This window comes from Bacillus sp. B1-WWTP-T-0.5-Post-4 (genome assembly GCF_009183795.1).
Taxonomy (GTDB): domain Bacteria; phylum Bacillota; class Bacilli; order Bacillales; family Bacillaceae_G; genus Bacillus_A; species Bacillus_A cereus.
In genome coordinates, this window is record NZ_WEIJ01000006.1 from 173,015 (window position 1) to 230,685 (window position 57,671).

The following is a 57,671-nucleotide window of genomic DNA, read 5'->3' on the forward strand; positions in this document are numbered from 1 at the left end:
ATTGTTACGAAAATAGCTGATGATGTTACTTCACTAAAGATAGGTGACCGTGTAAGTATTGCATGGATGTTCCAATCTTGTGGACGTTGTGAATATTGTGTAACTGGTAGAGAAACATTTTGCCGTGAAGTTAAAAACGCTGGTTATTCAGTGGATGGTGGTATGGCTGAACAATGTATCGTTACAGCTGATTATGCGGTAAAAGTACCAGAAGGATTAGATCCTGCTCAAGCATCATCAATTACTTGTGCTGGTGTAACTACATATAAAGCTATTAAAGTATCAGATATTAAACCTAGTCAACCTATTGTAATCTATGGCTGCGGTGGATTAGGTAACTTAGCTATCCAATATGCTAAAAGTGTATTTGGTGCAAAGGTAATCGCAGTAGACATTAATGACGACAAATTAGCCTTAGCGAAAGAAGTTGGTGCTGATATGACTATCAATCCAATTTCTCAAGGTCCTGCTGATAAAATTGTGCAAGAGGAGTTTGGTGGCGCTTATGCTGCGGTAGTAACAGCAGTCTCTAAAGTAGCCTTTAACTCAGCAGTTGATGCAGTACGTGCTTGCGGTAAAGTAGTTGCAGTAGGGCTACCAGTAGAAACAATGGACTTAAACATCCCACGACTTGTACTGGATGGAATTGAAGTAGTTGGTTCTCTAGTTGGTACTCGTAAAGATTTGGAAGAGGCGTTTATGTTCGGGGCAGAAGGAAAAGTAGTGCCAGTTGTTCAAACTTGTTCTCTAGATAAAGTACAAAATGTATTCGAAGAAATGGAACAAGGTAGAATTCAAGGGCGTATGGTAATTGATTTTAAAAAACATAATTGTGATTGCAAATAATTCACTTTAAATATAAAAAGCATGAGTCTAGCAAAGGACATGTAAAAAAGCTAGACAGCATAAGAAGATGATCCCTGTATTTAATAGGGATCATCTTCTTTATTTTCTACTAATATCGATGCCAATTAATACTTGATTAATGAGAAATGATTAAAGGTTTACTTTATTGGCAAACGAAAAGGAATCTTTATGTTTAACAAATTTTTTATGATCTGGAACGTTTTGAATTGCTACAATTTGCGAATCTCTTGCTTTCAGTGCATCTTGAATCCCGATGGTCATAAGCTTAATAAATAGAATCGTAATAAAGAATGAAGCGAGAGTATAAAAAATAATCCACCATGAAAGATTCATTTCATTACGATTTAATCCAATAAGACCTGCCCAATCATTAGATAGAGAAACAGGTTTGAGCACTCCGTCATAGAGTTCACGCATTTGTATGCCGCCAATTACAATGTTAAGCAGCGCTAAATGGATAACGAGTATGAGTGTTTGGACGATATGTTCCATAAATAATACAAATAAGCGGTCAAGTAATAAGACTCGTAAGTGTTTTTTAATAATATGAAAACGACTAGCCCCCAGTAATTGTGAACTTAAGATGTAATCTTGTTTCATAAATTCATCAACCTCTGAGGATATGTATAAAGAAAGTGTAGGCAGAGCGACGAAAATAAGTACGAGTACTTGATAAAACGTAAATGAAATATTTGGATCTACCCCATCAGCATTTGATGTGATTATAATATTAACGGGCGTGATGAGTATGAATGCGATAAATAGAGTTGGAATATAATAAAAAACTTCTGAGCATGACTGGAAAAATCTTTTGAGTTTTGGAGCAAATAAACTTAAGAGGATTCCTATACATGTTCCGCATAAAATTCGAAAGAAGCTAATTGCCATGGCTAATAAAATAGTGAATTTTGCTCCTTCTACAATTTGTAAGAAAACAGACTCTCCAAAACGATCAGATCCAAAAGGTGGAATTAACGATGGCGGAAAGGGGGCCTTTCCAAGTAATTCGTTATTGTCATTGTAAAGTAACTGAGGAGGTTTTGGGATGTTATCTTTAAAGAACCAACTATAAATAAAACTAGCTGAAATAAGTATGAATAGATAAGTAAAGCCGATTAAAAAGCGTTTTGATTTCCAAATAGATTTCATAATGATACTCCTTTCAATTGCTTTTTCCATCTATTCATCATGAATGAGACTATTTGGAAAATAGCATAAAATGGTAAAATAATCATAACAAGTATGATAAATGCAGCTGGAGGTGAAACAAACGCCTTATTAAATAAAAATTGAATAATGCCTTCCATATTAAAAACAAATTCTAAAATGAATAAATTAGAAAGTAAGAAAACAAAAATCGTTTTTAAATGGTGGAAGAAGTGGATAGATATATTTTTGAATAAATGAATGCATAGTATATAACTTGATGAAAGGCCTTTTCCATATGCAACCTCTACGTAATGTTTTCCTTGCTCTTCTTTTATGTATAACACCATCATCCGAAACATTTGTAATGTAGGTAAGACAGCTAATGATAAAATAGGGAGTAAATAAGCTCGATTTTCATTAAAGGAAATAATAGTGACAGGAGATTCCCCAAATTTCTGAAGTACCCATATGAAAAAAATTTGCAAACAAATCATCATCATCATATCAGGGACAGCTTCTAATATGAACACAATTCGGTTTATCCATTTTTTTATATAATCTTTTGCTAAAAAATAAAAAAATGCCATGCTAGATGATAAAAAGAGAGCAAGAAAAAAGGCTAAAAATAATATAGTAAATGAATATAGGTAAGGTTCTAAAACAGTTGGAAATAATGGTGTTTTTTTGAAATGGCCAAACTTCGGGTCTGATCCTATAATCACTAATGATTCAGGGGAAAAAACCTGTTTTAACATAGTAACGGTCTGATTAAAAAAATAAATTGGTTGAAAGGTAAATCCGTGTTGAGTAATAAATAAATAAGGTAAATTTAATAATAGTAAGAGTGATAAAAGAATTGATGAAAGCTTAATTGTGAATTGAGATATTTTATTTAACATTAAATCCCTCCGACATCTTTTTACAACATTATACAATAAATTTCGTGTTATTGTTTTTATTTTTCTGAAAAATAAAAATACTTTTCGATTTTATAGTATGCAAGATATATTTACAAGATAAAAAAGTGATAATAGGGGGTCACGCTCTATGTTTATCAAGATAAAAGACTAGTGAACCTAAAACAATAAATAAGAGTAAAATGCACAGAATTCTCATTCTGCGGTTAGTTACTTTTCTTGGTTTGATGGTGATGTTACGTGACCGCTAAAAATAAATATTGCTTTTCAACTCTTTCTTCAAGCAAATAAGTAGAACGTATGGAGGACTATGTATGTGTTGTTAATGAGAGAAAAGAGTGTATTGCGTAACGAATATAACGTAATTTTACCGCATGGAAAAGCTAAATTTAGTATATAAGTGAAATGGAATGAGGGGATTTATTTTTTGATATGAAAAAAATTTTCTTTTTATAACTTGATAAACGAAAAAATATTTTATATACTAATTCATGTAAACGGTTTACTAAATCGTATTTTGCTAGAAATGAAGGGAAGATTCGCATGGAAACAAGGGGGAGAGTAATCGGGATTGATATCGGTACCACAAGTACAAAAACGGTTGTGTTCACAGAAAAAGGAAAAGTCATTGCATCACATGCAATCGATTACCCAATTATTCAACCGAATGTAGGATGGGCTGAGCAAGATCCTGATGTAATATGTGCCGCTGTATACAAAAGTGTAAGCGTTGCCATTGAAAAAGGTAATGTATTACCAGAAGATATTTCTTCAATCGGTATTAGTACAGCTATGCACGCATTAATTGCAGTAGATGAAAATGGTGCGCCATTAACGCGTTCTATCATTTGGGCAGATAATCGAAGTACGAAGCAATCAGAAAAATTATTACAACAAATGAATGGGCATGAGATTTATAGACGTACAGGTACACCGATTCATCCAATGTCACCACTTTCTAAATTGTTATGGATGAAAGAAGAGGAACCAGAGTTATATACAAGTGCCTATAAATTCATTTCCATTAAAGAGTATGTGATTTACCAATTATTTTCACGCTACGTAGTTGATTATTCGATTGCTTCTGCTACGGGGTTATTTAATTTAGAAACATTAAACTGGGATGAAGATGTTTTAACTATGTTACATATGTCACCAGAACAATTATCAACCCCTGTACCAACTACATATATTTTATCAGGTATGAAGCCAGAATTAGCACAGAAGATGGGGATAAGTGCAGAAACACCAATTGTCATCGGAGCAAGTGATGGGGTTCTTGCAAATGTAGGAGTTGGTGCGATATCACCGGGTGCGGCTGCAATTACGATTGGAACGAGTGGTGCGGTTCGAACAATCTCATCAAATATAAATACAGATGAGAAAGGGAGAACGTTTTGTTACGCATTAACAGATGAGCACTGGGTAATCGGTGGTCCAACGAATAACGGCGGAATATTACTGAGATGGTTACGTGATGAATTTGGTAGTCCAGAGCAAGAAGTAGCAAGAAAGCTCGGCATTGATCCTTATGATTTATTAATTAAATATGCAGAAAGCGTACCAGCTGGAGCGGATGGGCTATTGTTCTTACCTTTCTTATCTGGAGAACGCGCACCTTACTGGAATGCAAATGCTCGTGGTACATTCTTTGGAATCAATCTTCAACATAAGCGAGAACATTTTATACGTGCAGTGATGGAAGGTGTTTGTATGAGTGTATATTCAGTAGCACTCGCAATCAGGGATTGTACAGGGCCACTTACTGAAATACGAGTTTCAGGAGGGTTTGCAAAATCTGCATTTTGGAGACAAATGTTGTCCGATATGATGGGAAAAGAATTGCTTGTACCTGAAAGTCATGAAGCATCTGCGCTTGGGGCAGCGGCAGTTGCTTTATATGCTGTAGGAAAAATTGATTCTCTTGAAGAGGTAAAGGATTGGATTGATATTGTCCATCACCATGTACCGAATAAAGAAAATACGGCTATATATTTAGAAATGTTTTATATGTATGAACGACTTTACAATCGCTTGAAAGAAGAATTTGATTGTATAGCTGCTTTCCAACGTAAACAATAGGGGGATTGGGAGAAATGGTAGTTGGGATCGTACTAGCGGCAGTTGTCATACTACTTTTACTTATTACGGTAGTAAAATGGCATCCATTTGTCGCATTAATTTTAACAGCAATTGGTGTAGGATTAGCAATGGGAATGCCTTTAATTGGAACTTCACCAAAAGATCCAGGGATTATTGATTCTATTAAACTAGGGCTTGGTAATACGTTAGGGTTTTTAGCGATAGTTTTAGCACTAGGAACGATGCTTGGAAAAATGATGGCCGAATCTGGTGGTGCTGAACGTATCGCTAACACATTAATTAATCGTTTTGGGAAGAAACGAGTTCACTGGGCGATGATGTTCGTTGCATTTTTAGTAGGGATTCCGGTATTTTTCCAAGTTGGATTTGTACTATTAATTCCGTTAGTATTTACAATTGCGTTAGAAACTGGGGTATCACTTATTACAATTGGTATTCCGCTAGTAGCAGGACTGTCAGTCGTACACGGACTTGTTCCACCGCATCCAGCGGCAATGGCGGCAGTTGGTATTTTTAAAGCAGATGTAGGGAAGACAATTTTATATGCGTTAATTGTCGGACTTCCAACTGCAATTATTTCAGGTCCACTTTACGGGAAATGGATTGGTGCTCGTATACATAAGGAAGTACCATTAGATATAGCGGAGCAATTTGTTGAAAAAGATAATAAAAAAGAGCTTCCTAGCTTTTGGAATACATTGTTTACAATTTTACTTCCAGTATTTCTTATGCTTGGTGCATCAATAGCAGAAGTTGCATTAAATAAAACGAGTCAACTAGCACAAGTATTACACTTTATTGGAGATCCGATTGTGGCTTTATTAATTGCAACCATTTACTCTTTCTTTAGTCTTGGATATGCAAAAGGTTTCTCAAAAGATAAAGTGTTACAATTTACAAATGATTGCCTTGGACCTATTGCAAACATATTGTTAGTGATTGGTGCAGGCGGCGCATTTAATAAAGTATTATTAGATTCTGGAATTGGAACGACAATTGCAGATATGGCGAAAGAATCACATATTTCACCGATATTATTAGGGTGGGGAATTGCGGCACTAATCCGAATTGCAACTGGATCGGCAACTGTTTCTATGATGACAGCAGCTGGTATTGTTGCGCCGATTGCAGCAAGCACACCAGGTGTAAATGTTGAATTATTAGCACTTGCAACTGGTGCAGGGTCATTAATTTTATCACACGTGAATGATTCAGGATTTTGGATGATTAAAGAGTATTTCGGAATGACTGTGAAAGAAACATTATTAACATGGACTGCAATGGAGACTATATTATCTGTAGTAGCACTTGGGCTAATTTCGATATTAAATATATTTGTATAGAATAGGAGATTGATTAATATGAAACTAGGATTAATTGGATTAGGAAAAATGGGATTCCCATTAGCTGAACACTTATATGAAGACAAGCATGAAGTAGTTGTATACGATGTAAATAAAGAGCTTGTTGAAAAGGCAGGAAAACTAGGAATTACTGCACGTCATACATTAAAAGAAATGATTGCTGAACTAGAAGCTCCTCGTACAATTTGGGTAATGGTGCCTGCAGGAGAAGTTGTAGAGTCAGTATTAAAAGATGTGTATCCGTTATTAGATGAAGGTGATATCGTTATTGAAGGTGGAAATTCATTCTATAAAGATACGTTACGCCGTGCTGAAGAAGCAAAAAGCTTCGGATTACATTATGTAGATATCGGTACATCTGGCGGTGTAGAAGGAGCTAGATACGGTGCTTGTTTAATGGTTGGTGGAGAAAAAGAAATTTACGACCAATTAGAACCTTTATTTAAAGATTTAGCAGTAGAAAATGGCTATTCTTATGCTGGCCGCGTTGGTAGTGGTCATTTCTTAAAAATGGTTCATAACGGTATTGAATACGGCATGATGCAAGCAATTGCTGAAGGATTTGAAGTACTAGATAAGAGTGACTTTGATTTCAATTATGAAGATGTTGCAAAAGTATGGGCGAACGGATCAGTAATCCGCGGTTGGTTAATGGACTTAACTGAAAAAGCATTTGCAGATGATCCTAAACTTGATGGCATTAAAGGTGTAATGAACTCTTCAGGAGAAGGGAAATGGACTGTTGAAACTGCGCTTGAGTTACAAGCAGCGGCACCAGTAATCGCGATGTCATTATTTATGCGCTATCGTTCTCAGGAAGATGATACATTCCATGGAAAAGTAGTTTCAGCACTACGTAATCAGTTCGGTGGACATGAAGTTGTAAAAAAATAAGGATGTTTTTGAAAAGAAACTTGTGCATAAGCGCAAGTTTCTTTTTTATAGTTTAAGAAATTACTAATTTAAAAATACCAATCAATCATCGTTTTTTTGTCACAAATGACAGCTTCAACATTCATTGATTGAACAATATATTCTATATTTTCTTCTTTAGCTAATAATAAGGTTGTAAAGGAATCGTATATACTCATAAACGCATACTCATTGTCTTCTCCAGTAATAATTAACTCATTATTGCTAATGTCCCAAATATCTAATGGAGTAGTATTATTTACCTGTAATAATCCGTTTGTATCAAGAATTGGTTCAGAGAAATATAGATTTTTTGCACCTTTAGAACCGAGGAGTTTAAGTAATTTGTGTAATAAAAATATAGACGTATAATCTTCTGTTGGATAATAAAGATCTTTTTTTAAGTTTGAATGTAGCTTTTCAGCTAAATCCTCTCTTTTATATTCTTCTGAAAGGGCACTAATGGAAGTCAACATGGCCATTGCTAGGTCTGCGTATGAATGTAATCCACTACAAGACATCATTTCCTTCCAAGAAACGGATTTCCCATTATAAATGATTTCTTCAGCGCTAGGATAGATGTGCTCATATGGTCTTTTTCTCACAGACTTTTCCTATCCTAAAGGCATTTGGATAAAAGGATGTAGCAATATAGCTGCAGATTTAAAGTTTCTTGGTAGTTGTTCTAAAATTGGTGATTTGTCATCTAGCCAAATGTAATCCAACAAAATATAACCTCCTCTTAGACTTTGAAATGTACGGATTCCCGTATTATGTTTTTTGTATTGATTGTATCAAATATAAAGCGAAGCATGAAATATGTCCCAACATAAAAGTAAGAATAAATAAAATGAAGTTTTCATAAATAGTAAAAGGGTGCTTATGTCATCAGTATAGCTAAGAAATGTTGTTACATATGAGAAGAGCGTGTTAATAAAATATGAGGTGGTTAAATGGGAAATGAGCAAGTGAAGTCTGTAAAGGAAGAAAAAAAGTTATGTCTTTGTATGATTGTCAAAAATGAGTCTAGAATTATGGAAAGATGTTTAAATGCAACAAAATCAATTGTAGACTTTGTTTCTATTTGTGATACTGGATCGACGGATAATACGCCTGAAATTATTGAAAATTGGTGTAAGGAAAATGAGATACCTGGGACGGTTCATCATGAGCCGTTTAAAAACTTTGGTTATAACAGAAGCTTAGCTGTTTCGTTAGCGCAAAAAACATACCCAGAAGCAGATTATTTATTAATATTAGATGCGGATATGATTTTAGAGGTTGATCCGAATTTCGATAAAACGAGCTTAACGGAAGATCATTATCTTACATTACAATATGATGTTCATATTAAATATTGGCTTACACGTCTTTTGAAAGCTTCTTTACCATGGAAATCTGTCGGTGTTACTCATGAGTATTGGGATATAGATCGTTCAAAAGTTGGAGCGAATTACAATACGAGGGTAGCTCGGTTAGAGACTCTTGTCGTGAATGATCCCGGAGATGGCGGGAGCAAAGCTGATAAATTTGAAAGAGATGAGAGGTTGTTGTTACAGGGAATAAACGACCCAGAAACAACGCCAGATTTGCATATAAGATATTTATTTTATTTAGCTCAGACTTATTTTCATTTAAGTCAATTTGAAGATTCAATTAAATGGTATAAAAAACGAGTGGAAGCAGGAGGATGGGTTGAAGAGGTATTCTATTCGTTATTGCGAATAGGATTTTGTTATGAGCAGTTAGCAAATCGTTCAGCAAATAAACAAAATGAAGTGACAGATGCTGATGAAAAAGAAACTGTTAAAGGGCAAGAAGAGCAATATTTAGCATTAGCTGTTTTTTATTTTCAAAAAGCGTGGGAATATAGACCAACCCGGGCTGAACCATTATACCAACTTGCAAGGTTGTATCGATTACGATCTCAAAACAATATTGCTTTGATGTATGCTCTGCAAGGGAAGGAAATTCCTTTTCCAAAGGATGATCTACTATTTGTAGATTATCATGTGTATGATTACTTATTTGACTATGAAATTTCTATTAGTGCTTTCTATATACCTCATAAAAAACATTTAGGGGCGGTTTCGCAAAAGTATTTGGAATCGATAAAAGAAAAGATTCCATTTCATATAGCAAATATAGTAGAGAATAATGCGAAATTTTATTAAATACATTTTCGATTAAAGGAGTAGTGGAGTAATCATGGAATTAATGCGATGGGCGATTGAACTAGGAGAATCGGTGCATGGAAATACGTATGAAGAATTGATGCCACTACTAGACTATTATTATGATCGTGATCATTTAAAAGCGTATTGTATCGCAAATCTTCTTTTAAACATGGATGTATTAGATGAAGATCGGGAAAGAATCGAATTAAGAAGATGCATCGCTGCTTATTATGCTGGATTATATAAAGTAGCAAGAAAACATGCAAATGAGTTGGTACTTAAACATCCGGATGTAGATCTATATAAAAATAATTTAAGATTAATGGAAGTTTATTTGAATAAAGAATATGATTATTGTCTTTTTATATGCCCAAAGACATACGGTAGTTTCATAGATGTTGCGCGAGCTTTAAAGTGGCGGTTGGAGCAGGAGGGAAATACAGTAATTATATCAGAAACAATACTGGAAAATGTAAAGAATACAGTTGTTTTTGGAGCCCATACATACGCATATAACCCGAACCTTCTTCCGAAAGATGCAATTATTTATAATTTAGAACAGCTATACGAAGGAAGTCCATATGCGCATCCCCTTTATTTAATATTATTAAAAGATAGAGTGATTTGGGATTATAGTAAACAAAATATAGAATGGCTTAAACAAAAAGGGGTAGGAAAAGAAATAAAACATGTAGAAATGAACTATGCTCCAACTTTGGAAATAAAAAAAGATGCGTTTGAAGATGAGATTATTGAAGATATTGATATTCTGTTTATAGGTGCTCTTAATCCGAGGCGACAAGCTATTTTTGATCATCTAAAAGCGATTGCCCCGAATTTAAATATAGTTTTTAAAAATAATGCGTGGGGAATTGTTCGAAATGAATTGATTGCTAGAGCTAAAATTATATTAAATATTCATTTTTACTTATCAGGAATTCTTGAAACACCTCGCGTATCTTATGCAGTCGCAAATAAGAAATTTATTATTTCCGAAAATAGTAATCCAGAAGATGAGGTAGAGTGGCCAGGAATTGTATTTACTCCGTACGAAAAAATAATTGAAAACGTAATGAAATATATAGAATTACCAGAAGAACGGAAAAGATTAGCGGAAAAAGCATATAATCATTTTGAAGCAAATGAAAGTTTAGGTACATTGAGCATGAGAGATGAATCAAAGTAATTGTACGAAACTCATACGAAAGTATGAGTTCTTTTTTGTTTATCATACTATTTTATGAAACAAGTTAACTCTTTATATTGTATTTTGTATAGAAATTTCTGATAATATATAAGTAGAACTTGAAAACAAAGGGGAGAAATAATCATGAAACTAGTCGTTATTAACGGTACACCAAGAAAATTTGGTAGAACTCGCGTGGTGGCAAAATATATTGCGGATCAATTTGAAGGGGAATTATATGATTTAGCAATTGAGGAGTTACCTTTATACAATGGAGAAGAGTCGCAACGTGATTTAGAGGCAGTAAAAAAATTAAAAACGTTAGTGAAAGCTGCGGATGGGGTTGTATTATGTACACCAGAATATCATAATGCGATGAGCGGTGCGCTGAAAAACTCTTTAGATTACTTAAGTAGTAGTGAATTTATTCATAAACCAGTTGCGTTGTTAGCGGTTGCTGGTGGCGGTAAAGGTGGAATAAATGCATTAAACAGCATGCGAACGGTCGCTAGAGGTGTTTATGCAAATGCAATTCCAAAACAAGTTGTGCTTGATGGATTACATGTGCAAGATGGTGAACTTGGGGAAGATGCAAAACCATTAATTCATGATGTAGTTAAAGAATTGAAAGCATATATGAGCGTATATAAAGAGGTGAAAAAACAACTAGGAGTGGAGTGATATGTCCTCACTTTATCATGATTCTCGCTTGTATTACATTCTAGGAGCCAATAGTCTATCTGCTATTGGTTCCGGAATTGTTATGATAACGATTCCTTGGCTGTTAATTAAAGAGAGTGGAGGAGAGACAACATTTGGTTATGTTTCTATCATTGCAACCCTCATTATGTTTTTATTAACACCATTCATTGGGCAAAGTATTGATCGTTTTTCAAGAAAATCTTTATTGCTATGTAACGAAGGAATCGGAATAGCCGTAATCGGAATAATGGTTATATGGGGATTTGCTGGGCAACCTTATCATTCTATTCACTATATTCTTATTTATATAGCCGGATCATTCTACTATTTATTATTTTATCCTACAATATTTGCGTTCAACCAAGAGATATTTCAAGCAGAACATTATAAAAGTTTAAGTGGAACGATGGAAATACAAGGACAGTTAACACAAGTTATTTCTGGAGCGGCCGCGAGCTTCTTAATTGAAATTGTATCTTTGAAGTGGATTTTGTTAGTAGACATGTTAACTTTTGCTGGAGCATTTTTTCTTTTCTTATGTATACCGTACGTAAAGAAAAAAGAAGTGAAAAGAAAAATAACATTTAAGAAGCAATTGTTTGAAGGAATTCACTTTATGAAAAAACGTCCTAAGCTCTTTTGGTTCTTACTGGCCACTTATATGCCGTTTATAGGTGTTATGATGGCAAATTATTTAATACCAGTTTATATTTCGGATATACTTAAAGCCAATGCCTCTGTATACGCAATAGAGGGGATGATGTACGGGGTTGGAGCGGTTGTTGCAGGAATCTGTATTCCACTCATAATGAAATATATCAAAACAGAAGTTTCAATCGTTATGACGATGTTCATTTATGTAATTTCAATTACCGCAATGATTATTGAACCTTCCGTAATTTTCTTATATGGACTTGCAATTTTTCATGCAGTTGGAAATGCGGGTACAAGAGTGGCGAGAAATGTATTGATGATGGAGGAAATTCCAAACGAAGTAATGGGACGTGTAGACAGCTTATTTCGCCTAATTGGTACTGGAATACGAATTGTATTATTAATGCTGTTTATAGCGGGTGTATCTAAAGCCGGAGTAATGCTTCCGTTTTACGTATTAAGCTGCATATTGATCTTCTCATTAGGAATCGCTATTTATTATGTACTATCACAACGTAAAGTAGCGGCGAATGTTTCTAATAAATCAATCGTTTAAAAAAACACTTCTGCCGCCCTTTCTTTTTCTGTATAATAAAAAGAAAGGGAGTGCAAACTTATTTATGAACAAATGGATCTTTCTTATCATTTTATTATTACCGCCACTATACATCATTTATATGACGTTTAGAATGAACAAAGTTGCTCGTGAAAAGTTGAGCTATCACTCTCCGTACGTTCTTATACTGGGTGCAAAGTTATTTGGAGATAGACCGTCTTTATCTCTTCAAAATCGTTTGGATGTAGCGTTGGAGTATTTATTTTCACATCCTGAAGCGAAAGTAATTGTTTCAGGTGGTCAAGGAGAAGATGAAGATATACCGGAAGCTCACTGCATGAGAAACTATTTAATGGTACACGGTATAGATGAGAGTCGTATTTTAATAGAAGATCAATCTACAAATACGTATGAAAACTTAAAGTTTAGTATGGATTTATATAATGTGAAACATGCGGTAGTTGTAAGTAATACGTATCATTTATATCGAACGAAAATAATTGCAAAGCGTTTAGGCATGAAGATGGAGGCACTAGCTGCTGAAACGCCAATTCGTTCTAAGAGAAAAATGTATGTTCGCGAATATGCTGCTATTATGAAAACAATATTGTTCGACCGTTAGAGCTCAAATGTGAGCTCTTTTTTAATTTAAAAGCGTATCATTTGAAATGAATGCCATATTCCATCAAAATAAAGGAAACAACATTAAAGGAGTTGTATTTGTGATTCAATTTAATCATGTGTCAAAATCGTATGAAGATGGCACGAAAGCAGTGGATTCATTGCATTTAGAAATTAAAAAGGGAGAATTTTTTGTTCTCATCGGTCCGAGTGGATGCGGGAAAACAACGACAATGAAGATGATTAATCGTTTAATCGAAACGACTGAAGGATCGATTTTAATCGATGGAAAAGATATTCAACAATATAATATAAACGAATTACGTTGGGATATAGGATACGTGTTGCAACAGATTGCTTTGTTTCCTCATATGACAATTGCTGAAAATATTGCAGTTGTTCCTGAAATGAGGCAATGGAGCAAAAAAGAAATTAAAGCACGCGTCGATGAATTGTTACATATGGTTGGATTAGATCCGGATATTTATCGAAATCGTATGCCTGATGAATTGTCAGGAGGACAAAAACAACGTGTCGGTGTCGTGCGAGCATTAGCTGCAAACCCGAAAATCGTTCTTATGGATGAACCATTTAGTGCGTTAGATCCATTAAGTAGGGAACAGCTTCAGAAGGATATTGTACAGTTGCAAAAAAAGATTCAAAAAACAATCGTATTCGTAACACATGATATGCAAGAAGCATTATCACTTGGAGATCGCATTTGTATTATGAAAGAAGGAAAAGTTGTTCAACTAGATACACCAGAAGGAATTATACATAATCCGAAAAATGAATTTGTAGAGGAATTCATTGGAAATCGTGGGCGAACTTGGTATGAGGGGAAAAGTATAGCAGATGTATTGCCGCTCGATCAAAGTGTGCAATTAGAAGGGAAGGCGCTATCATTACATTCTTCTTTACAAGAAGCGTTAGTTCGTGTGCGTAATGAGGAGGTCGTTCCAGTTGAAAAAAACGGTCAATATATTGGAACGTTAACAAGTCGTCATATTGTCAATTACATTGTTGAACAAATGAAGGAAAGAGGCTAAACAGTGACTAATTTTATACAAACGTTCCAAGAACGAAAAATAGAATTACTAACTGCATTAAGTGAGCATTTACAAATATCGCTTATTTCATTATTTTTTGCAGTAATTATAGCGGTGCCACTTGGCATCTTATTAACAAGAAAAGAACGAATGGCTGAATTTATAATAGGAACTTCTGCAGTAATGCAGACAGTGCCATCACTTGCATTACTCGGACTATTAATTCCATTAGTAGGAATCGGAAAACTTCCAGCGATTATCGCATTAGTTGTGTATGCACTATTACCTATTTTACGAAATACATATACAGGAATAAGGGAATTAGATGAATCTCTAATAGAAGCCGCGAAAGCTATGGGGATGAATAGTTGGAGAAGATTGTGGAAGGTAGAACTTCCTCTTGCATTGCCTATCATTATGGCTGGTATTCGTACAGCGATGGTATTAATTGTTGGAACGGCTACATTAGCAGCTCTCATTGGTGCTGGTGGGCTCGGTAAGCTTATACTATTAGGTATAGATCGAAATGATCATGCACTTATCATTTTAGGGGCCGTACCAGCCGCGTTACTCGCTTTATTCTTTGATATAGTACTTCGCATACTTGAACGACCGAAACGCTCTTCTAAGCGTGTTATATTGACGATATGTATTGTTTGTATAATGATTGCTTCTCCATTTCTTTGGAGTACAGAAAAGAAAGATATTGTTATTGCGGGCAAACTTGGATCAGAACCTGAAATTTTAATTCAAATGTATAAGCAGCTTATTGAACAAGATACAGATTTACACGTACAATTAAAACCAGGTCTTGGAAAAACAGCATTTGTATTTGAAGCGTTGAAATCAGGGGAAGTAGATATATACCCAGAATTTTCAGGAACAGCTTTATCTACTTTCGTGAAAGAAGAACCAAAGAGTACAAATCGTGATGAAGTATATGAGCAGGCTCGCATTGGAATGGAAAAGAAATATAATATGATTATGTTGAAGCCAATGGAGTATAACAATACATATGCACTAGCTATGCCGAAAAAAATAGCAGATCAAAAGAATATAAATACAATTTCTGATTTAGGGAATGTTGCGCAGGAAGCCAAAGTAGGATTTACATTGGAATTTGCTGATCGTGAAGATGGTTATAAAGGAATGCAAAAATTATATAACTATAAGTTCTCGAATGTTAAAACGATGGAGCCGAAGCTGCGTTATAGCGCAATTGAATCTGGAGATGTTAACGTAATTGATGCATATTCAACAGATAGTGAATTGGAGCAATACGGACTGAAAGTGCTGAAAGATGATAAAGGGTTATTCCCACCTTATCAAGGAGCACCATTATTAAGAAAAGAAACGTTACAGAAATATCCTGAACTTGAAAAGGTATTAAATAAATTATCTGGAAAGATTACAGATGAAGAAATGCGAAAAATGAATTATGAAGTTAACGTAAATGGTAAAAGTAGTGAAGAAGTCGCAAAACAATTTTTACAAAAAGAGAAGTTACTTCGTTAAATTTACAAGAAATATACAAATTTATATGTTTGAAATGACCGTTCATTACAAAATGAGCGGTTTTTTTGTGCATACTTATACATTTTTTCAAAAAAGTATTCCATTTTTGCTCATTTTCTTTTAGAATAAGTAATGTTTTCCTGAAAAAATATAAGAGAAACGTCTATTAGAGAAAAAGGTGACTTTAATAGTTGAACGAACATAACACCTAGAATGACAGATGGGGTGGTACAAATAGAAAAGAAGTTAGGATTTTTTCCATTAATCGCATTAGTAGTTGGAACAATGGTTGGTGGCGGTGTTTTTAGTTTACCGCATGATTTAGCAGTAGGAGCAAACAGTGGTGCAATAATAATTGGCTGGTGTATTACAGCGATGGGAATGATTCCACTTGCGCTCGTATATCAAACGTTAGCAAGACAAAAACCGGAACTTGAAGGTGGAATTTATAGTTATGCACGTGCTGGTTTCGGTGAATACATTGGATTTAATAGTGCTTGGGGATATTGGCTAGCAGGAATCTTAGGTAATGTCGCAACAATTATGTTACTGTTTAGTACATTAGGTTATTTCTTTCCAATTTTCAAAGGAGGAAATAATGTTGCGTCTATCGTTGGGGCATCACTTTTATTATGGACACTTCATTTTTTAATTTTATTTGGAATCCGTGAAGCTTCTATTATGAATGTGATCGCAACAATAGGGAAGTTAGTTCCAATCGTTTTATTTATTGTTGTAATGGTAACAGCCTTTCGCTGGGACACATTTACACATGATTTTTGGGGAGAAGGAACGATCTCACTTTCCGCTATACTTGGTCAAGTGAAAAATACAATGCTTGTAACACTTTGGGTTTTCATTGGAGTTGAAGGAGCGGTTGTATTATCTGGAAGAGCGAAGAATAGTCGAGATGTTGGTAAGGCAACAGTATTGGGACTTATTTTAGTAATGTCCATTTATATTTTAATTTCTGTCCTGTCAATGGGAGCTATGACAAGAGGCGAACTTTCTGTGTTAGAAACTCCGTCAATGGGACATGTATTAGAGCACGTTGTTGGTCCATGGGGTGCAGTTGCGATTAACATCGGATTAGTTGCTTCACTTATCGGTACATTAATTGGCTGGTTTTTACTTGTTTCTGAAATTTCTCATGTAGCAGGAAAAGATGGCGTATTTCCGAGAGTCTTTACGAAAACAAATAAGAAGCAAACACCGCACATGGCATTATGGATTTCAAATGGTGTTGCCCAAATTATATTTATCATCGTTTTGTTTTCGGAATCAACATATCAAATTATGTATTTCATTGCATCAACATCAATTTTATTACCATATTTATTATCAGCGTTATTCCAATTTAAATTAGTCATTACAAACGAGTTAAAAGACGCTAAATTAAAAAATGGAGCGTTAGCTTTAATTGCTTCTATTTACTCTGTATGGCTTCTTTATGCAGCTGGTTTAAAGAATTTACTACTCGTTTCAATTGTGTATGGAATTGGAATTATTGTTTACACGTTTGCAAGAAAAGAACAAGGGAACCGTTGCTTTGTAGGTGCAGAGAAGTATGTGATGTGGGCAATTATTGTTGCGGCTATCACATCCATATATATGTTATTAACTGGAAATATAAAAATGTAAAAAGTCCTTTTCATTTAAAGGGCTTTTTTCTTTGTTTAGAGAATATTTACTACATAAGATATTCAGGAGGGATGAGAATGGAAGAAAAAGAACAGTTGTCTAGAATAATTGATTTAGCTAGTGAGTTAAGGAAAGTATTAGTGCAAGAATCTTTTTTTAATCATCATCCTGAACTAAGAGGAGTCATTGAAAATTTAGCAAGTTCTGTTGAAAATTTGGCGGAATTACAAATAAGTAAAGATGAAAACGCTGAAGATCGATTACGTTACGTACTTGCGAAAATGAAAATTGCTCATAATGCAATTTTACAAGAGAAAAAAGCATTTCCTTCTCATTAATATAAGTTTTTATTTTGAACCTGGCGGATAACGTCAGGTTTTTTATTTCTAGTTTTTCGTTTCTTTCATACACTAAGAATAGTATGAAAAAAGAAGGTGACTAAGGTGAAATTACATAAAGCTCTTCAGCCAAGTTTTATAAAACGAATGTACTATATGAGATTTTTAGGGAAATTTACAAAAGCTGAGAAAGAGAAGAGTGGAGAGAATTTTTTTGTACAATGCTTATCGCCAATACCATTCACTTTACAGGAACAATTTATAAATGAACCATATGTATTTGAAGGGTTATGTAGCAATAAAAAGAATGAAAAAATCTTTTCGGAATTAAAGAAGAGGAAATTAGAAAAGCAATTAGTAATGTTTCGTCTTTATTATGAAAGAGGAAATGTATACGTGGAGTTAATATGTACAGAAGAACCGAAAGAAATAGCAAGCAGCTATAAAATGATTCCGGCACCTAAAGTTACAAATCATAAAAAAAGAGAATCTTTAGAGCGAAAACTTAGCAACGGTTATTTATCATTTCTTATGCCAAAATTTCCGAAAGACTTTGAGCCTCCTGAATTATTGTGGCACGATGGAAGACTGTACGGAAACATATCCCTAAAGTCATCAATTAGCTCAATCGCCTATTTTGAACAGAAACGTGAATGTAAATATATAAACTGCAGTGACTGGACGAAGTATGTAGAAATAGCGGTAGAAGATCAATTATATTTTGTAAGTGATTATGTGTATGAGCAATTAAAAAAACGAATGCATGAAGAAGGTAAGCTAGTTGAAGTAGAGGATATAAAAATACAAAAAGATGAATGGGAATGGGATGAGCGTGAATCGTCCTTTTTACAGTATGTACAAAGTATGGTGCATAATAAAGGGTTATATTTGGATGAAACGGATATTTATAATTTCCATATAAGTGTAAAAACAAATATGTTAACGATTCTTGGTGGTATACCGGGCGTTGGAAAATCACGTTTTGTGCAAACTTATGCAGAAGCATTAGGGTTACAGTATGGGGAAGAGTTGGTTTGGATTCCAATTTCGCCATCGTATCAAGAACCACATGATTTACTTGGTTACCTTCATCCAAATGGTACTTTTATTGAATCTGAAGCGAAGTTAGTTAGGACGTTAATGAAGGCGAAAGAAAATCCAAATCAACTGTATATAATCGTTTTTGATGAAATGAACATGTCTCATATTGAGCATTGGTTTACTCCGTTTCTATCTGTTCTTGAACTTGAAACAAAAAATCGTATTTTAAACTTGTATGAGGGTGTACAGGACATAGAGAATTCAATTCCATCAACAATTGAAATTGGAGAAAATATTATATTTGTAGGTACTGTAAATTTTGATGAAACAACGAAAGAGCTCTCTGATCGATTATTAGACCGAACGAACCTAATAACGTTACAGAAAATTCCGTTTTGTGAGATGGGCATGGAACAGGGGAAAGTCGTATTACATCCACCTTTGAAAGTAACGGCGGGAGAATTTCGGATAAATTGGATGAGAAATAAAGCGATGATTGAAGTGTTTTCTGAAGAAGAATTAGAGCTATTAGATAAGTTGCATGTCGTATTGTCATCACATGACGCGTCTAAGGGAATTTCTTTCCGATGTGCAAATGCAATTGCGACTTATTTGCAAAACATACCGTTTCAAAATAACCATACCTATATGATTAGTAGAGAAGAGGGGTTTGATTTACAAATAAAGCAGCGTGTATTGACGAAAATCAGAGGGACCGAAATGATGGTTGGGCCTTTACTTTCTGAAGAAGCAAAAAGGGGGGCGACCTTAGTACCTCTTTTGCAATCTACACTTGCAAACAGAGTATCTACATTTGAACACTCTTTAGCATATATACGAGAAAAACGTAGAGAACTGGAGTTGTATGGATATGCAAAATGAAGGGCGTTATGAAACAAAAATCGTTGATACGAATGAAACGCTCCCTTTTGTATTAAAGTTAATCATTGGAAATGAAGGGAAAGGAGATTATATTTTATTAAATCGTCTTTGTACATCTACTACAGCATTAGTTCAATGTATTTATAAAGTACAAGAATTAAAACCAATAAGATTACAGTACAATTATGAAATCCCAATGAATATTACTTTTATATGGAATAAAGTATATGAGGGACAGAAAAATATAAAAGAGGCTCAATATGAAATAAATGAAAAAAAACAAAGAGTATTAATATATGAACATGGGAAAACAGAATTCTTTTATCCATGGCGCTGTGGTCTATACCATTTTGAAGTGCGTATAGAAGATACAACGTATTATGGCGCATTTCAAATCGTACCGAAAAACTTTTTTGATGATCAATTTGAAATGATTCAAGACTATGTGAAGTCAATTTTAAATGAGTTGATTTTGGATAGAGGTTACTATAAAAAGACCTTCTCTGCACTTAGCGATATTGAGGATTCTTCTTATTTAGTGTTACTTAGAAAGTTACCGCAAAAAATGAAAATGATAAAGCAAATCTTTAAGAAAATAGAATCAAGCTCAACTTTTATAAATGAATATAAATGGGAAGGAAAAGAGCGAAAGCCAACAAGAAAAGGAACTATAGTGGCAGAACGAAAACCTTATGCCAAACATTATAATCGTAAGTTTATGGAACAAAAAAATAGTAAGGAAAATGCATTTCTTAAATATAAAGCGATGCAATTTTATCATTATTTAATTGAAGCTAAAAGTTTTTTACGTCAAACAATTGAAATCTTAGAAAGAGAAAAAAAGAAAAAATCAGAAGAGTTTCAAGCTGTAAAAACGATTATACAAACAATTGAGCGTAATGGATCAGTAACCGATAGAGAGAAGCAAAAATATAAAAATATACATTTACTAAAAGAAGCCGATTTACGAAAGAGCTCAATGAAAATACAAGAATATAAAATATTGGCGCATATTGTGCATGAAAATGTACAATACTTTCAAATGTTAATGCACTCTTCATTTTGGAGGGAAGTTACTGAAACAAGTAACATGAACTTACATGATTTACCGATACCACATCAACAATTACTACATCATTTAGAAGTACTCCCGCAATATACGGATCAATCTCCATCATTATTATTTGTTTATAAGCCAACGTTTTTAGTGTATGAATATTACGCTTTTTTTATCGTTATTTCACTTTTAGAGCAAATTGGTTTTGAGGCTAGAAACTCCATCCGTGAACAAATACAAGAACATTTTTATGTAGATGGATTACAAGATGGAACGACAGTAGTTTTAGAACGAGATGATATAAAGGTGCATGTCGCATTTAATGACTTAATTGAAACACATCCTCTTATTGCATTAAGTAAAGGTAGTAATTTTTACAATGGTGAGGATACGAAGAAGCCAGATATTCGCTTAGACTGTTATGTAAAAGAAGATGGGAAATACGTATATAAATCTTCTATTATTATTGAAGTGAAGTATAGTCCAATGTACAATATTTTTCAGCACGTCGGAAATACGAAAGCAACTGAGCAAATGTATAAGTACTGGTCTATAAAGTATGTAGAAGAACAGGATGGAAAGCGAGTCTATTATCGAAGGTCAATTTATGAAGTCATTTGTGTATATCCAGGAAGCCATATGCATAGTAAAAAAATTGAGTCTGGATGCGGTGTTTTCTTGCAGTTATATCCATATAAGACGAAACAAGGGGAAGAGAAATTAGCTGGAAAACATGGGATGGTACAAATTTTTGAAAAATGGCTAAAAAGCATTAAGAAGTAAAAGAAATCCTTTTTCATAAAGGATTTCTTTAGATTAAGAAGAATTATATGCTGTATGGAAAGAAACGTAGTGTAATTGAGATTTGAAAAGTGCTACAAATGTGTTATTAAAAGGAATGTGAGCGCGGGATAAAAGTCGATTAAATTGGAATCTAATTCATTTTGCAGAATATAATAAGTCATAAATATTTTTAGTTGCATACGAAGATTTGTTCTTATATGATAGATAGTGAAAGCGTTATCAAAAAACAGAGCGGCGATGGGAAAGGCGGTTAAATATGTTCCAGCGTGTTCAAACAAAGGAAGAACATTTTGGGTTCGAGCAACTATGGGGAGATTTTTGTGAAGAAAGAAACTTAATGTTCGTAGAACGTAATTTAAATCCATCACGATTTTTATTAATAGAAGATGAACATCCTATTGGTACAGTAGAATGTATTAAGTATACGGTACCTGAACAATCAAATTCTGAGTTTTTCTATCCGTTTTCTAAAAATGATTTAGTAAAAGATTTGAAGAATGTATATGAAATAGGCAAGTTAAGTATTTCGAAAACGTCTCGTGGAAGAGGACATTTCAAAAGGCTAACAGCTATTTTATTTATACATGCGTTAGAAACAAAAGCTGAATGGTACATTGCAGCAGTAACAAAAAGAATGTATATGTATTTACTTACACTTGGTTTTCCAATTGAACCAATAGATAATCCTTTTCAGTTTCATGATACTTTACAAGGTGTACCAGTAAGAATTCATGCTCGAAAAGGGGTTACGCATTTGTATTCTTTAAAAGAATTTCGTGATGTGATTCAAGGGAATGCTCATGCACAGGCATTAATTACAGAATACAGTAAAAATATTATGTTAACGAAATAAAGCGAAGTGAATATGTATAATAAAGAGAATAATATTTGTATAGGATATAACTCTTCATTAAAAAAGACCCTTATTATTTTAATAAGGGTCTAAAAATTATAATCCAAATATACTAAAAATCATTTTGCGGCGCTTCGGTTTCTTTTCTCGTTCATATGTTGGTTTTGAATCCGGAGTAATATAAATGGGTTCTTCTTTCGTTAGGGCAGCTTCTAACTTTTGAATTCGCTCTAACATTTCCTCCATTTCACGACGGTGTTGTAAAAGTTGGTACGTGACGACATCATTTGCCTTATCTTGCATTTGTTCTTCCATTCGATCAAGTCTTCTCGTAATAGTGTTTAATTGATTAGCTAATTGCTCAAAATCATTCGATGATATGTTTTGAACAATTGTATTAACTTGAGTTTTTAATTCCTCAACTTCATTTGAGGAAGCCTTTTGAGTAGATTGAGAATTTTGAGATTGCTCTATTTGAAATCGATGGTGTTCTAACATTTGATCGACATCCTCTTGTGTGAAAATAAAGTGGCCATATTTGTTTTTCTCTATCGTAAGATTTAATTGTTGCGCGATCCGGACAACAGCCTTTGGGCTAACACCTAATTTCTTTGCGATAAATGGTGTTTTATATTCCAAAATAATCCCTCCTATATATATCCTGTTGAATGATTTCGAGCTATGAAGTAAGTTCCCTTCTAGTGCGACAAAAGAAGTGTGGAATCGGCAAAGAAAGTGTTTTTTCACGAAATTGAGTTGAGGAGAATAGTTCTTTTAAATAAAAATGTCTTATCGTAACATTTAGAATAATTTGACGAGTGTAAATGAATTAGATTATCATAATGATAAATATCTTTTTTATGTATGCATATAATATATAAAAAGGTGGTTGCTAATGTAGAATTTTGTTAGAGTATTAGAATGCTTACTTCACTTGAATAAAATTAAGTAGGAGGTGGCTTCCTTGCTTACAAAGTAAGTAAGGAAAAGTATTTGGACATATATAGTATAAGTATAGTGATTGTTTTAATTGCCTTAACGGCATTTTTCGTTGCAGCAGAATTTGCAATTGTTAAAGTGAGAAGTTCACGAATTGACTATTTAATTGCAGAAGGAAATAATCGTGCAACATCGGTCAAAACAGTCATTACAAACTTAGACGAATATTTATCTGCTTGTCAGCTAGGAATTACTGTTACAGCTTTAGGAATTGGGTGGTTTGGTAAACCTGCGTTAAAGCAAATGTTTGATACGCTTTTTGCAAATTGGAATATCTCTACTCAACTAGCAGACATTTTTGCTGTAATTTTAGTATTTTTGTTAATTACTTTTTTACATGTTGTAATAGGGGAATTGGCCCCAAAAACATTTGCAATTCAAAAGTCTGAACAAGTGAGTTTGCTTGTTTCTAAACCGTTAATTTTCTTTTATCGTATTGCATTCCCATTCATTTGGCTATTAAATGGTTCAGCTCGAATCATTACGAAGCTGCTAGGGCTGAAACCGCCGAAGGGGCATGATGAGGTTCATTCAGAAGAAGAATTACGGTTGTTAGTTTCAGAAAGTTATAGAAATGGTGAGATTAATCAATCTGAATATAAATATGTGAATAAAATTTTTGAATTTGATGATCGGATTGCAAAAGAAATAATGGTACCTCGAACTGAAATGAATATTATAAGTAAAGAGATGCCTGCTGAAGAAGCTTTGCAAAAAATGTCTCGTGAAAAATATACAAGGTATCCAGTTGTTGATGGCGACAAAGACCACGTAATAGGTTTTGTGAATTTTAAAGATATTTTTACTGAATTTGTACAACATAAAGCTGTTAATAAGAAGACAGTAGAGCAATATATGAGACCAATTATTTTAGTTATCGATTCTATTCCAATTCATGATTTGTTTTTGAAAATGCAAAAAGAAAGAACACATATTGCTATATTGATAGATGAATATGGTGGAACATCTGGACTTGTTACTGTTGAAGATATTCTGGAAGAAATTGTTGGAGATATTCAGGATGAGTTTGATACGGATGAGCAGCCAGAAATTCAACAAGTTAGTGAAACGAAGACGATACTAGAGGGAAAAGTACTTGTTAGTGAAGTGAATACGTTATTTGGTTTAGGGATTGATGATGATGGTGTTGATACAATCGGTGGTTGGATTTTAACGAAGAATATAGAGATTGCTGAAGAGGATTCCATTGAAATTGAAAATTATAAGTTTTGTGTGAAAGAATTAGATGGACATTATATAAAAAGATTAGAAGTTACAAAGATAGTAGAATCGATTGTTATTTTAGAAGATGAAAAACAAATTTCGTTACAAGAGCAAATTAGCTCGTAAACTCTGCTATATAGCAGAGTTTTTTTGAGCATAATGTTTTTTGAGGGATAAGGGCTATGATACAATGACATAAGTCAAACCTTTCACTAGGTGAAGTATTGTTGTATACATATATTTGGAAGGAGCAGAAGTATGAAAAAGCATTTATATATAAATGGAGATTGGAAATCTGTAAACACGTATAAACCATTATACGCACCATATTCTGAAGAAACATTAGCGGAAATTGCACAAGGCACGGAAGAAGATGTAAAAGAGGCTGTTACCGCTGCAAAAAATGCAATGACAAAAATGAATACATTATCTGCATATGATCGTGCGACTATTTTAGAGAAAGTTGCACAAAAAATGGATGAAAGAAGAGAAGAATTTGCAGAGATTATTGCAAAAGAAGCTGCAAAACCAATACGTGCTGCAAGGGGAGAAGTAGATCGTACTGTTCAAACATACAAATTTGCAGCTGAAGAAGCGAAGCGTATATATGGTGAGACATTGCCATTAGACGCCGCACCTGGTGCAGATGGGCGTATTGCATATACAATCCGAAAGCCGATTGGGGTTATAGGGGCTATTACACCATTTAATTTCCCATTAAATTTAGTAGCGCATAAAGTTGGACCAGCAATCGCTGCCGGAAATACAGTTGTATTAAAGCCAGCTGATCAAACGCCATTATCATCTTATGCATTAGTTGAGTTATTTGAAGAGGCAGGATTGCCAAATGGAGCTTTAAATATCATTTCTGGCCCTGGCTCCACGGTTGGTGAGGCAATCGTCAAAAATGATTACGTTGCTTCTATTACTTTTACCGGAAGTCCAAAAGTTGGAATCGGAATAAAACAAAAGGCTGGGCTAAAACGAGTTACGTTAGAACTAGGCTCAAATGCTGCTGTTATCATTGATGAAGATGTAGAGTTAACAGATGAAATAATTGAACGTGTAAAATGGGGAGCATTTGTTAATAATGGGCAAGTTTGTATTTCAGTACAACGTGTTTTTGTACATGAAACGAAAATGCATGAATTTCTTTCGAAGCTAAAGAAAGCGATGGAATCAGTTGTTGTTGGTGATCCACTGCTTGAGGAAACGGATGTATCAGCTTTAATTTCAAAAAGAGATGTAGAGCGAATTGATATGTGGGTTCAAGAAGCAATTAAGGAAGGAGCAACTGTTTTATGCGGTGGTAAGAAGCGGGATGCAAGAATTTTTGAACCGACTGTATTAACAAATGTTCCAGATCATGTATCTGTGCAGTGCCAAGAAGTATTCGGTCCACTCATGACAGTAAATACATTTAAAGAATTTGATGAAGCGATTGGGCAAGTAAATAATTCGCGTTACGGCTTACAGGCAGGAGTATTTACAAATAATTTATTTAAAGCAATGCGTGCAATTGATGAGCTAGAGGTTGGTGGTGTCATGATTAATGATATTCCAACGTTCAGAGTAGATCATATGCCTTATGGTGGTGTGAAAGAAAGTGGCACGGGACGCGAAGGAATTAAATATGCAATAGAAGAAATGACAGAAATGAAATTAGTATGTATTAAAAAATAAAGTGGAAAAACTTAAAACTTGCACTAAAAAACGAGTAGGAAATGTTTACGATTCCATACTCGTTTTTTACGCTTCTAGTAACTATTTAATTAAGTGTAACTTTTACTTCATTTCTTGTTTGAAAATAGTATCTTCTACATAAATTTGTTCTTTATCTATAGCAGTAGCATGAGTTAATACTAAACCGATTGGTGTTTTTGTATCTTTATTTTGAACAATTGTAAAAGGAACATTTTTTTCGTTTGCTAATTTAATGTATTTTGATAAATGTGGGTAAGCAATGCCACCATTTAGGAGGAGTTGTAATGATTGAGAAGAGCGCATGCTACCCGCCACTTCAGAGTATACATTACTTTGCATTACTTGACCGATTGTTAAAGCGATTTCCACACGCTCACGTAATGTAGTTAAATACATATTACGTTCTTCTGGTTTGTTTTGCTTTTGGCCGTAAATGCCTTCTTGGAGATAATCTTCCACATTTTTATTTACCATATTTTTCACACCTTTCATTTTCTATTGTACGCAAGAATTAAAAATGATGCAAAAAAAAGTCGTTTTGACTACGGAAATAATGAAAATATGTGAAGGAAAAAGGGGATTTGTATACAATTAGTTAAATAAGAAAGAAAAAATAATTTTATCAACAGAAATTAACAAAATGTGACAAAAATCTATTAACGAATCGTATTTTTTGTGTTAATATTCAAAATATAAAGGGTATTCGTCGTATGGAAATGGAGGGAATGGAGGTTTTTCCAATCGATAAGGATATTAAAGAAATATTTTGTTCACACTTGAAAAACAATAGGCACCAATTCGTAGAGAACTGGAAAAACAAAATGATAATTTCCGAAAAAGATCCATTTAAACTAGAAGTAGTTCAAAATGGAGAGGATTTACTAGAGTTAATTATCGAACTTACTATGGAAGATAAAGATATAAATTATCTTCAACCGTTATGTGAGAAAATTGCTATTGAACGTGCTGGAGCAGATGCGAATATTGGAGATTTTGTTTATAACGCAAACGTGGGAAGAAATGAACTTTTCGAAGCGATGTGTGAATTAGATGTTAGCGCTCGTGAATTGAAACCAATTATGGCAAAAATACATACTTGTTTTGACAAATTAATTTATTATACCGTTTTAAAATACTCGGAAATTATATCGAAGAATTTAGAGGAAAAACAGCAATATATTAACGAAACACATAAAGAAAGGCTGACGATTTTAGGGCAAATGTCAGCTAGTTTTGTACATGAATTTCGTAATCCGCTTACTTCCATTATGGGGTTTGTTAAATTATTAAAGGCGGATCATCCGAGTTTATCGTATTTAGATATTATTTCGCATGAATTAGATCAATTAAATTTTCGTATTTCGCAATTTTTACTCGTATCGAAAAAAGAAATGTGGAATGAATCGGAACGGTTTTGGCTTAATGACTTGTTTCAAGACATTATACAATTCTTATATCCGAGTTTGGTCAATGCGAATGTTTTGATTGAAAAGAATTTACCGTATCCAATTCCGCTTGTTGGTTATCGGAGTGAAGTGAGGCAAGTATTTTTAAACATATTAATGAATTCAATTGATGCTCTTGAATCAATGAAAGAAGAACGAAAAATTATCATTGATGTATTTGAAGAAGATCAAGCTATTCGAATTGTGATAAAAAATAATGGACCAATGATTCCAGCTGAAAATGTAGAAACGATTTTTGAACCATTTGTAACTACTAAAAAGTTAGGAACTGGTATTGGATTATTTGTATGTAAACAAATTGTGGAAAAACATAATGGATCCATTATGTGTCGATCAGATAACGATTGGACAGAATTTCAAATTGCATTTCAAAAATAAACAGTCTACACCAAATGAATGGTGTAGACTGTTTTAATTTGTGAGTATAACGGCTTCTAATTTAGGATCTTTAGTTGAATAACCTACTATTGAAATTGTATAAATAACATTTGGTTCAACATTGAATTTCGGTATAGTCAATAAAACGTTTTTATTATCTGCGAGTGAAATTTCAATATCTGCTGTACCAGGGCTAACTTGCAAAAAATCTGTTATTTGTTTAAAGAGCACATTTTCAAATAAATGATCCCCATCTTTTAAATCTACGTTTACAACAGGGGTATCTGGAGAGAAATGTGCAAACCGTATTTTGGCTTGACCAGCTGGTAAATGTGTATTATCAAGTATAGGCTGTAATTGTAGGTGATTATCACTATTTATTGCAGCGAGAGTATAAGTATGATTTCCCATTATTGGTACCAACGCTGAAAAGATTGGAGTTTCATTTCCGACAGGAACAATATCTATACGGTATTTACCTTGCACTAATGATAAATAAGGGCTGAATTGCTTAAATGAAATATTTTTAATAACCGTTTGTCCGTTTACTAAAATGTCAACCGCTGGTATATTTGGATCGGCATGAAAAATTCTTATATGTGACGGTAAAGCAGCTTCTTGTGAGTCTCTTGTTTCATAAGCCTGTACAAGTTTTGATAGTGCATCGTAATATTTCATATATAATTCTATATATTTTTTAGGATTACGAAACTGATAGTAACGTGCGAGTTGTTCGTATTGTGTAACTTCTTGTCCATATTTTTCGATTTCAGATTGAGACATGAACATTCCTCCTTTGTCATCATTAAAACTATATGCGAAGCAAGAAAGCGGTTATGCAAAAAAAATGATTTTATAAAGGGAAAATTAAAAATTGACAACAAATATGTTTTCATAAAGAGGTGCTGGTGCTTACGAGAATTTCGCAGAGTAAAGCAGTACATATGACTGTACGAAAGTAAAATAAATGCCAAATTGAAAGTGCATTTCAATTAACATATTGAATACATGTCCAAAAATCGCTAGAAAACTAGGGATTTTTTTAATTATAGGCAAATACACATACAAAGTGATAATTGTCCTACATAAATTATAAAGGAAAGATACTTTGAATCTGAGGAAAGGAGTGCCACTTCGGGATAGGGATATCCCGATAGTAATTGTGAATGAAGTTATGAAAAGGTTTTGTGTTATAGGCTGTAGGATGAATTTGTAAACTTCATTTTTCTATTTATTTTAGCAATTGACAGTATTAACCCATAAGAGAGCGTCATGACGAACTGATTAGTGTGGTTAATCGGTTCTTTTTTTATAGTTTAAAACTGAAAAGTTTACATAATGAATAGGAATCTGAATTGATTAGTAAGGTGGGTGTCGAAATTTGTTTTAAAATATGCAATTTAAAGTAGGATAATAGGAAGGAGTTTAACGGGAGTTCCGTCGAAGTGTACAGAATGTCGGCATTTAAGGACAGCTGGCATTATGCTATAAAAACATTTGGTGATGTAGTCATTTCATATAAAAAGGAGGGTTATTTGGGCGTATAGAAAAGGGTTGGTCTTCGTTTTTTAGTTCTGAATTTTCTGTTTTATAAAAATTTTTAAGCACTCATTTGTATATTTTATAATAGTTTTTTGATAAATTCACTGCTTTTGCAGAGGATTCTTTTTTATGAAAGAAACGTCAATTTTCTTCATATATATATACAAATTGGAGAAATGGGGGAGCGCTATGCGCGATTACTTAATTAAGCCACTTGTTGGTCAGCCGTATCCAATGATTTCACATGGAAAAGGTGTTTATTTGTATGATCAAAATGGCAATAAATATTTTGATGGTTCGTCAGGAGCAATTACGGCAGGTATTGGGCATGGCGTAAAGGAGATTGCAGACGTTATTAAAAAGCAAGCTGAGGAGATTGCTTTCGTTTATAGATCACAGTTTACGAGTGAACCAGCTGAAAAATTAGCGAAGAAGTTAAGTGATTTAAGTGTAGGAGATTTGAACTGGAGTTTTTTTGTAAATAGTGGTACGGAAGCGAATGAAACAGCTATGAAAATTGCAATTCAGCATTTTCAAGAGCGAGGTATTCAAGGGAAACATAAAATTTTATCAAGATGGATGAGTTATCACGGTATTACGATGGGTGCTTTATCGATGTCTGGGCATCCACTACGTAGACAACGTTTCGTATCTATTTTGGAAGATTATCCGACTATACCAGCTCCATATTGTTTCAGATGTCCTGTTCAAAAGGTATATCCAACTTGTCAGCTGGCATGTGCGACTGAACTAGAAAGATCAATTGAAAGAATTGGTGCAGAGCATATTGCTGCTTTTATTGCTGAGCCGATTATCGGAGCAGCTGGAGGCGCGGTTGTTCCGCCGAAAGACTATTATAAAGTCATTAAAGAGATTTGCGACCATTACGATATTTTATTTATTGCGGATGAAGTAATGACTGGGCTTGGTCGTACTGGAGCATGGTTTGCGATGGAGCATTGGGGCGTAGAGCCGGATATTATGACACTTGGTAAAGGGTTAGGAGCGGGATATACACCGATGGCAGCGACAGTTGTAAGTGATCGTGTTATGGAACCAATATTACGTGGATCACGTTCAGTAATGAGCGGTCATACGTTAAGTGCAAATCCATTGTCTGCAGCAACGGCTTTAGCTGTTATTGAATATATGGAGAAATATAATCTTCCTGAAAAAACAGCAGAAAAGGGAGAGTATTTAATAAAAGGCTTACAGAAAGTTCAGCAACAATCGACAATCATTGCTGATGTGCGCGGAAAAGGGTTGCTAATCGGAGTAGAATTGCAACCGTTTACAAAAGCGTCAGAGCTTATTTCAGTTGCAGCTAAAAATGGTCTGCTTTTATACCAAGCAGTTTCAGGGCAAGCAGGAAAAGAAGATAGTGCACTGCTTGTAGCACCGCCAATGACAACTACATATTCCGAGTTAGATGAATTACTTTCAATTTTCTCTAAAAGTGTGGAAGAGATGATGCAAAAAGGAGGGCATAGTATCGCATGACAACTATTACAAATACATTCGGTAAATTAAAAGAAATTGAGGAAGTAATTTCTTTGTTCCATGATGATATGACATTGATGTTTGGGGGATTTGGAGGGATTGGATCCCCTCCATCTTTAATACAGGCAATTTTAGAAAAAGGCGTCACAAATTTAAATTTAATTGGAAATGACACTGGATTTCCTGATGTAGGTATCGGTCGTCTTGTTACAAATGAAAGAGTTAAATCAATAATTACTTCTCACATTGGCTCCAATCCAAATGCAGGAAGGCAACTAAACGAGGGAAGATTACAAATTGAGTTTTCTCCGCAGGGAACATTAGCAGAGCGTATTCGCGCTGGTGGCGTTGGTCTTGGTGGTGTTTTAGTTGATGTTGGTGTTGATACGATTGTGGAAGAGGGAAAACGAACAGTTGAAATGAATGGTAAGACCTACTTAGTTGAAACAGCATTAACTGCTGAAGTTTCAATTGTATATGCGAAAAAGGCAGATCCGTTTGGTAATCTTGTATTTGACAAAAGTGCACGAAATATGAATCCCCATGTAGCTATGGCTGGGGATATAACAATTGTAGAAGCAGAAGAAATAGTCCCGCTTGGAAGTTTAGATCCAGAGGAAATTGTCGTTCCAGGTGTTTTCGTAAATTATATTGTACCGTCGGAAGGAGTGAACTGGAAATGGGTATGGGCGTAGAAGTGAGGGATAAGATTGCTAGGCGTGCGGCGAAAGAAATACAAAATGGTATGATTGTAAATTTAGGTATTGGCATACCATCGCTTGTACCAAATCATTTGCCTGACGACATAAATGTTATGTTTCATGCGGAAAATGGAATCGTCGGCATGGGACCAACGCCAAGTAAAGGGAATGAAGATGAAAATTTGTGTAATGCAGCAGGTTTACCAACTTCTCTTATAACAGGAGCGAGTTATTTCGATAGCTGCACAGCGTTTGGGATGATTCGAAAAGGTTTGCTAGACATAACGATTCTTGGTTCATTACAAGTAAGTGAAAATGGTGATTTAGCAAACTGGATTGTACCTGGAAAACGTGTTCCAGGTATTGGTGGAGCAATGGATTTAGCACAAAAAGCGAAGCGGGTCGTTGTTGTAATGAATCATGTTGATAAGTACGGAAATGCAAAAATTGTTTCAGAGTGTACATTGCCATTAACTTCAAAGAAATGTGTAGATTTAATTATTACTGATATGGCAGTCATGGAGGTAACTCCGAGTGGACTTATATTACAAGAATTAATGAGCCCATACACAGTAGAAGATATAAAACGACATACAGAAGCTGATTTTCAAATTAGTTCTAACTTACTAGTAATTGAATGAAGGGAGATGTAATATATGGAGCAATTAAAAAAGCAAGTTTGTGATTATATTGAGAGCCATGAAGAGGAAAGTGTGAAATTTTTAAAACGATTAATTCAAGAAAAGAGCGTATCTGGTGATGAAAGCGGTGCGCAGGCAATTGTGATTGAAAAATTACGTGAATTAGGTTTAGAGCTCGATATATGGGAGCCTTCTTTTTCTAAAATGAAAGATCATCCTTATTTTGTATCACCCCGTACAAGTTTTTCAGATAGCCCAAATATTGTAGCAACTTTAAAAGGAAGTGGCGACGGGAAATCTATGATATTGAATGGGCATATTGATGTAGTTCCAGAAGGGGATGTGAATCAGTGGGAACATCATCCTTATAGCGGTGAGAAAATCGGAAATCGTATATATGGCCGTGGAACGACGGATATGAAGGGCGGAAATGTCGCACTTATGCTTGCGATGGAAGCGATTATTGAATCTAACATTGAATTAAAAGGAGACATCTATTTTCAAAGTGTAATAGAAGAGGAAAGTGGCGGAGCAGGGACATTGGCAACTATATTACGAGGATATAAGGCAGATGGTGTCATTATTCCGGAGCCTACTAATATGAAGTTTTTCCCGAAACAACAAGGTTCCATGTGGTTTCGTCTACGTGTAAAAGGGAAAGCTGCACACGGTGGAACGCGCTATGAAGGGGTTAGTGCAATTGAAAAAAGTATGTTTGTTATAGAACATGTAAGAAAGCTAGAGGAGAAAAGAAATAGTCGAATTACAGATCCGTTATTTAAAGAAATTCCGATTCCAATTCCAATTAACATTGGGAAAATTGAAGGAGGGAGTTGGCCAAGTTCTGTTCCCGATGAATTAATTTTAGAAGGAAGATGCGGTGTTGCGCCGAATGAGACTATAGAGGCGGCAAAAGAAGAGTTTGAGAATTGGATTGCTGAATTAAATGATGTGGACAATTGGTTTGTTGAAAATCCAGTAGAAGTAGAATGGTTTGGAGCGAGATGGGTTCCTGGTGAACTAGAAGAGAATCATGAACTCATTACGACACTTCATCACAACTTTGTTGAAATCGAAGGGAACGAACCAATTATTGAAGCATCTCCGTGGGGGACTGATGGAGGTTTATTTACACAAATTGCAAACGTACCAACAATAGTATTTGGTCCAGGAGAGACGAAAGTAGCACACTATCCAAACGAATATATAGAAGTTGATAAAATGATAGCTGCCGCAAAAATTATTGCATGTACATTACTAGATTGGTGTGAGGTGAAAAAATGAAATACTATGAATCTTTTAGAGAACAGACGAATTGTTATACAGTAGAAGGTGTTTTAGATTATTTTAATAAGCGTATTCGGGTAGATCACTATACAGGAAATGTTGAAAGTATTATACAGACAATTGACGAACTAGCAGAGAAACATTCTTTCACTAAATGTATTATTAAAGGAAAGGGAGAGCATGTTTCAACATGGCTCTCTTTCGGTTTTTTGTTGGAAGCAACGATACCTCATTATTTTCAAGGACACGATGCATACTTTTTTGTGAAATATAATAATGATGAAAGACGAAATAGTATGCATTGGATTGAGGAAGATACTATATTAAGCGGTGTAAAAGGAAAAGAAATAAAAGAAAAAGTAGTTCCAGAGAAATTTTTGCTGAGAAAAGCGACTGAAGAAGATGCAGAAGAATTAGCAACTGTATTCGGAAAAGTATTTGAAGTGTATCCGACACCTTTAAATGAAGCGAGTTATGTATTACAGACGATGAAAGAAGACGATACAATTTACTACGTGTATGAATTTGAGGGGAAAATTATTAGTACAGCATCTGCAGAAATGAACATAAAGGAAGGGAATGCAGAATTAACGAATTGTGCTACTTTACCTGAATACCGTAAACATGGATTTATGAAAAGTTTACTAATTAAATTAGAGGAAGAACTTCAAGAAAGATCTATTTTCTGCTCCTATACAATTGCTCGATCGCTTTCTTTCGGAATGAATGCTGCCTTTCATCAATTAGGCTATACGTATACAGGAAGACTGGCGAATAATTGCTACATTTTCGATAAGTTGGAAGATATGAATATATGGGTGAAAGATCTATCTAGCTATTCGAAAGCAGTAAAACTTCCGCCTCAAAATTTGGCTGTAAAGCAAAACAGTTAGGTGGAGCTGGGTGTTTGAAAAAGCCGTACTAATTAGAGTTTCGAGTTATCTAATGAAAATATAAAATTGATTAAAATTATAGAACGGAATCGTCATGCTTACAATCGCACATAGGTGTGCCGAAAATTCGGCATGTAATTGCTGGATTTTCGGCAAGAGGGGGGATGACATTGCTAGCAGTTTCGACACAAGAAGTCATTGAAGCGATTTTGGGCAGTATTGATGAGGCTATACACGCTGTAGATGAAAATGGAATTACAATATTTTATAATTCTGTAGCTGCAAAACACGATGGATCGAAGATTGAAAAAGTGTTAGGGAAACATCTGTTAGAAGCGTTCCCGTCTTTATCAAGGGAAACGAGTACATTGATGAAAGTACTAGATACAAAAAAACCTATCGTACATCAGGTACAACATTATCAAAATTTAAATGGTGAAGATGTTTGTACAGTAAATACGACGTTACCTATTTTTATAGATGGGAATATTGCTGGGGCTGTTGAAATTGCAAAGGATTACTCTACAATTCAAAAGCTTACTGACACAATTGTTGACTTACAGTCGAAAATAAAGCGATCATCTAGAAAAAAAGTGATTAAAAAGCACGCTGCATTTGAGACGATAGTGACAAATGATACGCGGTTTAAACAGACGAAAGAGTTAGCACAAAAAGTAGCACCAACAGACGCGAATGTTTTAATATATGGTGAAACAGGAACGGGAAAAGAACTGTTCGTACAAGCAATTCATGAAGCTTCTAAAAGAAAAAACAAGCCATTTATTGCACAAAACTGTGCAGCTTTACCAGAGTCGCTATTAGAAAGTTTATTGTTTGGAACGACAAAAGGAAGCTATACGGGAGCGATTGAAAGAGCTGGGCTATTTGAACTTGTTGATGGTGGTACATTATTTTTAGATGAACTGAATTCAATGCCTCTTGATTTGCAGGCAAAAATGTTACGAGTGTTAGAAGATGGAGTCATTAGAAGAATTGGTGATAATAAGACGAGAAAAGTAGATGTTCGTGTTATTACCGCGATGAACCAGCCTCCAGAAATATGTTTACGAGAGAATAAAATTCGCACTGATTTATATTATCGCTTAAACGTATTTTCATTATATATCCCACCGCTTCGTGAAAGAACTGAGGATGTACTATTATTAGCATCTTATTTTTTGAAAGAATATAATAAAAGTTATAAAAAAGGTGTACTTCAAATTGATGAGGAAGCGAAAGATAGACTGCAAGCTTATCAGTGGCCTGGAAATGTACGGGAGTTAAAACATACGATTGAACATGCTGTTATTATTGCAGAAGGGAATACATTAACAGCCAATTGTTTACCACGTACATTTCGGAAAGAGAAGTTTTCGAAGAAGAAGGGTATAATGCCACTTAGAGAAGCACTTCATCAAACAGAAAAAGAATTAATAGATCAAGCGTTGATTGAAACGGAAGGGAATATATTACAAGCCGCAAAAATGTTGGGTATCCCTCGTCAAACGCTTCAATATAAACTGAGCAAGTACGACAAAACCGCCGAATAATCGGCGGTTTTTGTGTGTTTGCACCAATAAAAGAGCGTTTACATATATAAAAAGTAATGAATATGATGTTAAGTATTGATTTCATACAACGCTTAAAAATATTTTTTCGCTTATGTAATAGGGTTCTCCGCACATTTACTTATCAACAATGTAAAGTTGGCATAACTATTGCTTATATAAAGAATGAGCGTATAAAAAGGGGGAATAGCAATGTTACATGATGTATACAAACCAAATCGTCACTGGAAGGATATCGAATTATGGAAAGATGTTACTGAAGAGCAATGGAATGATTGGGTTTGGCAATTAACGAATACGATCAAAACGTTAGATGACTTAAGAAAAGTGATTAACTTAACACCTGAAGAAGAAGAGGGCGTTAAAATTTCAACGAAAACGATCCCGTTAAACATTACACCGTACTATGCTTGGCTAATGAATCCTGATGATCCACGCTGTCCGATTCGGATGCAATCAGTACCGATTTCGGAAGAGTTATATAAAACAAAATATGATTTAGAAGACCCACTTCACGAAGACGAAGATTCACCAGTTCCAGGGCTAACACATCGTTATCCGGACCGTGTACTATTCTTAGTAACAAATCAATGTTCTATGTATTGTCGTTACTGTACACGTCGTCGTTTTAGTGGACAAATTGGAATGGGTGTACCGAAGAAACAATTAGATGATGCAATTGCTTATATTCGTGAAACGCCACAAGTACGAGATGTATTAATCTCCGGTGGTGACGGACTTCTAATTAACGATAAAATTTTAGAATATGTATTAAAAAATTTACGAGAGATTCCGCATGTTGAGATTATTCGTATCGGAACGAGAGCACCAGTAGTATTCCCACAACGTATTACAGAAAACTTATGTAACATTATTAAAAAATACCATCCAGTATGGTTAAATACACATTTCAATACATCTATTGAAATTACTGAAGAATCGAAAAAGGCATGTGAAATGTTAGCGAATGCTGGTGTTCCAGTCGGAAACCAAGCAGTAATTTTAGCTGGTATTAACGACAGCGTTCCAATTATGAAAAAACTTATGCATGACTTAGTAAAAATCCGTGTACGTCCATACTACATTTATCAATGTGACTTATCTGAAGGTATCGGTCACTTCCGTGCACCAGTATCTAAAGGTCTTGAAATTATTGAAGGTTTACGTGGACACACATCTGGTTATGCTGTTCCGACATTCGTTGTTGATGCGCCAGGTGGAGGCGGTAAAATTGCACTTCAGCCAAACTATTTAATCTCACAAAGTGCAGATAAAGTTGTACTTCGTAACTTTGAAGGTGTTATTACGACGTATCCAGAGCCAGAGAGCTATATTCCAGGAAGAGCGGAAGGATACTTTAAAGAGATTTATCCGAACTACGAAGAAAAACGTTCAGATGTTGGTATCGCAGGTCTTATGAGCGATAAGAAATTTAACCTCGTTCCAGACGACTTACAGCGTATGAACCGTCGTAAAGACTACGAAGATAATGATACTCATGCATCTTTAAAAGATAAACGTGATAAGCGCGATCAATTAAAAGATAAAAAATATCAAGCACAAATGGCTAAGTTAGAAGAAAACGACAAAAAAACTGAGGGTGATGCAGTATGAATTGTATGTGGTGTGACAGTACAGAAGCGAAAGAAAGCTTGAATACTGTATATTGGGAATTACCAGATGGTACGAAAGCCATTGAAATCCAAGAGACACCATGTATTTCTTGTTCCTCGTGCGGGATGGACTATCAATCAGACCATACAGTAAAAGAAATTGAAGATCAATTATTCTTAATTTACACGAAAGATTTACCAAAACAACTAACATATGAAGAATTAATGGGAAGACCGCGTCTATTAAAAAGAAATTATTTCGACTTTTAACCAGCTTTTATGCTGGTTTTTTTCTTTTTTGCCTTGTATAATGTACCCAAGTTAGAAAGGTAGGGAATATTTTTGAAAAAGACATTTTACCATTATATGATGAAGCATCGTGCAGCTTTATTTAGAAATGAAATTTCAGATTTAGCAGAGGCGATGTATGATGATTTAAGTTTTCCGAAGCAATCTGAAGACTATGATGAAATTAGTTCATACTTAGAGTTGAGCGGAATGCTAGAAAGTATGTCTATATTTGATGAAGCCTGGGATTTATACATACAAGATAGATAAAAACTATTTGAAAACATACAGAATACATTACTTTATTTAAAGTGAAGTATTCTGTATGTTTTTTATTATGAAATTTGTTGATTTGAAGCTAGTCTAGTTACTAGCTTTTTTTGAGTGCAATGTAAATTTTATAAGATTATATTTTTTATTGAAAAAATTTATGAATATAAGCTTCTGTGATAAGCGTTTTTATGTAGGTTGCATATACTGATATCAAAATCACGACGTCAAAAAAAGGAGAGATAGAGATGGCAAGAAAAAAACAACCTAAATACAACGTAGGGGACATAGTCGTGATTACGCTATATGGAACCGTTGGGAAAATCACAAATATGAAGGTTTTAGATGGAGTTTATGTATACGAAGTCAATAATCACGATGGATTTTACGTAGAGCAAACATTGCAGCACGTTACAGAGCAAGATATGAAAAAGGGCGATACGGAGTGGATTGAATTAAATTATAATTTCACGTTTGGTGATCTTGTGCAAGTAACTGGATATGATAAAGATGTTTTCCGTATTGTTGGTTTTCGTACAGAAGTATGGAGATATAAGAATGACGCATGGGAAGATACAATTTATGAATTGTCACGGATTACGGATGGTGAATGGTTAGAAGCGGATGAATCAGATTTAACGTTACTCGCCAATGCTCAAACGGCAAATGCAATTTTGAAGAAAATGAAACAAGATAAAGCAGGTATGAATAAATTAGATTTAGGAAAGTTAAAGTCAATTAACAACTCGAAAAAAGTGAGTGTTAAGACGAATCGTCAAGAAATCATTGATGGATTACTTGATATTTATAACGATTATCAATTATTGTTCGATACATTTAAAGATGAAGAATATAAAATTGTAATGGATGTTGTTCATAATTATTTAGTTAAATTGACAGAGAAAAAATAGTTAACTAGAAAGAGAGAATAAATTGAACAACAACATATGCAGTATAAGGTATGCCTACAACTATTAAAAAAATAAAAAGCCACTTTATAAGAGAGTCTGCCCATTGATCTTCATGCATGAACTCTTCTTTTGTTTGTCCTACTTCATATTGATTTTCCATTATTATTTCCCCCTTTGAATAGCTTGTACTACAATCGTATGCATCTCGTCCAAAGCTTATGACCTATAAAAAAATAAAATCTATTTTTCTAATCTCATATACATAATTTTGAGATTTTTTCATAAAACAGAAATAAAGGAGTGATGCTCATGAAGGAAATTGAAGTCGTGATTGATACGGAAGAGATTGCGGAGTTTTTTTATGAGCAACTAATTGAAAGAGGGTACGTCCCAAAACGAGAAGAAATTGAAGATCTCGCAGATATTACATTTGAGTATTTATTAGAGAAATGTATGATTGATGAAGTTTTTGATGAAGAGGATGAATGAAAGTAACGACGGGCATAACTCGTCGTTTTTTACTCTTTACAAACCTGTCACAAATATAGTCAATAATTATTGGTATAATGAAAAGGAAATTTTACTCAAGAGGTGAAGGAATGTTCAAAAAAATTATTGATTCTTTATTAGGAAAGAAAAAATATCGTTCGTATTCAAGTAGTGATTATCGTCGTAGAGGGCGCTCGTATTCAAGTAGCGACTATAAACGACGTTCATCTGGTTATGGACATCAACATTATAAAAGAAAACATAAAAGCCGTAGCTTCTTTTCAAGTAGCTGATGAAATGGTGTCGTGTACTAGCATTATTTGATAGACCACTGCGAAAAAATACAATTGTTGCAGAACGTTATAAAATTGAATCAGTAATTGGAATGGGCAGTTATGGGGTTACATACGTCGTTAATGATTTACAAACAAATAGATATAAAGTCTTAAAACAATTAAGACAAAGTAAACAAAGATATGAGTCTGGTAGAAAATCATTTGAACAAGAGAAAATGATTTTACAAACATTAAATCATTATGCAATTCCTAGTCTATATGATCATTTCATATGGGAGAAAAAGAGCTTCTTTGTGATGGAGTACATGCCTGGTGAAAATTTTGAAGATTATATTTTCATAGATGGGTATGTATATACAGAACGTGAAGTTTTTAAGATTTTATATGAAATATTAGAAATTGTATCGGTGTTTCATAGTGAAGGCATTATTCATCGAGATTTACGCATTCCAAACATACTAATGAAAGAAAATCAAATTAGTATTATTGATTTTGGATTGGCTAAATGGAAAGGTGAGGATGATGAGCGAGCTACAACTTACGAAGGTGAACAAGCTTTGATGCGAGAAGTTCACTTTCGTAGCGACTTTTATGCGCTCGGTCATTTCTCATTATTTTTATTATATGCAGGATATGAATCTAATGAAAAACAGGAAAAACCATGGTACGAAGAATTAACTTTGGAACATTATAATCGCGAAATTCTTATGCGAATGTTACAAATAAAAACGCCGTACTATGAGAATGTACAAGATTTAAAACAAGATGTAGCTTCTGCTTTAGAAAGGATGGAGACTCCATGTTTCAAAAGTTTTTAGCAAGCGTTGGTATTGGAAGTGCAAAGGTAGATACTGTTCTTGAAAAAGATGAGTATATTGTTGGGGAAGAAATAGTTGGAAAGGTTCATATAACTGGAGGTTCAGTTAGCCAACAAATTGAAAGCATTTACTTAACATTATCGACGTCGTATGTACGAGAAGTGGATGATAAAAAAGTAACAGCAACATATGATTTAGAGCGAGTACGCTTAACAGAACCTTTTTCTGTAGAACCGAATGAAAAAGTTGAAATTCCATTTTCTTTTCCAATGCCAATTGAAGCACCACTTACACTTGGTATGAAAACGGTTTGGATTCATACAGGTCTTGATATTAAACGTAGTATAGACCCAAGTGACCGCGACTACGTTCAAGTGTTACCCAATGCATTATTAAGTAGTGTTTTAGATAGTATAAATGAATTAGGGTTTAAAGCACGTCATATAGAATGTGAAGAATTACCGCACCGATTACGTAAGCAAGTTCCATTCGCACAAGAATTTGAGTTTATTCCGGTTTCTGGAGAGCACTATGGGAAATTAGATGAATTAGAATTATTAATCTTGCCACGTGCATACGACCGACTAGAAATTATTATGGAAGTAGATAGAAAATCCCGTGGTTTAGCTGGATTATTCGCTGAGGCGCTTGATCTTGATGAGAAGGTGATTCGTTTTACCGTAACAAGAGAAGATATCCCTGAGATGAAGCGGAAAATTAATAATTATATTTTTTAATAAACTATGCATAAAAAAGAAATGGAGAGGAAAACTAAAACAACCGCTCCATTTTTTTGCATAGTGAGGTTATGTATGTGAAACGATATCGACATTTATACTTGCTAAGTTTTACGTTACTCATTTGTTTTGTCGTATTATCACTTTCGTATCATACCGCTTGTATTGAGAACTTTGACAATATAGTCGCACATTTTATTCAAAGCTTTCGAAACGATTATTTGACGACCTATTTTACTTGGGTGTCTTTTATCGGTTCCAAAAGAATATATTTTCCATTACTCATTATTCTTGTAATGTATTTTCTCGTTAGAAAAAAGTTACTTAGTGCGTTACTTCTAACAATTAATTACTACGGATCTCGTTATTTAAACAGTATGCTTAAACTATGGTACGAACGAGCAAGACCTGATGTCACGCAGCTTGTTACTGCAACTGGATATAGTTTTCCGAGCGGTCATACGATGAATGCTACTGCTTTTTTAGGATTTATTGCATACGTCACAATTACTGAAGAACGTATTTCGTTGCATAAAAAATTGTTAATTATTCTTATAGCAAGCTTTGTTGTATTATCTATTTCAGTTAGCCGAATATATCTTGGCGTGCACTATCCATCTGACATATTAGCAGGATGGGCAGCTGGCGGTAGCTGGCTCGTTTTATGTGTTATATTCCATAAAACGTTCATAAAAAAAGAACCTATGTCATAATAGGTTCTTTTTTCATTGGCTCAACATGAATGTGTGCATGGTAAATTCCAAATTTTTTGCGCAGCATAGCTTCGATGTTGTCGGTAATACAGTGACTTTCTCCAACATCCATGCGAGCATCTACTTCAATTGTAATATCAACGTACGTTTGATTCCCATACATACGTGCTCGAATATCTACAATGTTTTCCACACCGCCAATATGCTCAATAGCATCAGCGTATTCTTCCATTTTATCAGGATCAATTCCATCTGTTAGCATATGAGAAGATTCTACGAAAATCTCCCATGCAGTTTTACAAATAATAAGACCGACAATTAAAGCGGCAATAGGGTCTAAAATAGGCATTTGGAACTGAGAACCGACAATACCTACTACGGTACCAATACTTACGAGTGCATCTGATAAATTATCCTTTGCAGCGGCTTCTAATGATTTACTTTTTGTTCGTGCTGCAATTTTTTTCGTATACAAATACACGCAGTACATAACGACAGCAGAAAATAAAGCAACCCATGCAGCGAGTACATTAGGCGCTGCTTGTTTCGGATTTAAGAAAGATTGAATGGCACTAATAACAACTTCTAATCCGACTGTTGCCATAATGAAGGACGCAACAAGTGATGCGATTTGTTCGGCACGCGAATGCCCATACGGATGATCTGGGTCACGAGGTTTACGAGATATTTTTAGACCAATTAATATCGCTAAAGAAGCACCGATATCCGTTAAGTTATTTAAACCGTCAGCGCGTAATGCGCTAGAGAGGGTAATATAACTGATGATGATTTTCATAGAGGATAAAAATATGTAGGCCATAATGCTGACAATAGCACCTTTATCAGCTTCTTTATGAGAAAGAGTATCCATTTTAATCACTCACCTTTCTTTAAAGGAATTTCTTTCTATAAATAGAGTATCAAACGAAAGTCGTGTGGGTCTATACAAACATTGTTGACGTTTTATAGCTTTTTAAGAAGGGGATAACAAAGTTTCGTAAAGGAAAAATATGTTGAAAAGTACAAAGTCAAGGTGTGAACCTAATTGGAGTTTATTTACTAAAGAGATAGGAGGGTAGATGGATGAGGAAACGAATACTTTTCTTACTACGTATTATTCTTATCATGACAAGGTGTAATTCATTAAACGATGAAAAACTTCAAAAGATAATTGTGAAAATAGATGAAAACCCTCTGAAAAATATTTTCCAGAGGGCTTTCATTTTAGTATGCTTCTAAAAACTCAGTAACTTGCTCTTCTGTTTTTGCATTAGCACTATGTAAGTGGCCTAGCTTCTCACCGTTTTGGTATACAAGTAAACTTGGAATACCCATTACTTGATACTCTTCAGCGATACTTGGAAACTCATCTTTATTGATAGAGTACCATTCAAATTTATTGAACTCTTCCATTACATCTCCGATAAAGTTGTCCATACGTACGCAATCTGGGCACCATGTAGTAAAGAACTTAACAACTACAGGCTCCTCGCTTGCGATGATGTCTTTGAATTCTTGTTCTGTTTTAATTTCTTTCATAAGTAAAACTCCTTTCAATATCACACGAATTTATATGCAAAATTCGTATTTGCAAACATGTTGCAAACTTATTATTTGTTTTTTAGTTTTGTAGTTCGTTCACACTTATAAAATTATATGTAACATGACTGCGCTACTAAGTGTGAAAATAATGGAACCTCACTTTTCTTTATAAGCTTTTTCCAGGATTGTGTCAAACTTTTGAATTTTATACAGAAATTAAAGAAGCCCACACTTTGATTGAGTATGGGCAGAGTGACTAAAATTAATCGCTTATTAATTTCGAATAGATATTTAAATCGATAAGCTTTCCAGCTGATTTTTCGCTCTTTCTCAGAATCCCTTCTAGATTAATTAACTTTTATTATACAAGAAAATTACTACATTGAACAAAGGCGTTAATTGGAGGTAACGAAATGACAAACTCATCAATTGAATATTGCGTTCAGTGTGATTAAGAAAGTGGTGTATAAAGATGGGAAGAGATGAGAGTTACTTCCAAACTAAAAAAAGAGTAGATAATTTAAAAACATTTTACATTCATTTAACCATCTACATACTAGTCAATCTGATGCTTTTTTTACTTTTTAAGTAGTGAATTAGCTATTTTTTATTTTAATTACAAAAATTGAATAAGGTTAGAAATTATATGGTTGTAATGGGAATTGAGGGATATGAATAAAAAAATTTTATCCCGCTATTTGTCGGGCAGTAATACCCCCACCTCAAAATTCAGCGGAAGCAAAGAAGTTAGGTGGGGTCGGGCTGCCAGTAAAAGCCCGATTGGTGAGAGCTGATTAAAGTTTCACTTTATTAGGGATTTGCCTTAAACATTTATTACAGTCAAGAATATTTATAATAATATGAACTAAAAAAGGTCCAATTTTTGTAATGTTGGAGGGGATTATTGTGGACATAACTCAAAGTGTATCAAGAATAGTGGTTAATGGGAAAGACCTTTCTTTCACTTCAGTTCAAACCTCTGCATGGAATCATGGACCTGTAAATGATTTAATCGTTACGACGAATCAGAGAGTGAATGACCTTTATCAATTCATGTGGTCGCAAGTACCGGTTACGATTTCGGTATATTTCCTTCAAGGAGCGGATTTACTGAGGTTCGTTAGGGTTGCGGGAATTAATGAGCGTGTAACAGGAGAATATGTATATCATTTCATTTGGTGATAAGAAGGAGTCAAAGTAGTCTAGCAGCTACTTTTTTATTTTGTCATTTGAATATAAGCGAGCGGACTAGCTTTATAGTACCCACTGAAATAAAGAATCATAATATAATTTGTAATAAATTATACGGGAAGGGAGCTGAGAATCATGTTTTATTCATATTTTAATTCTGAAACTGGTATGCGACCAGCATATGGTACATCTATAACGTATAGTGGAGCACAAAGTACAGTCCAAGCTATTCAACAAGCATTGCAAATGCAACAACAAATGCAAATGCAGCAGCAAGGAGTACAACCATATTACTCATCCGTAGAGTATTTTTACCCAGTACATCATGTTACACCGTACGGAAGTTCTTTTCTTACTATTCCATATGGAACTATATACAACTTATAACTAGTAAGGAATGAAGTGGTGTATATAAATAAGGGTGCAGATTAATAGCGCCCTTATGAATAATAAAAATAGCTAGTCCAAACCTTATAAATCAATCTTACATAATATATAGTAATAAGTTTGAAAGGGGAATCAGTATGTCTTGTTATTACTACTGTAAGTATTGTAAGGAGTATAAAAATAAGCATCATGATTGTTGTAAGAACACTAGTAAGTGTCATGATAACAAGGACAATCTTGTTAGAGCATCGGCATTTAGAGCTAGAAATACTGTGAATCAAAATGTTCCTGCTAATACTTTTGTGAAAGTGTTATTTCAAAATGAACAATTTGATTTAGCGAATGAGTATAATCCAGCAACATCTATTTTTATGCCGAAGACTAAAGGTGTATATTCTATTATTGGAACGATTGGTTTCTTTCCAAACGATCCAACTTTAAATTATAGAGCGCGTGTAGAAATTCGTGTGAATGGAAACGCAGCGATAGCTATAGATAATGACTTTTTTGGTCCAATAAGTTTTGGAAATGTCGTAAGTGTTTCGACGATTGTTCAACTGAATGCAGGGGATGAAGTTGAGATTTATGCACAAAGTAGTATAGATGGAGTTTTAAGTCCTTTAGAAGATGGTGCACATTTTGAAGCAGCAAGATTTCCTTCTCCAACTAAATAAAACTGATCATTAAATGTTTTTTAGTAGGTTTAGTTAATCCCCTTACCAAATGGTAGGGGATTATTATTGTTTTTCTAAAATATATAAGTAAATAGGTAAAGCGTAGTTTAATTTGTAGGGGCTTCAACCTTCTTCAGATAATAAACAGAATAATAAGTAACATGCTTGTAAAAACGCATTGTTAGTAAGTTTACTAGTTTTCTTATAGAACAAGAAAGACGGAATACATAAAAGATCGTATCATTATGTTTTTTCTTTACTATATAGAAATTATATATTGAACATAGATTTGTGTAGGGAATGCTAATACACTGAAAAGAATAGCATAAAGGCGATTACACTATATAAAAACAAAATCAATCCTAAGATGAGTAGTATTGGATGCAACTTGAACATATTTGACCCCCTTGAGTATATAAAGAATTTTAATATATTGTTGGTCAATTTAGAAGGGGGACGGTTACATAAAAAAAGAGCATACATAAAAAGTACGCTCCAAAGAAAGATAGGTTTTATGAGTGGATAATCTCCATACGATAATATATGTTCTTTTCATAAAAACGTGTAAAAAATCAATGAATTATCAATGGAATATCATAACATGAGTAATTTTAGTCTAGGAATGCAGTTATTTTCTTTCTCGGTTATTTTAGGTAATAAAGTTGTGAAAATCGTGCATTATGCGGACTAACAACGGGATAGCGATCGTACTTCCGTTACATATTTCTTAAAGTCTGGGTATTGCGTGATAGTTTGACATTTAGGGGTGCATAGTTGATTAATTATAGACACATTTGTAATTACTTCGTTACAAGGACCGAAAAATGTAATTTTTAGCTTTGAATTTGGTGGGATTTTGAACACGATAGGTTTTTTTTCCATGAAATCAGCTCCTAATATTGAGTATTATAATTTAATGGATATAGAGTCGTATTAGTATAATATGAAATTTCAGTGGATTTGCTTATAATAAAGAATTTTATAGTAGTAAAAGTGCTTAAAGATGTAAAGGGGAAATTGAGAATGGGAAATAAAATGTTTAATTAATATAATCAATAAATACGCAAATGGTTAATATAACTAATGCATTTTTTTGTTTGTTACATATTATGTTAGTAAGAATGGTATAAGGAGGTAGTATAAAATAGTGGAAGAAAATGTACAAGCTCAGCTTTCGCCACCGTGGATCACATATTTTAATGAATTAAAAAATTCAATAGGTGCTGATCCAACTGTTACAGTTGGGCCACTTATTCCTGTTGGTGGTAATTATATTATTTTAGTGCATGCGTTAAGCAACGAAAAAGCGAGAGCATTAGCAACGCTTTTAAAATCTTTTGTACAATTTGGGAATGTAAGTGTGACAGTTATTGTAACGAATAATGAGAATGAAATTGTAAATCCATTTCCTTGTCCACTAGATGCATTTGAAATAGCTCATTTATTTCAAGTAGCACTAGAAAATAATCCTTATTTTGAACAAGTTGTGGTACAGCCTCAGTTCCCTGGCGGACCGAATGTTGTTTTTCCGGTTTTCGCTGCGGAAGTCATTCAGTTTTTCAATGACGATATTTCTAACTTATGTCAAACGTTTACAGGTGTTGCTGCCAATGTGTTTCGTGATGTAATGAATGATGAGGTTTGTGGTATCCCAATTCTATTTTCCACAAGTTGTGTTATGAGCAGTGAAAACTCACAATTACAAAATACAGATTTAGCACCAAAGTTGTTTTATTAAACTGTAAAAAGACATTTTCAGTAATAGAAAATGTCTTTTTTATGCACCAATAGTGTTCAGGTTGGAAAATAGCAATTTAATAGGAGTAAACTTCAATTAATTAAAATTTTTCTAAATCTCAAATTTCATGTAGAGGTAGTAATTTTGACTTAAGAGTATATAGAAAATGAGGGATGAAATTTTTTAGTTGAAAGGAAATCGATACTGAAAGTTATAATTTAATAATACAGGGAATTTTTTTTTAATATCTGTAAAAATGATTGATAGGACGAGATTACATAATAAATGAATAGTAGGGTATATTTCGAATGTTTTATGTGGCATACATGTTAAAGTTGATAGAAATATTTCTGAAAGAGAATATATTTTGAAAAACAGTAAAGATTCTTTTTATTTATATTATAGATAGCTAGTTTTAGAGAGAGGAGGCTTACAATAAAACAAGCTATGAATAAGACATTCAAAAGGAGCTGGAATGTATGGGGTATATTGTAGATATTTCAAAATGGAATGGAACTATTAATTGGGATATTGCAGCATCTCAGCTAGATTTAGTGATTGCTAGAGTTCAAGATGGCTCTAATACGGTGGATTTTATGTATCAAAATTATGTTAGTGAAATGAAAAAGCATAGTATCCCATTCGGTAATTATGCTTTTTGCCGTTTTATATCTATTGCTGATGCAAAGAAAGAGGCACAAGATTTTTGGAATCGTGGTGATCAATCTGCTAAGTTTTGGGTAGCGGACATAGAAGTTCAAACGATGGTAGATATGCAAGGCGGGACACAGGCATTTATTGATGAATTACGCCGTTTAGGTGCGGAAAAAGTAGGATTATACGTAGGGCATCACACGTATTTATCATTTGGAGCATGTAATATTGAAGCTGATTTCATATGGGTCCCTCGTTATGGAGGGAATAAGCCAGCATATCCATGCGATATGTGGCAATATACGGATTCAGGGAATGTTCCTGGTATTGGGAAATGTGATCTGAATCGATTAGTAGGAAATAAGTCACTTTCTTGGTTTATAGATTCCAACAAAGCAAATCAATCTAACATAGTGTATACACAGCAACCGAATGGCATTGGTATTGCAGTTTCGAAATATCCTGATGGATACGGAATAAATTTATATGAAACTCCCATGACCCCTCAATTTACAGGTGCACTCACTCAGAAAATTCCATATTTAATCTTAACAAGTTATTGGGGAGGCGGTGAGCAAGATATGATTTGTTTAGGGAACGATAAGCAGTGGGCATATTTAAAACATTTTAATGTGAAATGGTTTTATGCAACTTCGAAATATCCTGTCGGTTACGGAGTAAATTATTATGAAGAGCCTGAATGTATGAATTATAAAGGGAATATAGATGGATCGACATCTTTTCGAGTGTGGGGTAGAGTGGGAAATGCGATAGATATCGGGCAGAATAGTTGGATACCTGAAAAACATGTAATTATTAAGTAACTATAGCGGCAGTATTGTTTTTAAGGAGTATGTAAAGAGTCTTCTTACTATACATAATAGTAAGAAGACTCTTTACGTTTAAAAATGAAAATACATGATACATAGTCTACTCATATGAAATGAATTACATGTAGAAAACACACTGTTTTCACAATGACTGTGTATAGTTAATTTGCATAATGATAAAAGTGAGGTATTTGAATTGAAAAAGAAAAAAATATTTATTGGAACAATTATTTCATGCGTGATGCTAGCATTATCTGCATGTGGTTCCTCAGACAACGTAGTAACATCAAAAGTAGGGAATGTTACAGAGAAAGAATTAAGTAAAGAATTACGACAACAATATGGAGAAAGTACTTTATATCAAATGATGTTAAGTAAGGCATTGTTAGATAAATATAAAGTTTCAGATGAGGAAGCAAAAAAGAAAGTAGAAGAAGCAAAAGATAAAATGGGTGAGAACTTTAAATCGACTTTAGAACAGCTTGGGTTGAAAAACGAAGATGAATTAAAAGAAAAAATGAAGCCAGAAATTGCATTTGAGAAAGCGATTAAAGCAACAGTTACAGATAAAGATGTGAAAAATAACTATAAACCAGAAATGAAAGTAAGTCACATTTTAGTGAAAGATGAAAAAACGGCTAAAGAAATAAAGGAGAAAGTAAATAATGGTGAAGATTTTGCTGCCTTAGCAAAACAGTATTCAGAGGATACTGGTTCAAAGGAACAGGGCGGGGAAATATCTGGTTTTGCTCCTGGGCAAACAGTGAAAGAATTTGAGGAAGCTGCGTATAAATTAGATGCAGGCCAAGTAAGTGATCCGGTTAAAACAACTTACGGTTACCATATTATTAAAGTGACGGATAAAAAAGAATTGAAGCCATTTGATGAAGTAAAGGATAAAATTCGTAAAGATATAGAACAACAAAGACTACAAGATACGACAGGTAAATGGAAACAACAAGTAGTCAATGATTTATTGAAAGATGCTGATATTAAAGTGAATAATAAAGAATTTAAAGATACATTTAAATTTCTAGAAAAGAAATAATGACTGTAATCATAATTAGAAAAGGGAACTCATATAGAGTTCCCTTTTCTAATTAGTGTGTGAGTTATAAATAGATAGTAAGACAATACAATATTACATTTAAATATTAAGAATTACAATGGAAAATTATGGTTTATAATTATTTCAACGAAAGTGGATATTCTACGGTTTTCATTATGCAAGTTTATTACATATATTTACTCTTTAATAATGAATATCGAACATAATTTAAAAAATAATACATATAATGTTTTTGAATAAATATTTAACATGGATAATTAGTAAAAAGCTGAGCATTCGATTGGAAAGGATGCTCTTTTTGTTGTGAAAATTTTAGGATAAAGAATGAATCGTTTTAAACGCATCATTTACCACATCAATAAATTAAGGTGGGGAGAATATATGAAAGTAATCTTTCAAGGAGAGGGCGGAGCGAAAATTTTTGAGTCATATGATGAAAATATAAGTGATTTATTAGCTATATTAAAAGAAACGAAAGGGATTAAAATCGGAATTGTTGAGTATAAAGTGTTAAAGTACGAACTTAATTATTTTCGTCATCCGAAAAAAGCGGATACAGAGAGAGAGTTACATATAATAGTACAACCTAAGTATATGTAATGAAATATAATAATAAAAATCACTGATTCAGTTTTGTAAAGTTCCATAGAGTATGTAAGAAAAGAGAGTGTTGTAAATGCTCTCTTTTCTTATGCTTTGTGAGTTCGTTCATCATAGTATATGTGTTCAGTTATAGATGGTTAATAAACGAAAAAATTTAAAACTTTTTTGTTTAGGTAGGCATTTTATATTTGAGTAAATAAATATACTATGAAGTATTTTTTATACGAATATTGGAGGAGTATAAAATGAGTTTAGCAAGTTACATAGGCTGTAATGTAGAAATTCCGTTAACGGAGCCCGATTCTAATGATGTAATTGTTTTTGGACCATGTTTTGCAGATGAAAGTATGCTTGAAATTGTACAAGAGTATCAATTCCAAAAAAATTACATATATGAGGTTTCAACTAGTTGGGGAATTGAACTTGTCGAGTGGCAAAACGTAAAGGAAAAAAAAGAAGCGAAAGAAAAACTTTTAACTTTATGCAAGATTATGGAAGGTTATTTGGAAGATGGAGACTATTTTGAATTATTCAGTTGTTGGGTTGGTGATGAAGATAAGGAACGAGTAGGGGAATTGAAATTAAAAATAAATCATTTTAATATAGATGAATTATGTATTCCAGAAAGAACATTAGTTAGGATAGAAAAATAAGCTTTGAATATTTTTTAGAAAAAGGCGATTTCACTTTGTGTGAAGTCGCCTTTTAGTTTTTATATGCATTTTATATAAGAAATGAAAAGTTTATTTGATAAAGGAAAAAATATGGAGATAAATAAAATTATGTTTTTTGTTAAGAAATAATAAGTATAGCTCTTCTCAAAGGAACGTAAGTTCGTGTATAATAAGAACGAGTGTTCTTTTAAGAGGTAACCTAATTATAGTTTAGAAGTAAATTCGAGTTTAGTAAGTATTAAAAATAACTAAGGGATAGCATGAATAAATAAATGTATAAATGATCAAGGAGATAAAAAATGAACGATGTAAAGATACAAAAAGAAGAAAGAGAGTGGGTTCCGTTTACAGTAATGTCCGAACAACTTTTAAATATGAGAAAGATTATTGGAGAGAAATTAAAAGTACAAAAACCGCTTTTAACAAATGAAGCAAAAGAGAGGATTTCTGATAAATTATTAACGTCATTACTGTCTGAGAAAGAAATATTGGTAACATATTTTGAAGATGGTTACATATTAACAAGCTACATGACTGTTGTACATATCAATCCGGTAAAACAAATTGTAATTTGTACAGACGCCTTTTATAAAACTTACGTATTTAACGCTATGGATATTATTGAAATAATGTAAAAGAAGCTGAATATTAAATGGCAGCTTTTTTTATTTCTGATTTATGAGACAAATAATATAAGAAAAAGCAGCTAGCTTTGTGCTAGCTGCTGAGCCCCAGGGAAAGGGAGAAAAAGATAGGGTACTCCAAAATCGATAAGAGCTGTCAAACAGCCTGATTATAGTATAGACAAATTAAAATTTTCTATACAAAAAGTTGAACATAAGATTAGGCTGTACCCACTTGGTTTTGATCTGCAAGGTCAGAATCAAATGTATTGGTCGCGCTAACACCGCTAAAAGTATTAACAACAAAACCAACGTTTGATGCGCCGGAACCATTATAAGCTTTCGTATTTTCTTTCGGAGAAACGTTGTAGAAATCACCTAAGTTAAATGATCCATTACTATTTTGTACAACTAAATTTCCTACAACTGATGGCATAATTTTCACCTGCTTTATAATAAGTTGTTAACATTACTATATGGAGTTATAGTCCAGATGGTTCATATAATAAAAATTGTGGAATAGTAAAACGTTTGGAGCATGGATTTCAATAAAAGTGTGTTAAAATTAATATAATAAAGTTGAGTAATTTTTTAAAAAAATTTGTATAATTGATATATATGAAAATAAAGGAGGCAAAATGTAATGAAAGATATTATGAAAAAAGTTGATTTAACAGATGCCAAATCAAGTAATCTTGTTGCACTAATTTATAGTAATGAAGTTATATTAGTTGAAGACGCATTTTGTCCAAATGAAATAAAATTAAAGTTTAATGAAATTGCAATTTTATCTGCAATTAAAACAGCTCATATTGCGAAAGTGTCTATTAGGAAAGAACTTGAAGCGCTTTTTCATGATACGGGTGTTATATTAGTGAAACAAAATGTTGATTATGGTAGTAGCCAATCTATTACCATGCATTTTGAGCAATTTAAAAAGTTGCAAGATGAGATTGAACATTTAAATAAAAGTATGTAATAAAGCAGCTAAATAAAGGTTCTATCATAAAGGTGGAATGTGTTGTGTTGAAAAAGTGGTTTAAAAATTATTTGGGTGAATCGCATTGTAAACATAAATATATTTTTATTAAGATGCAGGATAATGAGAATTTTAAAAAAGGGACATTAGGTGTAGTTTATATTTACCAGTGTGAGAAATGTGGAAAAGAGAAGTTGAAATGTAAAAACAATAATGAAATAAACAATGAATTTTTAGATATATAGCAAAAAGTAACCATGATGGTTACTTTTTTGGTTTATGTATACAATATCAAAACCATTACTAAAGTATGAGTTGAGTTGATACTATAGTAAATCGCTGAATAAAAATGAAGAGAGTAAGATATAGGGAAGGAGGATGAGAGAAATGAAGCGAAAAGAAATTAGTAAATCTGTAATTATTACAGGCGTGACACAAGGGTTAGGGCGTGCGATGGTTGATCGATTTCATGAATTAGGGTGGAACATATATGGTTGTGGACGTTCAAAAGATAAAATTGAAGAACTAAAAAAACAGTACAGTAAAATACATGATTTCCAAGTAATTGATGTTTCAGATTCTCAGCAAGTTAACAATTGGGCAAATTATATACTTAATACACATACAGCTCCCGATATGATAATAAATAATGCATCGATTGTAAATCAAAATGCACAACTTTGGAAAATTACGGATCAAGAATTCGAAAATGTAATGAATGTAAACGTGAATGGTGTAGTAAATGTAATAAGAGCATTTGTTCCAGCGATGGTAGCTAGGAAAGAAGGAATTATCATTAATATGAGTTCTAGTTGGGGGAGAGAAGGTGAGGCTGAGCTTGCGCCATATTGTGCCTCGAAATTTGCTATTGAAGGTATCACTAAATCTATGGCCCTGGAATTACCCCATGGCATGGCTGTAGTTGCTTTAGATCCTGGAGGGAGTATTAGTACTCCAATGCTGAAGTCATGTGCGCCACAATATATAAATGAATCGCCTACACCTGAAACTTGGTCACATAAAGCAATTGAATATATATTGAATATAACAATAGATAAAAATGGAGATTCATTGACATGCCCAGCATGCATATAAAAAGCACCTTTAAGGTGCTTTTATATTAGTAGCACATTATATCATTCACAAAATTACATCTAAAAAATAAAATAAAAGATTAAGGGTGAGATTTGTTTGTTTTGAAAGCTTTAGAAAATATTTAAATAGGTGATAAAAATGAATCCAAGCAGTTTAAAAGTGACAGGGGCATGGTTTCAAGTGGGAGGGAATCTTACAGCTGCTATTGGAACGACAAGAGGATTTATTGGAGAAGAGAAGGTTGAATCGGATCTTGTTATTGTAGGAAGCTCATTACAAGCCCTCGGATATATATTACAAATCATTGCGAGCAATTATGATGATGGGGAAGAAAAAAGAGAAAATCAAAATATAGGCTTAGAGAATCAAAGTAAATTACTTGATCAAATAGGAATTGAGTTATTAGCATTAGGCAATATATCAAATGTAATAGGAACATATTTTAATATAAATGAACAATTGAAAGAAAATGATTATCTTATCATTACAGGGAACAGTTTACAATCGATCGGTGCTTTTTTAGGAGTAGAAGCAGCTTTGTTGGATATAAATGTATTACAGAAAATTATTATACTGGGTAACTCCATGCAAAGTTTAGGGGCTGGATTACAAGCGTATCAAGGTGTTTCAAATGTATTGAAAGATGAGAGAGAAAATGAAGATAGTATTTTTGATAAGAAGAATGAGAGAATCATTGCACTCATTGGTATTTGGATACAAGCGATAGGAACGTTAATTTCTGCAATTGGAGTAACTGCAATAGAGGAAGAAAATAGGCTAGAAAACAATAAAAAGTCTGAAATACTTATTTAAATAGAAGGAGATCCATTGATTTTAGAGGTAGGTAAGATTAAAATGGTAGTAGGTTTTTTTGCGTATATTTTGAAAAGTGATATATAAAATACAAAATAAGGAGTTTTCAAGGGATGATGTATTTATTAGCAATTCTTCTTCCACCTGTTGCTGTATTATTTTGTGGAAAACCAATTCAGGCAATCATAAATTTCATATTAACATTAATATTTTGGGTTCCAGGGGTTATACATGCAATTCTTGTAGTGCATGATAAAAAAGCTGATCGGCGTTTGAAAAAACAAATTCAAGCATATGATGAAATTAATAAGAGGAATCGAAGATAATTCATCTGCAAAATGTTTTTAAAAGAAAGGAGGATTAACCTCCTTTCTTTTTTAGTGAGTGTTAAGTTTAGATTTTTGTGTGGCGGAAAGAATTTTTAATGTAAGTATTATGATAATAACTTTTAGATTGTGCATGTAATAGGCCAGTATAAATACTTTCTGGTACATTAAAGAAATCGTACATACCATTCTTTAATTGGATTCGCAAAATCATAGAAAAAGGATTGTAGCCAACAGCAACTATATTTTTTGAAATTACGGGAGATAGCTTCATCATTACACAACTCCTCACTTTTCATTTTTAATAATTTCTTGTAGATGTTGAGGTTGTGATGTTGAAATCCTTATAATTTAAGAGGTATTATACTTATATGCAATATATTAAATGTTTGTTATACGTAATTATAAGGAAGTTCACACGAAGTACATATCGTTGTGCTATTTTTATTTCACCTTTGATTTATAAATAAGAAAATATTGACCATTTGAAAAAAAGGTATATTATTTATACGAGGTATTAAAAATTCACTTTCTACATTCTATGCTTAAAGGGGCAGCGTTATTAGGAAAAATAGAAGTGAAAATAGTTTGTATAAGAAGTATTCTAAAATTTATAATCTGTGAATTAGGAAAATATTGAATGCTCCAGGTCAATATACTTTCTTAATCAAATTCATTTTAGAAAGTGACCTCAATATTTTTAAGTAAATCAACGGGAGAATTGAAAGGCAGGAGAAAGTAACATGTCAGAAAATTATCGTTCTCGAGAGGAACGACGACAAGTTAAAAAGAAAAAACAGCCAGCTTCTAAAACACAAAAACCAAAAGGTAAAACATCATTCTTTCGCAAGTTTTTAATTACTTGTTTATTACTTGGTATTGTTGGTTTAGTGGCGGGGGTTGCTACCTTTTTCGTAATGATTAAGGATGCACCAAAACTTGAGAAAGCAAAACTTGTTAATCCGTTATCCTCAAAAATTTATGATAAAAACGGGGATTTGGTATATGAATATGGAAAAGAAAAAAGGACGAATGTTACGTATGAGCAAATACCTAAATTAGTAGAAAATGCATTTTTAGCGACAGAAGATTCACGTTTTTATGAGCATAGCGGAGTAGATTTTAAAGGTACTGCCCGTGCTGTTCTAGTAAGTCTTAAAGGAGATTATGGTTCTCAAGGTGGAAGTACGATAACACAACAAGTTATTAAAAACTACTTCTTATCAATGGACAAAACACCAAAGCGTAAAGCGCAAGAAATATATTTAGCTTATAAGCTAGAACAACAGTATTCAAAACATGAAATATTAGAGATGTACTTAAATAAAATTAACTTAGGAAACCGTTCATACGGAATCGCAACAGCAGCACAAAACTACTATGGTAAAGAATTGAAGGACTTAACATTACCAGAAGTTGCGATGCTTGCTGGTTTACCGAAAGCACCGAATAACTATGATCCAACGAAAAAAGAAAATGTTCAAAAGGCAACAGAAAGAAGAAATGTTGTTCTAAACTTAATGAATCGACATGGATATATAACAAAACAGGAAATGGAAGAAGCATCAAAAGTTGACGTAGAAAAGGGGCTTAAGCCTGCAGCTCAACTACAAACAATGCCATACCCTGCATTTATGGATGCAGTTGTGAAAGAAGTAGAAAAAGAATTACCGGATGCTAATATCGGTTCTGACGGTTTAGAAATTTATACAACGTTAGATCCGAAAGCACAGAAACTTGCTGATAATATTTTAAATAATAATATCATTGATTATCCGAACGATAAATTCCAAGGTGCATTTACATTTATGGATACGAAAACAGGAGAAGTTCGTGCTATAGGTAGTGGCCGTGGAGAAAATAAAGCTGTATTTAAAGGGCATAATATGGCAATTGAATTAGATCGTGCAGCTGGTTCAACGATGAAGCCGATTTTCGACTACGCTCCTGCAATTGAATATTTAAAATGGGCTACGTACCATCAAATTGATGACTCTCCATTTAAGTATTCAACGGGACAAGAAGTACGAAATGCAGATAGAAGTCA

General features: G+C 33.7%; 60 protein-coding genes and 2 pseudogenes (2 of these 62 running past the window's edge). 50 read left to right on the forward strand and 12 right to left on the reverse strand.

What is annotated here, in order from left to right; genetic code table 11:
• On the forward strand, positions 1-846 hold the 3' portion of the coding sequence (gene adhP, locus GBN91_RS19385; protein ID WP_016122432.1) for an alcohol dehydrogenase AdhP. 192 nt of this gene lie to the left of the window's left edge; 846 of the gene's 1,038 nt are visible here — the last part of the coding sequence; its start codon lies off the left edge, out of view; its stop codon occupies positions 844-846.
• 150 nt (positions 847-996) lie between these two features.
• Here adhP and GBN91_RS19390 read toward each other — a convergent pair whose 3' ends face one another.
• Complete coding sequence (locus GBN91_RS19390; RefSeq protein ID WP_000836565.1) at positions 997-2,016, reverse strand: ABC transporter permease; 1,020 nt, start codon at positions 2,014-2,016, stop codon at positions 997-999.
• On the reverse strand, positions 2,013-2,915 hold the full coding sequence (locus tag GBN91_RS19395; RefSeq protein WP_016122433.1) for an ABC transporter permease subunit: 903 nt from the start codon (positions 2,913-2,915) through the stop codon (positions 2,013-2,015). The genes GBN91_RS19390 and GBN91_RS19395 overlap by 4 nt, the downstream gene beginning before the upstream one ends.
• 561 nt (positions 2,916-3,476) lie before the next feature.
• Here GBN91_RS19395 and gntK point away from each other — a divergent pair.
• From gntK to gnd, 3 genes are read left to right on the forward strand one after another with little or no spacing between them, the layout of a single operon-like run.
• Positions 3,477-5,015, forward strand: coding sequence for a gluconokinase (gene gntK, locus GBN91_RS19400; RefSeq protein WP_000449999.1), 1,539 nt, complete (start codon positions 3,477-3,479; stop codon positions 5,013-5,015).
• A gap of 14 nt (positions 5,016-5,029) precedes the next feature.
• On the forward strand, positions 5,030-6,379 hold the full coding sequence (locus tag GBN91_RS19405; protein ID WP_000260208.1) for a GntP family permease: 1,350 nt from the start codon (positions 5,030-5,032) through the stop codon (positions 6,377-6,379).
• 18 nt (positions 6,380-6,397) lie between these two features.
• On the forward strand, positions 6,398-7,294 hold the full coding sequence (gene gnd, locus GBN91_RS19410; RefSeq protein WP_000765994.1) for a phosphogluconate dehydrogenase (NAD(+)-dependent, decarboxylating): 897 nt from the start codon (positions 6,398-6,400) through the stop codon (positions 7,292-7,294).
• A 68-nt stretch (positions 7,295-7,362) separates the two neighbouring features.
• Here the strand turns inward: gnd and GBN91_RS19415 are convergent.
• Positions 7,363-8,126 (reverse strand): annotated as a pseudogene (locus GBN91_RS19415) (DUF2711 domain-containing protein).
• 139 nt (positions 8,127-8,265) lie between these two features.
• Between GBN91_RS19415 and GBN91_RS19420 the strand changes: the two are divergent.
• From GBN91_RS19420 to GBN91_RS19475, 12 genes are all read left to right on the forward strand, one after another.
• Entirely contained in the window at positions 8,266-9,486 is a 1,221-nt protein-coding gene (locus GBN91_RS19420; protein WP_016122437.1) for a glycosyltransferase, read from the forward strand.
• A 34-nt stretch (positions 9,487-9,520) separates the two neighbouring features.
• The gene (locus tag GBN91_RS19425) at positions 9,521-10,675 is read left to right on the forward strand and encodes a CgeB family protein (protein WP_000422328.1); all 1,155 of its coding nucleotides are present in this window, start codon (positions 9,521-9,523) and stop codon (positions 10,673-10,675) included.
• A gap of 144 nt (positions 10,676-10,819) precedes the next feature.
• Positions 10,820-11,356 (forward strand): NADPH-dependent FMN reductase, encoded by a 537-nt coding sequence (locus tag GBN91_RS19430; protein ID WP_000780355.1) that lies wholly within the window; start codon positions 10,820-10,822, stop codon positions 11,354-11,356.
• Position 11,357: 1 nt separating this feature from the next.
• On the forward strand, positions 11,358-12,587 hold the full coding sequence (locus GBN91_RS19435; protein WP_152122048.1) for an MFS transporter: 1,230 nt from the start codon (positions 11,358-11,360) through the stop codon (positions 12,585-12,587).
• Between the two features lie 64 nt (positions 12,588-12,651).
• A complete protein-coding gene (locus GBN91_RS19440) occupies positions 12,652-13,209 on the forward strand; it encodes a YdcF family protein (RefSeq protein ID WP_016122441.1) in 558 nt (185 codons plus the stop codon).
• 100 nt (positions 13,210-13,309) lie between these two features.
• On the forward strand, positions 13,310-14,257 hold the full coding sequence (locus GBN91_RS19445; protein ID WP_016122442.1) for an ABC transporter ATP-binding protein: 948 nt from the start codon (positions 13,310-13,312) through the stop codon (positions 14,255-14,257).
• A gap of 3 nt (positions 14,258-14,260) precedes the next feature.
• Positions 14,261-15,772, forward strand: coding sequence for an ABC transporter permease/substrate-binding protein (locus GBN91_RS19450; protein WP_000181014.1), 1,512 nt, complete (start codon positions 14,261-14,263; stop codon positions 15,770-15,772).
• Between the two features lie 213 nt (positions 15,773-15,985).
• Entirely contained in the window at positions 15,986-17,413 is a 1,428-nt protein-coding gene (locus GBN91_RS19455; protein WP_152122050.1) for a basic amino acid/polyamine antiporter, read from the forward strand.
• Between the two features lie 77 nt (positions 17,414-17,490).
• A complete protein-coding gene (locus GBN91_RS19460; protein WP_000391445.1) occupies positions 17,491-17,751 on the forward strand; it encodes a hypothetical protein in 261 nt (86 codons plus the stop codon).
• A 105-nt stretch (positions 17,752-17,856) separates the two neighbouring features.
• Positions 17,857-19,674 (forward strand): AAA family ATPase, encoded by a 1,818-nt coding sequence (locus tag GBN91_RS19465; RefSeq protein ID WP_000766194.1) that lies wholly within the window; start codon positions 17,857-17,859, stop codon positions 19,672-19,674.
• Positions 19,664-21,514, forward strand: a complete 1,851-nt coding sequence (locus tag GBN91_RS19470; RefSeq protein ID WP_001178737.1) for a hypothetical protein — start codon at positions 19,664-19,666, stop codon at positions 21,512-21,514. Before GBN91_RS19465 ends, GBN91_RS19470 begins: the two co-directional genes overlap by 11 nt.
• 277 nt (positions 21,515-21,791) lie before the next feature.
• Positions 21,792-22,388, forward strand: a complete 597-nt coding sequence (locus GBN91_RS19475) for a hypothetical protein (protein WP_000487796.1) — start codon at positions 21,792-21,794, stop codon at positions 22,386-22,388.
• Between the two features lie 96 nt (positions 22,389-22,484).
• On the opposite strand, the gene racA is transcribed toward GBN91_RS19475, so the two are convergent.
• Complete coding sequence (gene racA, locus GBN91_RS19480) at positions 22,485-23,027, reverse strand: chromosome-anchoring protein RacA (RefSeq protein ID WP_000456023.1); 543 nt, start codon at positions 23,025-23,027, stop codon at positions 22,485-22,487.
• Between the two features lie 354 nt (positions 23,028-23,381).
• Between racA and GBN91_RS19485 the strand changes: the two genes are divergently transcribed.
• Positions 23,382-24,737, forward strand: coding sequence for a hemolysin family protein (locus GBN91_RS19485; protein WP_000356250.1), 1,356 nt, complete (start codon positions 23,382-23,384; stop codon positions 24,735-24,737).
• A 132-nt stretch (positions 24,738-24,869) separates the two neighbouring features.
• Entirely contained in the window at positions 24,870-26,294 is a 1,425-nt protein-coding gene (locus tag GBN91_RS19490) for an aldehyde dehydrogenase family protein (RefSeq protein ID WP_000716460.1), read from the forward strand.
• A gap of 102 nt (positions 26,295-26,396) precedes the next feature.
• On the opposite strand, the gene GBN91_RS19495 is transcribed toward GBN91_RS19490, so the two are convergent.
• A complete protein-coding gene (locus GBN91_RS19495) occupies positions 26,397-26,789 on the reverse strand; it encodes a YueI family protein (RefSeq protein ID WP_000247558.1) in 393 nt (130 codons plus the stop codon).
• Between the two features lie 236 nt (positions 26,790-27,025).
• On the opposite strand from GBN91_RS19495, the gene GBN91_RS19500 reads away from it, so the two are divergent.
• On the forward strand, positions 27,026-28,159 hold the full coding sequence (locus tag GBN91_RS19500; protein ID WP_000425086.1) for a BA2291 family sporulation histidine kinase: 1,134 nt from the start codon (positions 27,026-27,028) through the stop codon (positions 28,157-28,159).
• A 33-nt stretch (positions 28,160-28,192) separates the two neighbouring features.
• On the opposite strand, the gene GBN91_RS19505 is transcribed toward GBN91_RS19500, so the two are convergent.
• The gene (locus tag GBN91_RS19505; protein ID WP_016122443.1) at positions 28,193-28,942 is read right to left on the reverse strand and encodes a DUF4397 domain-containing protein; all 750 of its coding nucleotides are present in this window, start codon (positions 28,940-28,942) and stop codon (positions 28,193-28,195) included.
• Between the two features lie 948 nt (positions 28,943-29,890).
• On the opposite strand from GBN91_RS19505, the gene GBN91_RS19510 reads away from it, so the two are divergent.
• The 10 genes from GBN91_RS19510 to GBN91_RS19555 all read left to right on the forward strand — a co-directional run bounded on the left by GBN91_RS19510 (position 29,891) and on the right by GBN91_RS19555 (position 39,373).
• Positions 29,891-31,201: an aspartate aminotransferase family protein gene (locus GBN91_RS19510; protein WP_042866874.1), complete on the forward strand. Its 1,311-nt coding sequence runs from the start codon at positions 29,891-29,893 to the stop codon at positions 31,199-31,201.
• Entirely contained in the window at positions 31,198-31,896 is a 699-nt protein-coding gene (gene atoD, locus GBN91_RS19515; protein ID WP_000208102.1) for an acetate CoA-transferase subunit alpha, read from the forward strand. The genes GBN91_RS19510 and atoD overlap by 4 nt, the downstream gene beginning before the upstream one ends.
• Positions 31,881-32,543: a CoA transferase subunit B gene (locus GBN91_RS19520; RefSeq protein WP_000525277.1), complete on the forward strand. Its 663-nt coding sequence runs from the start codon at positions 31,881-31,883 to the stop codon at positions 32,541-32,543. The genes atoD and GBN91_RS19520 overlap by 16 nt, the downstream gene beginning before the upstream one ends.
• Positions 32,544-32,558: 15 nt before the next feature.
• Positions 32,559-33,827, forward strand: coding sequence for a peptidase (locus GBN91_RS19525; RefSeq protein WP_000436698.1), 1,269 nt, complete (start codon positions 32,559-32,561; stop codon positions 33,825-33,827).
• Positions 33,824-34,723, forward strand: coding sequence for a putative beta-lysine N-acetyltransferase (gene ablB / locus GBN91_RS19530; protein WP_000878594.1), 900 nt, complete (start codon positions 33,824-33,826; stop codon positions 34,721-34,723). The genes GBN91_RS19525 and ablB overlap by 4 nt, the downstream gene beginning before the upstream one ends.
• Before the next feature lie 164 nt (positions 34,724-34,887).
• Positions 34,888-36,273, forward strand: a complete 1,386-nt coding sequence (gene rocR, locus GBN91_RS19535; protein ID WP_011110073.1) for an arginine utilization transcriptional regulator RocR — start codon at positions 34,888-34,890, stop codon at positions 36,271-36,273.
• 210 nt (positions 36,274-36,483) lie between these two features.
• The gene (kamA, locus tag GBN91_RS19540; RefSeq protein ID WP_000902142.1) at positions 36,484-37,905 is read left to right on the forward strand and encodes a lysine 2,3-aminomutase; all 1,422 of its coding nucleotides are present in this window, start codon (positions 36,484-36,486) and stop codon (positions 37,903-37,905) included.
• Positions 37,902-38,174, forward strand: coding sequence for a YokU family protein (locus GBN91_RS19545; RefSeq protein WP_000995763.1), 273 nt, complete (start codon positions 37,902-37,904; stop codon positions 38,172-38,174). Before kamA ends, GBN91_RS19545 begins: the two co-directional genes overlap by 4 nt.
• A 72-nt stretch (positions 38,175-38,246) precedes the next feature.
• Entirely contained in the window at positions 38,247-38,462 is a 216-nt protein-coding gene (locus tag GBN91_RS19550) for a YozE family protein (RefSeq protein ID WP_000750717.1), read from the forward strand.
• Between the two features lie 248 nt (positions 38,463-38,710).
• Positions 38,711-39,373, forward strand: a complete 663-nt coding sequence (locus GBN91_RS19555) for a hypothetical protein (protein WP_000101499.1) — start codon at positions 38,711-38,713, stop codon at positions 39,371-39,373.
• A gap of 4 nt (positions 39,374-39,377) precedes the next feature.
• On the opposite strand, the gene GBN91_RS19560 is transcribed toward GBN91_RS19555, so the two are convergent.
• Positions 39,378-39,533 (reverse strand): DUF3930 family protein, encoded by a 156-nt coding sequence (locus tag GBN91_RS19560; protein WP_000431486.1) that lies wholly within the window; start codon positions 39,531-39,533, stop codon positions 39,378-39,380.
• Between the two features lie 149 nt (positions 39,534-39,682).
• On the opposite strand from GBN91_RS19560, the gene GBN91_RS19565 reads away from it, so the two are divergent.
• The 5 genes from GBN91_RS19565 to GBN91_RS19585 all read left to right on the forward strand — a co-directional run bounded on the left by GBN91_RS19565 (position 39,683) and on the right by GBN91_RS19585 (position 42,426).
• Positions 39,683-39,862, forward strand: a complete 180-nt coding sequence (locus tag GBN91_RS19565; protein ID WP_000658451.1) for a YozD family protein — start codon at positions 39,683-39,685, stop codon at positions 39,860-39,862.
• 110 nt (positions 39,863-39,972) lie between these two features.
• Entirely contained in the window at positions 39,973-40,155 is a 183-nt protein-coding gene (locus GBN91_RS19570) for a hypothetical protein (RefSeq protein WP_016122446.1), read from the forward strand.
• Positions 40,155-40,976, forward strand: coding sequence for a serine/threonine protein kinase (locus GBN91_RS19575; RefSeq protein ID WP_006927693.1), 822 nt, complete (start codon positions 40,155-40,157; stop codon positions 40,974-40,976). The genes GBN91_RS19570 and GBN91_RS19575 overlap by 1 nt, the downstream gene beginning before the upstream one ends.
• The gene (locus tag GBN91_RS19580; protein WP_016122447.1) at positions 40,958-41,713 is read left to right on the forward strand and encodes a sporulation protein; all 756 of its coding nucleotides are present in this window, start codon (positions 40,958-40,960) and stop codon (positions 41,711-41,713) included. Before GBN91_RS19575 ends, GBN91_RS19580 begins: the two co-directional genes overlap by 19 nt.
• Positions 41,714-41,790: 77 nt before the next feature.
• Positions 41,791-42,426 (forward strand): phosphatase PAP2 family protein, encoded by a 636-nt coding sequence (locus GBN91_RS19585; RefSeq protein WP_000833370.1) that lies wholly within the window; start codon positions 41,791-41,793, stop codon positions 42,424-42,426.
• On the opposite strand, the gene GBN91_RS19590 is transcribed toward GBN91_RS19585, so the two are convergent.
• A complete protein-coding gene (locus tag GBN91_RS19590; RefSeq protein WP_000380385.1) occupies positions 42,416-43,297 on the reverse strand; it encodes a cation diffusion facilitator family transporter in 882 nt (293 codons plus the stop codon). The genes GBN91_RS19585 and GBN91_RS19590 overlap by 11 nt on opposite strands.
• Before the next feature lie 353 nt (positions 43,298-43,650).
• Positions 43,651-43,965 (reverse strand): thioredoxin family protein, encoded by a 315-nt coding sequence (locus GBN91_RS19595; protein WP_000658787.1) that lies wholly within the window; start codon positions 43,963-43,965, stop codon positions 43,651-43,653.
• Positions 43,966-44,440: 475 nt separating this feature from the next.
• On the opposite strand from GBN91_RS19595, the pseudogene GBN91_RS19605 reads away from it, so the two are divergent.
• From GBN91_RS19605 to GBN91_RS19620, 4 genes and pseudogenes are all read left to right on the forward strand, one after another.
• Positions 44,441-44,551: pseudogene (locus GBN91_RS19605) on the forward strand (2TM domain-containing protein); the annotation flags it as partial.
• A gap of 323 nt (positions 44,552-44,874) precedes the next feature.
• A complete protein-coding gene (locus GBN91_RS19610; RefSeq protein ID WP_016122448.1) occupies positions 44,875-45,150 on the forward strand; it encodes a hypothetical protein in 276 nt (91 codons plus the stop codon).
• A 144-nt stretch (positions 45,151-45,294) separates the two neighbouring features.
• On the forward strand, positions 45,295-45,546 hold the full coding sequence (locus GBN91_RS19615) for a DUF3947 family protein (protein ID WP_000500100.1): 252 nt from the start codon (positions 45,295-45,297) through the stop codon (positions 45,544-45,546).
• Positions 45,547-45,683: 137 nt separating this feature from the next.
• Positions 45,684-46,220, forward strand: a complete 537-nt coding sequence (locus GBN91_RS19620; protein WP_016122449.1) for a C1q-like domain-containing protein — start codon at positions 45,684-45,686, stop codon at positions 46,218-46,220.
• 687 nt (positions 46,221-46,907) lie between these two features.
• Here GBN91_RS19620 and GBN91_RS19625 read toward each other — a convergent pair.
• Complete coding sequence (locus tag GBN91_RS19625) at positions 46,908-47,102, reverse strand: hypothetical protein (protein WP_000412555.1); 195 nt, start codon at positions 47,100-47,102, stop codon at positions 46,908-46,910.
• A gap of 265 nt (positions 47,103-47,367) precedes the next feature.
• Between GBN91_RS19625 and GBN91_RS19630 the strand changes: the two genes are divergently transcribed.
• From GBN91_RS19630 to GBN91_RS19655, 6 genes are all read left to right on the forward strand, one after another.
• Positions 47,368-47,958: a hypothetical protein gene (locus GBN91_RS19630; protein WP_000392281.1), complete on the forward strand. Its 591-nt coding sequence runs from the start codon at positions 47,368-47,370 to the stop codon at positions 47,956-47,958.
• A 479-nt stretch (positions 47,959-48,437) separates the two neighbouring features.
• Positions 48,438-49,436, forward strand: a complete 999-nt coding sequence (locus GBN91_RS19635) for a glycoside hydrolase family 25 protein (protein ID WP_016122450.1) — start codon at positions 48,438-48,440, stop codon at positions 49,434-49,436.
• A 202-nt stretch (positions 49,437-49,638) separates the two neighbouring features.
• Positions 49,639-50,490, forward strand: coding sequence for a peptidylprolyl isomerase PrsA (locus tag GBN91_RS19640; RefSeq protein WP_000727348.1), 852 nt, complete (start codon positions 49,639-49,641; stop codon positions 50,488-50,490).
• 402 nt (positions 50,491-50,892) lie between these two features.
• Entirely contained in the window at positions 50,893-51,111 is a 219-nt protein-coding gene (locus GBN91_RS19645; protein WP_000864271.1) for a hypothetical protein, read from the forward strand.
• 248 nt (positions 51,112-51,359) lie between these two features.
• Positions 51,360-51,767, forward strand: a complete 408-nt coding sequence (locus GBN91_RS19650; protein ID WP_006925988.1) for a hypothetical protein — start codon at positions 51,360-51,362, stop codon at positions 51,765-51,767.
• 320 nt (positions 51,768-52,087) lie between these two features.
• Positions 52,088-52,423, forward strand: a complete 336-nt coding sequence (locus GBN91_RS19655) for a YolD-like family protein (RefSeq protein WP_002024004.1) — start codon at positions 52,088-52,090, stop codon at positions 52,421-52,423.
• A 208-nt stretch (positions 52,424-52,631) separates the two neighbouring features.
• On the opposite strand, the gene gerPF is transcribed toward GBN91_RS19655, so the two are convergent.
• Positions 52,632-52,847 carry a spore germination protein GerPF gene (gene gerPF / locus GBN91_RS19660; protein ID WP_001141569.1) on the reverse strand — a complete coding sequence of 72 codons (216 nt, stop codon included), beginning with the start codon at positions 52,845-52,847 and terminating at the stop codon, positions 52,632-52,634.
• Between the two features lie 207 nt (positions 52,848-53,054).
• Between gerPF and GBN91_RS19665 the strand changes: the two genes are divergently transcribed.
• The 5 genes from GBN91_RS19665 (at position 53,055) to GBN91_RS19685 (ending at position 55,624) form a co-directional block, all read left to right on the forward strand.
• Positions 53,055-53,390 (forward strand): hypothetical protein, encoded by a 336-nt coding sequence (locus GBN91_RS19665; RefSeq protein WP_000651907.1) that lies wholly within the window; start codon positions 53,055-53,057, stop codon positions 53,388-53,390.
• A 44-nt stretch (positions 53,391-53,434) separates the two neighbouring features.
• Positions 53,435-53,635, forward strand: coding sequence for a hypothetical protein (locus GBN91_RS19670; RefSeq protein WP_000915146.1), 201 nt, complete (start codon positions 53,435-53,437; stop codon positions 53,633-53,635).
• Between the two features lie 142 nt (positions 53,636-53,777).
• Positions 53,778-54,485, forward strand: a complete 708-nt coding sequence (locus GBN91_RS19675; RefSeq protein ID WP_152122052.1) for an SDR family oxidoreductase — start codon at positions 53,778-53,780, stop codon at positions 54,483-54,485.
• Positions 54,486-54,623: 138 nt separating this feature from the next.
• The gene (locus GBN91_RS19680; protein ID WP_088362670.1) at positions 54,624-55,298 is read left to right on the forward strand and encodes a DUF6944 family repetitive protein; all 675 of its coding nucleotides are present in this window, start codon (positions 54,624-54,626) and stop codon (positions 55,296-55,298) included.
• A gap of 113 nt (positions 55,299-55,411) precedes the next feature.
• Entirely contained in the window at positions 55,412-55,624 is a 213-nt protein-coding gene (locus GBN91_RS19685; protein ID WP_000990233.1) for a YqaE/Pmp3 family membrane protein, read from the forward strand.
• 67 nt (positions 55,625-55,691) lie between these two features.
• On the opposite strand, the gene GBN91_RS19690 is transcribed toward GBN91_RS19685, so the two are convergent.
• A complete protein-coding gene (locus tag GBN91_RS19690; RefSeq protein WP_000977081.1) occupies positions 55,692-55,901 on the reverse strand; it encodes a KTSC domain-containing protein in 210 nt (69 codons plus the stop codon).
• A 466-nt stretch (positions 55,902-56,367) separates the two neighbouring features.
• On the opposite strand from GBN91_RS19690, the gene GBN91_RS19695 reads away from it, so the two are divergent.
• Positions 56,368-57,671 carry the 5' portion of a PBP1A family penicillin-binding protein gene (locus GBN91_RS19695; RefSeq protein ID WP_152122054.1) on the forward strand. Its footprint extends 1,189 nt past the window's final position, so the window shows 1,304 of its 2,493 coding nt (coding positions 1-1,304); the start codon lies at positions 56,368-56,370; the stop codon falls past the right edge of the window.

Excerpts from the sequence above, each read along its gene's own strand:
- GBN91_RS19595 (WP_000658787.1), bottom strand. The coding sequence starts at position 43,965 with ATGAAAGAAATTAAAACAGAACAAGAATTCAAAGACATCATCGCAAGC.
- GBN91_RS19390 (WP_000836565.1), bottom strand. The coding sequence starts at position 2,016 with ATGAAATCTATTTGGAAATCAAAACGCTTTTTAATCGGCTTTACTTAT.
- GBN91_RS19470 (WP_001178737.1), top strand. The coding sequence starts at position 19,664 with ATGCAAAATGAAGGGCGTTATGAAACAAAAATCGTTGATACGAATGAA.
- GBN91_RS19405 (WP_000260208.1), top strand. The coding sequence starts at position 5,030 with ATGGTAGTTGGGATCGTACTAGCGGCAGTTGTCATACTACTTTTACTT.
- GBN91_RS19680 (WP_088362670.1), top strand. The coding sequence starts at position 54,624 with ATGAATCCAAGCAGTTTAAAAGTGACAGGGGCATGGTTTCAAGTGGGA.
- GBN91_RS19635 (WP_016122450.1), top strand. The coding sequence starts at position 48,438 with ATGGGGTATATTGTAGATATTTCAAAATGGAATGGAACTATTAATTGG.
- GBN91_RS19395 (WP_016122433.1), bottom strand. The coding sequence starts at position 2,915 with ATGTTAAATAAAATATCTCAATTCACAATTAAGCTTTCATCAATTCTT.
- GBN91_RS19520 (WP_000525277.1), top strand. The coding sequence starts at position 31,881 with ATGGGTATGGGCGTAGAAGTGAGGGATAAGATTGCTAGGCGTGCGGCG.
- GBN91_RS19655 (WP_002024004.1), top strand. The coding sequence starts at position 52,088 with ATGAACGATGTAAAGATACAAAAAGAAGAAAGAGAGTGGGTTCCGTTT.
- GBN91_RS19525 (WP_000436698.1), top strand. The coding sequence starts at position 32,559 with ATGGAGCAATTAAAAAAGCAAGTTTGTGATTATATTGAGAGCCATGAA.
- GBN91_RS19685 (WP_000990233.1), top strand. The coding sequence starts at position 55,412 with ATGATGTATTTATTAGCAATTCTTCTTCCACCTGTTGCTGTATTATTT.
- GBN91_RS19555 (WP_000101499.1), top strand. The coding sequence starts at position 38,711 with ATGGCAAGAAAAAAACAACCTAAATACAACGTAGGGGACATAGTCGTG.
- ablB (WP_000878594.1), top strand. The coding sequence starts at position 33,824 with ATGAAATACTATGAATCTTTTAGAGAACAGACGAATTGTTATACAGTA.
- GBN91_RS19545 (WP_000995763.1), top strand. The coding sequence starts at position 37,902 with ATGAATTGTATGTGGTGTGACAGTACAGAAGCGAAAGAAAGCTTGAAT.
- GBN91_RS19690 (WP_000977081.1), bottom strand. The coding sequence starts at position 55,901 with ATGATGAAGCTATCTCCCGTAATTTCAAAAAATATAGTTGCTGTTGGC.
- atoD (WP_000208102.1), top strand. The coding sequence starts at position 31,198 with ATGACAACTATTACAAATACATTCGGTAAATTAAAAGAAATTGAGGAA.
- GBN91_RS19420 (WP_016122437.1), top strand. The coding sequence starts at position 8,266 with ATGGGAAATGAGCAAGTGAAGTCTGTAAAGGAAGAAAAAAAGTTATGT.
- GBN91_RS19435 (WP_152122048.1), top strand. The coding sequence starts at position 11,358 with ATGTCCTCACTTTATCATGATTCTCGCTTGTATTACATTCTAGGAGCC.
- GBN91_RS19460 (WP_000391445.1), top strand. The coding sequence starts at position 17,491 with ATGGAAGAAAAAGAACAGTTGTCTAGAATAATTGATTTAGCTAGTGAG.
- GBN91_RS19490 (WP_000716460.1), top strand. The coding sequence starts at position 24,870 with ATGAAAAAGCATTTATATATAAATGGAGATTGGAAATCTGTAAACACG.
- GBN91_RS19425 (WP_000422328.1), top strand. The coding sequence starts at position 9,521 with ATGGAATTAATGCGATGGGCGATTGAACTAGGAGAATCGGTGCATGGA.
- GBN91_RS19570 (WP_016122446.1), top strand. The coding sequence starts at position 39,973 with ATGTTCAAAAAAATTATTGATTCTTTATTAGGAAAGAAAAAATATCGT.
- GBN91_RS19650 (WP_006925988.1), top strand. The coding sequence starts at position 51,360 with ATGAGTTTAGCAAGTTACATAGGCTGTAATGTAGAAATTCCGTTAACG.
- GBN91_RS19500 (WP_000425086.1), top strand. The coding sequence starts at position 27,026 with ATGGAAATGGAGGGAATGGAGGTTTTTCCAATCGATAAGGATATTAAA.
- GBN91_RS19675 (WP_152122052.1), top strand. The coding sequence starts at position 53,778 with ATGAAGCGAAAAGAAATTAGTAAATCTGTAATTATTACAGGCGTGACA.
- GBN91_RS19580 (WP_016122447.1), top strand. The coding sequence starts at position 40,958 with ATGTTTCAAAAGTTTTTAGCAAGCGTTGGTATTGGAAGTGCAAAGGTA.
- GBN91_RS19645 (WP_000864271.1), top strand. The coding sequence starts at position 50,893 with ATGAAAGTAATCTTTCAAGGAGAGGGCGGAGCGAAAATTTTTGAGTCA.
- GBN91_RS19565 (WP_000658451.1), top strand. The coding sequence starts at position 39,683 with ATGAAGGAAATTGAAGTCGTGATTGATACGGAAGAGATTGCGGAGTTT.
- GBN91_RS19620 (WP_016122449.1), top strand. The coding sequence starts at position 45,684 with ATGTCTTGTTATTACTACTGTAAGTATTGTAAGGAGTATAAAAATAAG.
- GBN91_RS19510 (WP_042866874.1), top strand. The coding sequence starts at position 29,891 with ATGCGCGATTACTTAATTAAGCCACTTGTTGGTCAGCCGTATCCAATG.
- GBN91_RS19430 (WP_000780355.1), top strand. The coding sequence starts at position 10,820 with ATGAAACTAGTCGTTATTAACGGTACACCAAGAAAATTTGGTAGAACT.
- gnd (WP_000765994.1), top strand. The coding sequence starts at position 6,398 with ATGAAACTAGGATTAATTGGATTAGGAAAAATGGGATTCCCATTAGCT.
- GBN91_RS19475 (WP_000487796.1), top strand. The coding sequence starts at position 21,792 with ATGTTCCAGCGTGTTCAAACAAAGGAAGAACATTTTGGGTTCGAGCAA.
- GBN91_RS19615 (WP_000500100.1), top strand. The coding sequence starts at position 45,295 with ATGTTTTATTCATATTTTAATTCTGAAACTGGTATGCGACCAGCATAT.
- GBN91_RS19495 (WP_000247558.1), bottom strand. The coding sequence starts at position 26,789 with ATGGTAAATAAAAATGTGGAAGATTATCTCCAAGAAGGCATTTACGGC.
- kamA (WP_000902142.1), top strand. The coding sequence starts at position 36,484 with ATGTTACATGATGTATACAAACCAAATCGTCACTGGAAGGATATCGAA.
- rocR (WP_011110073.1), top strand. The coding sequence starts at position 34,888 with ATGACATTGCTAGCAGTTTCGACACAAGAAGTCATTGAAGCGATTTTG.
- GBN91_RS19560 (WP_000431486.1), bottom strand. The coding sequence starts at position 39,533 with ATGGAAAATCAATATGAAGTAGGACAAACAAAAGAAGAGTTCATGCAT.
- GBN91_RS19575 (WP_006927693.1), top strand. The coding sequence starts at position 40,155 with ATGAAATGGTGTCGTGTACTAGCATTATTTGATAGACCACTGCGAAAA.
- GBN91_RS19505 (WP_016122443.1), bottom strand. The coding sequence starts at position 28,942 with ATGTCTCAATCTGAAATCGAAAAATATGGACAAGAAGTTACACAATAC.
- GBN91_RS19455 (WP_152122050.1), top strand. The coding sequence starts at position 15,986 with ATGACAGATGGGGTGGTACAAATAGAAAAGAAGTTAGGATTTTTTCCA.
- GBN91_RS19440 (WP_016122441.1), top strand. The coding sequence starts at position 12,652 with ATGAACAAATGGATCTTTCTTATCATTTTATTATTACCGCCACTATAC.
- GBN91_RS19590 (WP_000380385.1), bottom strand. The coding sequence starts at position 43,297 with ATGGATACTCTTTCTCATAAAGAAGCTGATAAAGGTGCTATTGTCAGC.
- gerPF (WP_001141569.1), bottom strand. The coding sequence starts at position 52,847 with ATGCCATCAGTTGTAGGAAATTTAGTTGTACAAAATAGTAATGGATCA.
- GBN91_RS19625 (WP_000412555.1), bottom strand. The coding sequence starts at position 47,102 with ATGGAAAAAAAACCTATCGTGTTCAAAATCCCACCAAATTCAAAGCTA.
- gntK (WP_000449999.1), top strand. The coding sequence starts at position 3,477 with ATGGAAACAAGGGGGAGAGTAATCGGGATTGATATCGGTACCACAAGT.
- GBN91_RS19665 (WP_000651907.1), top strand. The coding sequence starts at position 53,055 with ATGAAAGATATTATGAAAAAAGTTGATTTAACAGATGCCAAATCAAGT.